38 protein-coding genes are annotated in these 42,932 nt (G+C 43.3%); 18 read left to right on the top strand and 20 right to left on the bottom strand.

The window, feature by feature from the left end:
• Nucleotides 1-397: 397 nt before the first annotated feature.
• The 3 genes from H6G97_RS23780 to tmk form a co-directional block, all read right to left on the bottom strand.
• A complete protein-coding gene (locus tag H6G97_RS23780; protein WP_190943101.1) occupies nucleotides 398-583 on the bottom strand; it encodes a hypothetical protein in 186 nt (61 codons plus the stop codon).
• A 94-nt stretch (nucleotides 584-677) separates the two neighbouring features.
• Nucleotides 678-3,032 carry a single-stranded-DNA-specific exonuclease RecJ gene (gene recJ, locus H6G97_RS23775; RefSeq protein ID WP_190943100.1) on the bottom strand — a complete coding sequence of 785 codons (2,355 nt, stop codon included), beginning with the start codon at nucleotides 3,030-3,032 and terminating at the stop codon, nucleotides 678-680.
• A gap of 137 nt (nucleotides 3,033-3,169) precedes the next feature.
• Nucleotides 3,170-3,805, bottom strand: a complete 636-nt coding sequence (gene tmk / locus H6G97_RS23770; protein ID WP_190943105.1) for a dTMP kinase — start codon at nucleotides 3,803-3,805, stop codon at nucleotides 3,170-3,172.
• Nucleotides 3,806-4,077: 272 nt separating this feature from the next.
• Between tmk and H6G97_RS23765 the strand changes: the two genes are divergently transcribed.
• From H6G97_RS23765 to H6G97_RS23735, 7 genes are all read left to right on the top strand, one after another.
• Nucleotides 4,078-4,563, top strand: a complete 486-nt coding sequence (locus H6G97_RS23765; protein ID WP_190943099.1) for a gluconokinase — start codon at nucleotides 4,078-4,080, stop codon at nucleotides 4,561-4,563.
• Nucleotides 4,564-5,318: 755 nt separating this feature from the next.
• A complete protein-coding gene (locus tag H6G97_RS23760; protein ID WP_190943098.1) occupies nucleotides 5,319-5,486 on the top strand; it encodes a hypothetical protein in 168 nt (55 codons plus the stop codon).
• Between the two features lie 110 nt (nucleotides 5,487-5,596).
• Nucleotides 5,597-6,625, top strand: a complete 1,029-nt coding sequence (locus tag H6G97_RS23755) for an ABC transporter substrate-binding protein (protein ID WP_190943097.1) — start codon at nucleotides 5,597-5,599, stop codon at nucleotides 6,623-6,625.
• A 641-nt stretch (nucleotides 6,626-7,266) separates the two neighbouring features.
• Complete coding sequence (locus tag H6G97_RS23750) at nucleotides 7,267-8,823, top strand: sugar ABC transporter ATP-binding protein (protein ID WP_190943096.1); 1,557 nt, start codon at nucleotides 7,267-7,269, stop codon at nucleotides 8,821-8,823.
• Nucleotides 8,820-9,818 (top strand): ABC transporter permease subunit, encoded by a 999-nt coding sequence (locus tag H6G97_RS23745; RefSeq protein ID WP_190943095.1) that lies wholly within the window; start codon nucleotides 8,820-8,822, stop codon nucleotides 9,816-9,818. Before H6G97_RS23750 ends, H6G97_RS23745 begins: the two co-directional genes overlap by 4 nt.
• A 396-nt stretch (nucleotides 9,819-10,214) precedes the next feature.
• Entirely contained in the window at nucleotides 10,215-11,615 is a 1,401-nt protein-coding gene (locus tag H6G97_RS23740) for a sugar porter family MFS transporter (protein WP_190943094.1), read from the top strand.
• A 234-nt stretch (nucleotides 11,616-11,849) separates the two neighbouring features.
• Nucleotides 11,850-12,377, top strand: a complete 528-nt coding sequence (locus tag H6G97_RS23735) for an iron uptake porin (protein WP_338421836.1) — start codon at nucleotides 11,850-11,852, stop codon at nucleotides 12,375-12,377.
• Nucleotides 12,378-12,959: 582 nt separating this feature from the next.
• On the opposite strand, the gene H6G97_RS23730 is transcribed toward H6G97_RS23735, so the two are convergent.
• From H6G97_RS23730 to H6G97_RS23700, 7 genes are all read right to left on the bottom strand, one after another.
• Nucleotides 12,960-14,936, bottom strand: coding sequence for a hybrid sensor histidine kinase/response regulator (locus H6G97_RS23730; RefSeq protein ID WP_190943093.1), 1,977 nt, complete (start codon nucleotides 14,934-14,936; stop codon nucleotides 12,960-12,962).
• On the bottom strand, nucleotides 14,929-17,079 hold the full coding sequence (locus H6G97_RS23725; protein ID WP_190943092.1) for an ATP-binding protein: 2,151 nt from the start codon (nucleotides 17,077-17,079) through the stop codon (nucleotides 14,929-14,931). Before H6G97_RS23725 ends, H6G97_RS23730 begins: the two co-directional genes overlap by 8 nt.
• A 105-nt stretch (nucleotides 17,080-17,184) precedes the next feature.
• Entirely contained in the window at nucleotides 17,185-17,529 is a 345-nt protein-coding gene (locus H6G97_RS23720; RefSeq protein WP_338421835.1) for a four helix bundle protein, read from the bottom strand.
• A gap of 132 nt (nucleotides 17,530-17,661) precedes the next feature.
• Nucleotides 17,662-18,669 carry an ATP-binding SpoIIE family protein phosphatase gene (locus H6G97_RS23715; protein WP_190943091.1) on the bottom strand — a complete coding sequence of 336 codons (1,008 nt, stop codon included), beginning with the start codon at nucleotides 18,667-18,669 and terminating at the stop codon, nucleotides 17,662-17,664.
• A 134-nt stretch (nucleotides 18,670-18,803) separates the two neighbouring features.
• Nucleotides 18,804-19,202, bottom strand: coding sequence for an anti-sigma regulatory factor (locus H6G97_RS23710; protein ID WP_190943090.1), 399 nt, complete (start codon nucleotides 19,200-19,202; stop codon nucleotides 18,804-18,806).
• 13 nt (nucleotides 19,203-19,215) lie between these two features.
• Entirely contained in the window at nucleotides 19,216-19,602 is a 387-nt protein-coding gene (locus tag H6G97_RS23705; RefSeq protein WP_190943089.1) for an STAS domain-containing protein, read from the bottom strand.
• A gap of 17 nt (nucleotides 19,603-19,619) precedes the next feature.
• Nucleotides 19,620-20,495 (bottom strand): STAS domain-containing protein, encoded by an 876-nt coding sequence (locus tag H6G97_RS23700; protein WP_242055150.1) that lies wholly within the window; start codon nucleotides 20,493-20,495, stop codon nucleotides 19,620-19,622.
• A gap of 171 nt (nucleotides 20,496-20,666) precedes the next feature.
• Between H6G97_RS23700 and H6G97_RS23695 the strand changes: the two genes are divergently transcribed.
• Nucleotides 20,667-20,915 carry a hypothetical protein gene (locus H6G97_RS23695; protein WP_190943088.1) on the top strand — a complete coding sequence of 83 codons (249 nt, stop codon included), beginning with the start codon at nucleotides 20,667-20,669 and terminating at the stop codon, nucleotides 20,913-20,915.
• A gap of 142 nt (nucleotides 20,916-21,057) precedes the next feature.
• On the opposite strand, the gene H6G97_RS23690 is transcribed toward H6G97_RS23695, so the two are convergent.
• Both H6G97_RS23690 and H6G97_RS23685 read right to left on the bottom strand, forming a co-directional pair.
• Entirely contained in the window at nucleotides 21,058-21,258 is a 201-nt protein-coding gene (locus H6G97_RS23690) for a hypothetical protein (RefSeq protein ID WP_190943087.1), read from the bottom strand.
• A 188-nt stretch (nucleotides 21,259-21,446) separates the two neighbouring features.
• Nucleotides 21,447-22,022, bottom strand: a complete 576-nt coding sequence (locus H6G97_RS23685) for a TIGR04376 family protein (RefSeq protein WP_190943086.1) — start codon at nucleotides 22,020-22,022, stop codon at nucleotides 21,447-21,449.
• A 339-nt stretch (nucleotides 22,023-22,361) separates the two neighbouring features.
• Between H6G97_RS23685 and H6G97_RS23680 the strand changes: the two genes are divergently transcribed.
• The 6 genes from H6G97_RS23680 to H6G97_RS23655 all read left to right on the top strand — a co-directional run bounded on the left by H6G97_RS23680 (nucleotide 22,362) and on the right by H6G97_RS23655 (nucleotide 30,172).
• Complete coding sequence (locus H6G97_RS23680; protein WP_190943085.1) at nucleotides 22,362-23,036, top strand: HupE/UreJ family protein; 675 nt, start codon at nucleotides 22,362-22,364, stop codon at nucleotides 23,034-23,036.
• Nucleotides 23,037-23,196: 160 nt separating this feature from the next.
• Entirely contained in the window at nucleotides 23,197-23,760 is a 564-nt protein-coding gene (locus tag H6G97_RS23675; RefSeq protein ID WP_190943084.1) for a hypothetical protein, read from the top strand.
• 168 nt (nucleotides 23,761-23,928) lie between these two features.
• Entirely contained in the window at nucleotides 23,929-24,306 is a 378-nt protein-coding gene (locus H6G97_RS23670; RefSeq protein ID WP_190943083.1) for a C6orf136 family protein, read from the top strand.
• A 184-nt stretch (nucleotides 24,307-24,490) separates the two neighbouring features.
• Complete coding sequence (locus H6G97_RS23665) at nucleotides 24,491-24,772, top strand: hypothetical protein (RefSeq protein ID WP_190943082.1); 282 nt, start codon at nucleotides 24,491-24,493, stop codon at nucleotides 24,770-24,772.
• A 104-nt stretch (nucleotides 24,773-24,876) separates the two neighbouring features.
• The gene (locus H6G97_RS23660; RefSeq protein ID WP_190943081.1) at nucleotides 24,877-26,064 is read left to right on the top strand and encodes a TRC40/GET3/ArsA family transport-energizing ATPase; all 1,188 of its coding nucleotides are present in this window, start codon (nucleotides 24,877-24,879) and stop codon (nucleotides 26,062-26,064) included.
• Between the two features lie 256 nt (nucleotides 26,065-26,320).
• Entirely contained in the window at nucleotides 26,321-30,172 is a 3,852-nt protein-coding gene (locus H6G97_RS23655) for a GAF domain-containing protein (protein ID WP_190943080.1), read from the top strand.
• 174 nt (nucleotides 30,173-30,346) lie between these two features.
• Here the strand turns inward: H6G97_RS23655 and dnaN are convergent, their stop codons facing one another.
• Nucleotides 30,347-31,510, bottom strand: coding sequence for a DNA polymerase III subunit beta (gene dnaN, locus H6G97_RS23650; RefSeq protein WP_190943079.1), 1,164 nt, complete (start codon nucleotides 31,508-31,510; stop codon nucleotides 30,347-30,349).
• A gap of 9 nt (nucleotides 31,511-31,519) precedes the next feature.
• The gene (locus tag H6G97_RS23645; protein ID WP_190943078.1) at nucleotides 31,520-31,711 is read right to left on the bottom strand and encodes a hypothetical protein; all 192 of its coding nucleotides are present in this window, start codon (nucleotides 31,709-31,711) and stop codon (nucleotides 31,520-31,522) included.
• Between the two features lie 194 nt (nucleotides 31,712-31,905).
• Between H6G97_RS23645 and H6G97_RS23640 the strand changes: the two genes are divergently transcribed.
• Entirely contained in the window at nucleotides 31,906-32,298 is a 393-nt protein-coding gene (locus tag H6G97_RS23640; protein WP_190943077.1) for a hypothetical protein, read from the top strand.
• Between the two features lie 132 nt (nucleotides 32,299-32,430).
• Entirely contained in the window at nucleotides 32,431-33,444 is a 1,014-nt protein-coding gene (locus H6G97_RS23635; RefSeq protein WP_190943076.1) for an alpha/beta hydrolase, read from the top strand.
• Nucleotides 33,445-33,655: 211 nt separating this feature from the next.
• On the opposite strand, the gene H6G97_RS23630 is transcribed toward H6G97_RS23635, so the two are convergent.
• On the bottom strand, nucleotides 33,656-33,814 hold the full coding sequence (locus H6G97_RS23630; protein ID WP_190943075.1) for a hypothetical protein: 159 nt from the start codon (nucleotides 33,812-33,814) through the stop codon (nucleotides 33,656-33,658).
• Between the two features lie 278 nt (nucleotides 33,815-34,092).
• Here H6G97_RS23630 and H6G97_RS23625 point away from each other — a divergent pair, with 278 nt between their 5' ends.
• Nucleotides 34,093-34,767 (top strand): hypothetical protein, encoded by a 675-nt coding sequence (locus H6G97_RS23625; protein WP_190943074.1) that lies wholly within the window; start codon nucleotides 34,093-34,095, stop codon nucleotides 34,765-34,767.
• Nucleotides 34,768-34,933: 166 nt separating this feature from the next.
• Here H6G97_RS23625 and H6G97_RS23620 read toward each other — a convergent pair whose 3' ends face one another.
• The 4 genes from H6G97_RS23620 to H6G97_RS23605 form a co-directional block, all read right to left on the bottom strand.
• Nucleotides 34,934-35,713 carry an ABC transporter permease gene (locus H6G97_RS23620; RefSeq protein WP_242055151.1) on the bottom strand — a complete coding sequence of 260 codons (780 nt, stop codon included), beginning with the start codon at nucleotides 35,711-35,713 and terminating at the stop codon, nucleotides 34,934-34,936.
• 174 nt (nucleotides 35,714-35,887) lie between these two features.
• Entirely contained in the window at nucleotides 35,888-36,835 is a 948-nt protein-coding gene (locus tag H6G97_RS23615) for an ABC transporter permease (RefSeq protein ID WP_190943072.1), read from the bottom strand.
• Between the two features lie 146 nt (nucleotides 36,836-36,981).
• A complete protein-coding gene (locus H6G97_RS23610; RefSeq protein ID WP_190943071.1) occupies nucleotides 36,982-38,526 on the bottom strand; it encodes a sugar ABC transporter ATP-binding protein in 1,545 nt (514 codons plus the stop codon).
• Nucleotides 38,527-38,790: 264 nt separating this feature from the next.
• Nucleotides 38,791-39,792 (bottom strand): ABC transporter substrate-binding protein, encoded by a 1,002-nt coding sequence (locus H6G97_RS23605; protein ID WP_242055148.1) that lies wholly within the window; start codon nucleotides 39,790-39,792, stop codon nucleotides 38,791-38,793.
• A 150-nt stretch (nucleotides 39,793-39,942) separates the two neighbouring features.
• Between H6G97_RS23605 and H6G97_RS23600 the strand changes: the two genes are divergently transcribed.
• Complete coding sequence (locus tag H6G97_RS23600; RefSeq protein ID WP_190943070.1) at nucleotides 39,943-40,389, top strand: hypothetical protein; 447 nt, start codon at nucleotides 39,943-39,945, stop codon at nucleotides 40,387-40,389.
• Between the two features lie 472 nt (nucleotides 40,390-40,861).
• Here the strand turns inward: H6G97_RS23600 and H6G97_RS23595 are convergent, their stop codons facing one another.
• Entirely contained in the window at nucleotides 40,862-42,496 is a 1,635-nt protein-coding gene (locus tag H6G97_RS23595; protein ID WP_190943069.1) for an alpha-D-glucose phosphate-specific phosphoglucomutase, read from the bottom strand.
• Nucleotides 42,497-42,932: the final 436 nt, after the last annotated feature.

Here is a 42,932-nt window from a genome sequence, read left to right as displayed (position 1 = left end):
CAAACAGTCTCAAGTAGAAACTGAGCCATTAACTTACCTCTATATTCTTATTAAAAATTTTGGGTTTTGAGTCAACTCGCGTTGATCCCCGTTAACCCAGCGATGTGTACGATGGGCTACGCCTACGCTGATCGACAATTTTATCTTTATTTAACTTTCTTAAAAATAGCTTACCGTTATCTTTGTCAAAATGGAATTAAGTTATCTAAATAAGTTTGAAATAACTACTCTAAATAAATCTTATAGAATAGACTATTTGAGTAATCAATAATAGCCATTGTTTTTTCTCTATGAATAACTGTTGGCTTAATCAATATTCATCATGAGTTTTTACTTATTGACGTAAATGACAAAAGACGCAAAGAGCTTGCGTCTCGACAATCAAACTAAATGTGATTCACGCTTCGGTAATTTTGTCAATCTGCGAAAAAACAGAAATAATCGCGGGTGCTTGGTCAAATTGGCTGATGGGGGCGGGTTTCATGTCCCGGTAGTCGAGCAATTGGACTAAAATTAGATAGGCGATCGCTAAAATGATAGAAATCGCACCTGTAACAATAGCAATTATTTTTGAGCTGTTCATTAGTATTTCCTGTAATAGAAGTTATTGTGCTGTGCCCCTTATACCAATTCTCTATGAAGATGCGCTAAACCATATTTCAGTTTTTTTGGCGAATTTAAACAGGCAAAACTGCGATCGCAACAATAGTAGATAATGGCACTTCTGCAAAGTATTGTTGCTGAAATTGTTCTTCTCGGACAGCAGCTAAAAATGGGGCAACTGCTGCCTCGGCAACGTTTTCTGCACTATCGCTTGGATTCCAGGTGATTTGCAAATAACGGTCTTGTCGTTTAACCGTAAAACCTAAATATTTTAAAGCTTTGATTCCTACAAGTAAAGTTTGGTCGCTGATGCCGATTTTCTCTAAAAGTTGTACACGGGTAACTAGTTGATTTGTGCGACTGAGATATTTGGCAATTCCGACAAGAGTCAGCCAAATTTGTTTGGGTGGTTGGTAGTTGGGTTTAGACCAAGCGATCGCTAATTGTTGCTGATTGTCAAGCCCAGATGCAGAGCGATTTGTGTTTAGACATCGCCGCAAAAGAGCGCGTAAATCATCCCAATTCGTGGGACAATCTTCAAGCAAAACTGGGGGAGTCGGGAGAGAATGGGGAGTCGGAAATTTACGCCAGTCTAAAATGAGCGGTGAATACTGAGTACTGAGTGCTGAGTTAATACTCGGACGCACAGCAATTAATCTGATTTCATAACGTTTTTTGAAGCTGTTGTAGTCTAGTTCGGCGATGCAATCACACCTTCCTATGGGCAATTCATCTTTATAGTGTCCCCACCATAAGCCAGGAAAAGCGCTTTTAGTGGAATCATCCCGAATGTCAAACTCAGTTTTAATATACTGTACCTTTTTCCCTTGCCAATCCTGCTGATTGCGATGCCAAGCATTTTCAAACCAGCAGTTTTGAATTAGCAATTTCGGAACAGGATTACCCATTCCACAAGGTTCTAGCAGTTTCAATTCCAAAAATAACTCTTTCCCTAAGTCTGCCACTATCACCGTCAAGTCTGCTTGCACGGTTGGCGTTAGGGTTGTACTACCCAAAGATAGCCGTAGTTGCTGATTAATCGCCGCTGCAAATAAAGGAATGTTCTCCACTAACAAACTCAAACCTGCTGCAAAGGGATGTCCCCCAAAGCGATGCAACAAATGTGCTTGGTCTTTCACCAATTGGTATAAATCTACAGAATTCACCGAACGGGCAGAACCACGGGCAAGAGATTGGGAAGAGTCTTCCCCAGTAGCCAATCCCTCTGTGCTTAACAAGATAGTCGGGCGGCCTGTTTCTTGTGCTACTTGTCCGGCGACTAAGCCCAAAACACCCGCAGGCCATTGGGCATCTTCTAAGACTATGACGCTGGTAGTTGATAAGTCTAACTGAGTCAGTTTTTGGGCTACTTGCGCTTGCACATCTTTTTGTAAAGATTTCCGGCGGGCGTTGGCGAGTTCTGTAACTTCGGCTAGTTCGTTACAACGTTTAACATCACGACTAGTTAATAATTCTACGCAGAAACTGGCATCACCTTGGATGCGGCTGACGGCGTTAATTCTTGGGCCCAAACCAAAGGAAATATCTGTGGGGCGATCGCCACTTTTCTGGCACAATTCTAATAATCGCCCTACCCCTGGCCGTCGCCGTCCTGCTGGTGGCTGTTTAAAATCTTCTTGTAGTCGTTGAATTCCCATCTGTGCTAAGTAACGGCAATCTCCACTCAACTGCACTAAGTCGGCAATTAATCCAACTGCAACTAAATCTAATAAATCCTCTAATGGATGTTTGGCAATATTAGGCAGGGTTTGATATAACGCTTCCACCAACTTATAAGCTACCGCCACCCCAGAAAGATTAAATAACTGATGTTCTCTTGGCAAATAGCGGGGATTGATAATCGCGGCGACGGGTGGGCGTTCGCTGGGTAATGTGTGATGGTCTGTAATGATTGTATCTATGCCTAGCTGTTTTGCATAGATAATTTCTTCAACATTTGTGCTACCTGTGTCGCAAGTAACTATTAATTTGCAACCTTGTTTTGCTAAATTATCAATCCCTTGCTGATTAAGTCCGTGGGATTCTTTTAAGCGATTGGGAATATAGTAAATTAACTGGGTATTTTGAGCAAAAAACTGTCCCAATCCATCCCAAAGTACAGATGTAGCGGTAATGCCATCGGCATCGAAGTCTCCCCAAATGGCAATTTTTTCTCTAGCATTATATGCTTGTTGCAACCGGGCGATCGCTAGATGCATTTCTTGCCCAAACTCAAAGGGACTCTTCGGTTGATAACCTTTATAGTTGATAAAAGCTGTTAATTGTTGATGATCTTTAATTCCCCGTTGCCACAACAATTGTGCTGCATACAGTCCACTTGATGCGGGTGTATGCTGTTTCACTGCTTGGATAAACCACTCTGGCGGTTGTTCGGTTGCTGTTATAATCCACTGCTGTTGTTCTGGCATACAAAGAAAGTTAGGAGTTAGGGGTTAGTCGTAGAGACGCGATGAATGATATCTGTATAAGAGTTAGGAGAGACGCGAGGAATCGCGTCTGTACAAGGGTTGGTCAAAATAATTCTAAGTATGATTTGAGGCGATGCCTATGGCAACTCCTTTAGGTGTACGCGCAAAATTTCTTGAATTACCTGTTGTATAGCTTCTTGACTCAAGCTGCCATCTACCCGGACAATTCGTGAGGGATGAGATGCTGCTAAATGTGCGTATCCTTGTTGAACACGCCGATGAAAAGCGATTGTCTCCTGTTCAATGCGGTCTAGTCCTACTTTATCTAAGAGTTTGCGGGACAGTCCTACTTCAACATCAACATCTAGCCAAATAGTTAAATCGCTCTCTAAACCACCAGTCGCAATATAGTTAAGCTGATTGATTAAACTCATGTTAAGACCTCGACCATATCCTTGGTAAGCAATGGTAGAGTCAGTGTAGCGATCGCATAAAATATATTTTCCGGCGGCAAGATTTGGTTTAAGTTCTTGTTCAACGTGTTGCGATCGGTCAGCAGCATACAACAAAAGTTCTGTGACTTCAGCAACTGGTTTATCCTCTGCCTTTTCTAGTAGCAAGCGACGAAGATGTGAACCTAACTCTGTTCCTCCTGGTTCACGAGTTACCACTACAGAAACCCCTAGATTTTCCAACCACTTAGAACAAAGCTGCATTTGGCTGGTTTTGCCACAGCCTTCCACCCCTTCAAATACGATTAATTTGCCACCCATGCTTTTTTGTGTTCGCCGCAATAAACTGATTCGCTGATGTTTTATCAAGAATAGCGCGAAGTGTAAAATCTTAACTTGCAATTGCGATCGCTGCCGATGATTTATATCACCGTCCATAATTACAAATAGGACTTACGCACGAGTTACGGAATAACGAACCGCAGAGGCACAGAGTACACGGAGAAATCAGAGTTTGAAAGATATTTTGCGTAATTCCTAACAAATTAGGAATTATTTTAACTTTTCTTAATAAAAATATGATTCAGCAGTCAATGATTATTATCGTAATGGGTGTGTCGGGTTCTGGTAAAACCACCATAGGAAAACTGCTAGCAGACTCGTTATCGTGGGAGTTTAGCGACGCTGATACTTTTCACTCCCCAGAAAATATTGACAAAATGCGGCGCGGTATCCCTCTGAGTGAAGCTGATAGGATACCTTGGTTGCAAGATTTGCAAACAGCCATAAAGCATTGGTTGCAAGAAAGTAAAAATGTAGTGCTGGCATGTTCGGCTTTAAAGAATAGCTATCGGCAATTTTTGGTATTGGATAGCGAACGCATCAAGCTAGTTTACCTCAAAGGGTCTTATGAGTTGATTCAAAAGCGGTTGCAAGAGCGCAGCAATCATTACATGGGTGAAGAACTTCTCAGCAGCCAGTTTTATACTCTTGAAGAACCATTAGATACCATATCTATAGATGTTGCACAGCCACCCCAGATAATTGTCCAAAACATTAGAACAGTTTTGGAAATTTAGCTAATTAGTAACAAAGGTTAAGATTCAAATTAATCACTTTGGAACCAAGTAGATCAGACAAAACACTTGATTGAGTAAATCATACACAAATACGCTTGGGTTTAAGGATAATAGTTGGGTTGAACGAACGCGAACAGCGTCCCGTAGGGAAGTGAAACCCAACAAATACCCAAAAATATTGGGCTTCGTTCCTCAACCCATAAATATTTAGCTGTAACATTAAATTTTTAAACTACATAAAAGTATATGAGATAGGAGTTAAAATTGCGGATCTTCTATCCATAAAGGTATGATTTTAACTTTAAACATCTAACTAAAAGGTGTTGACATTTGCCAAAAAATAACAATTACTTAAAACCGAATACTTCTTTAGTAATAGTCTATTTGCTGAATAAATCGATTGAGAAATATTAATTTTTTTCACATAGCCATGAATATTGAATATGCTGATTTATGCAAATGCTTTGAAATGAAGACTTTTGCTTATATTAAGGAGATTGAAAAGCTTCTATTTTTGTAAAGTTCGATAAATAAAATTAGTTTTGGCGTTTCAGCGAGATAAGATGAAAAAAGTCAAGGAAAATGAAGATTTTTAAGGTTAATAAAACTAATTTTTGGAAGTTTAAGTTAAAAGCTGTTTTCAGTCTAACCCTACAGAAGTAATTTCAGCAAAAAGTCATGTTATTTTTGAATTTGCTGCAACTGCTGCTCAAAAAGCGGTTCAGATTGGCAACGATATAGCGGTTCCCATTCAGATGCGGTACAAGATTATATTGCAAGGTGTAGGGGCACGGCAGTGCCGTGCCCCTACGGGTGTACCTCACGTAAACGAGAACCGCTATATCATCCAAGGCAAAAAACCTGATTTACCCGACATTGTGATTCCAGCCAGCTTGTTTACTAGAGAGAACCTCAACAGTTAACAAGGCTGGTAGTTTGTCATTCAAACACACATAAAAAGTTTGATACGTGAGGTTTACAAAATATATAGGTTCCAAATCTGGTGTATGTAAAAATGGCTTTTAGGAGATATATGAATGTGAAAAAGATAGCGTTTACCTCTGCTGTTATGTTACGCGTAATCGCAGCTAGCATACTAAGTATCATCGGTGGCAGTCTTGTTGGCTGTACAAATGGTTCTCCGAATAGCAACACTGCTATTAACACTAGTGCAGAGAGTAAGACTGCCACAGAGGATTCCAAATTACGATCAGTTGCCTTTACCGTTGGTGATTTAAGTAATCCCTTCTTCGTTCTCATGGGACAAGCAGTTGAGGCAGAAGCTAAAAGAATTGGCGGAGAAGATGTCAATGTTATTGTAGCTTCCAGTGCCTATGACCTCAACCAACAAGCCAATCAAATTGAAAATTTCACTGCTGCCAAAACTGACATTATTGTTTTGAATGCTGCTGATAAAAGTGGAATTAGACCAATAGTTGAAAGAGCAAAAAAAGCAGGAAGTATTGTCATTGCGGTAGATACAGGTGCAGAAGGAGGTGTAGATGCCACAATTACGACTAATAATATCCAAGCTGGAGAAGTTAGTTGCAAATATATTGCTGACCGTCTTAAAGGTAAAGGTAATGTAGTAATAGTTAACGGCCCGCCAGTGGACTCGGTAATTCAGCGAGTTAATGGCTGCGAGAATGTATTGTCTAAATATCCCGATATCAAAATACTCTCTAAAAACCAGAATGCAGATGGTAGCCGGGATGGAGGACTCAGAGTTATGACTGATTTACTTACAACCTTTCCGAAAATTGATGCTGTTTTTGCCATCAATGATCCGAGTGGAGTAGGCGCAGAACTAGCAGCTAACCAAGCAAAACGTAAAGATTTCTTTATTGTAGGCGTTGATGGTGCGCCAGAAGCAATCACTGCGATCGCAGCTAAAGATGGTTTATATGCCGCGACTGCTACTCAAAATCCACGAGGAATGGCCCAAAAAGCAGTTCAGGTTGGCAACGACATCTTAAATGGGAAACAACCTAAGTCACCTACCATTTTGATTCCAGTCAAGCTGATCACAAAAGATAATGTCAGCACAGAAAAAGGCTGGTAAATAATAAAAATTGTGAATTTGTCATTGAAAATTATGTCTAATCTAAATTAAGTCTTTTGATGCATTGACAGAGTTTTTACAGATACCGATGATGTATATATGCACATTTCTGAAAAGTTCTGAATATCAGAATTTATCAAAAGAGATATCTCGTTCCCATATAGAGTATAGGAATGGTTAATTATGGTTTGCTACCTCCAGTAAGATATTGAGTCAGCAGCCAAAATGAATGCATTTTGATGCTTTGCATAGGAACGAGAAAATCGCTAGTTATGTACATTAGCGACCAATTTGATCGTCAATTTTTAGTACTCAGAAATCACCGAAGAATAGCAATTAACTAACGTTAAAAACGAAGTATGAAAATGAAAATATCTTTTTCCTGCTCCCTATTTTTAAGCTAGTGGTGGATTTTTAAAAAATGGTTTTGCGATAAATTTAATTTCACATGAGATATAAGGGATTACCAGATTAAAAAACATCCAAAAATATCATTCTCGGACAACAATCATCTTTCTATTGGTTCATTTTCTTGAATAATTTATTTCTTGGAAATACCTAAGTTAATTAATTCCTAACTCACGATGCCTACGGTGGGCTGCGCCTACCCAATTTTTAAATTTTTTTTACAGGTTCTGCTCATGACAACAAATATTGAAACTTCATTTCCTGATGCACCAACCAGCACCCCGGTGTTAGAAATGCAAGGGATTACAAAACGATTTCATGGTGTACCTGCGCTTCAAAATGTTAATTTGACGATTTATCCGGGAGAAGTTCACGCCCTCATGGGTGAAAACGGAGCAGGCAAAAGCACATTGATGAAAATCCTGGCTGGGGCTTACATTGCCGATGAAGGAGAAATTCGCATCAATGGTCAACCCTTGAAAATTACTGATCCGGCGACAGCACGCAAGGCGGGTATTAATCTCATTTATCAAGAACTGAATGTTGCACCGAATTTAACTGTTGCCGAAAATATGTTTATGGGTACTGAGTTGCGGCGAGGTCAGTTTTTAGACCGCAAAGGGATGCAATTGGAAGCAGAGCAAGTGCTAGAAAGCCTTGGAGCCAATTTTACCGCCCAGACTATAGTTGGGACATTATCGATCGCAGAACAACAGCAAGTAGAAATTGCCAGGGCGCTGAAGGACAAAAGCCGCGTTTTGGTGATGGATGAGCCAACAGCAGCCCTATCTGACCGCGAGAGTGAGCATTTGTTTGAGGTAATTCGCAAACTGCGGCGTGATGGCATTGCCATTATTTACATCAGCCATCGGATGGAAGAAATCTATGCCTTAGCTGACCGAATTAGTGTGCTGCGTGATGGTCAATATATTGGCAGCCTGACACGCAGTGAAATTTCTCCCCAGCGATTAGTGCAGATGATGGTTGGTCGCTCCATGCAAGACTTTTATGAACATCAACGGCAAACGAATCCTGGCCCAGTCGTGCTGGAAGTCAGAAATATGAGCGATGCCCGTAAGAAAATTGAGCCGGCTAGTTTGAAAGTTCATGCTGGAGAAATAGTCGGTTTAGCGGGGTTGGTTGGTGCAGGACGCACAGAACTATCCCGGCTGATTTTTGGTGCAGACCGCAAGGCCAGTGGTGAAGTATTCTTGAATGGCAAAAAACTGGAAATTAATACGCCCAGTGATGCCATTGCAGCGGGAATTGGCTACGTCCCAGAAGACCGCAAAGACCAAGGTTTATTTCTGGAGATGAGCGCCCGTAAGAATATTGCCATCAACACACTCAAACAAGATGCCAAAGCTGGAATTGTTAACTGGAGTTCAGTGAATCGGCTGTCAACAGAGGCGGTGGAAAACTTTAATATCCGCCTGGCCAATTTGGAAATTAGAGCAGTGGATCTTTCTGGTGGTAATCAGCAGAAGCTACTGCTAGCGCGTTGGTTAGCCATTAAACCGAGAGTATTAATGTTAGATGAGCCAACACGGGGCGTAGATATCGGTGCCAAAAGTGAAATTTACCGAATTATGAGCGAATTGGCAGCGCAAGGTGTAGCTATTTTAATGGTTTCCAGTGAACTAGCGGAGATTGTCGGCATGAGCGATCGCGTCTTGGTGATGCGAGAAGGACAACTGGTAGGCGAACTGGATGGCAGTCTTGGCCAAGAAATCACCCAAGAAAAGATTATGCACTATGCAACTGGAGCATCGGAGGTATTAGCATCATGAGTCAGACAGTCAGACCACCTGCCAATAAAATAGGCAGCAATCCCGCATCCCGCAACCGGAAATCAATTAGTACCCTGTTGGAAGTTGCGGGTATTCTGCCAATCCTGATAATTATCTGCATCTTATTTGCACTCCTTTCGCCCAACTTCCTCACAGGCGGTAACATCGTTAATATCTTGCGTCAGTCATCAATCAATATTGTGCTGGCGACAGGAATGACCTTTGTGATTCTCACCGGAGGTATTGACCTTTCTGTTGGGTCAATCTTAGCTGTTTCTGCCGTAGTTGCCTTGTTGGTATCACTACTGCCGGCTTTAAGTTGGGCAGCTGTGCCTGCTGCATTGCTAGCAGGATTGCTTTTAGGCTTAGTCAACGGCGCTCTCATCACCTTTTTAGATGTGCCACCTTTTATTGTCACCTTGGGTTCACTGACTGCCTTGCGGGGTGTAGCCTTCTTGGTTGCCAAAGGTACAACCGTGATTAACCGAGACATCAATTTTGCTTGGGTGGGTAATGATTATGTCGGCCCCCTGCCGTGGCTAGTGATAATTGCGCTACTGACTGTAATCGTTAGCTGGTTTGTGTTGCGGCAAACTGTTTTAGGAGTGCAGATATATGCCGTTGGTGGTAACGAGCGGGCAGCCAGATTAACAGGGATTAAAGTTAATCGGGTGTTGCTATTCGTCTATGGTATTAGCGGATTACTGGCAGGTTTAGCAGGAATCATGAGTGCTAGCCGTCTTTATAGTGCTAGTGGCGTAATAGGTCAAGGTTACGAATTAGATGCGATCGCAGCTGTTATTCTTGGTGGAACCAGCTTTACAGGCGGTATTGGTACTATTGGCGGCACACTTCTCGGTGCATTAATTATTGCTATTCTCAACAACGGTTTAACCTTGTTGAACCTATCTTATTTCTGGCAATTAGTCGTCAAAGGACTAGTAATTATTTTGGCAGTAACCATTGATAGACTCCGCAGACGTTCCAGACGTTGAAGAATCAATGTATTTGGGCATTGAGAATGAATAGGGGATGAGTCTTTGAACTCCGTTAATGAGCCTTTAAACTCCATTAATGAGCCTTTGAACTCCATTAATGAGTCTTTGAACTCCGTTAATGAGCCTTTGAACTCCATTAATGAGTCTTTGAACTCCGTTAATGAGCCTTTGAACTCCGTTAATGAGCCTTTGAACTCCATTAATGAGCCTTTGCTCTCTACTCTCCAGCTCCCTGTTCCCCACTTTCTCACGATTCGGTTAAAGGGGAAAGGTTTTGAATACATCCTTTACCCTTTACCCCTTCCCCTTTCCCCTTTCCCCAGACCACAAGGAAATGCTTATCCGAACCGTATTGCCCCCAATGCCCAATCCCCAATAATAAATATATAAATTATGACCTCCACTACTACTCGTCGTAAATCCAGCACATTTTATGTCGTTTTGATTGCTGGTGCTGCTGCCCTCGGCGGTTTTCTGTTCGGTTTTGATACCGCAGTCATCAACGGCGCGGTTGGCGCTCTTGCCAAAGCCTTTAACGCCAACAGTGTGTTAACGGGTCTTGCCGTGTCCCTAGCATTGTTAGGGTCTGCGATAGGAGCCTTCTATGCAGGGAAAATTGCCGACCGTTATGGTCGAGTCAAGGCAATGGTAGCAGCTTCGGTGTTATTTACCATCAGTGCCATTGGCTCCGGGATTGCCTTTGGAATTTGGGATTTTATCTTTTGGCGGCTGTTGGGTGGTATTGCAGTTGGTACTGCTAGCGTCATCGCCCCAGCTTATATCGCCGAGTGTTCTCCTAGCCATTTGCGGGGAAGATTAGGATCTCTGCAACAATTAGCGATCGTAATTGGAATTTTTATTGCACTTATATGCGACTACTTTATTGCTGTATCAGCAGGTTCAGCCGAGTCGCCGTTTTTGTTTGGTATAGCCGCTTGGCGCTGGATGTTTTGGACAGAAATTCCTCCAGCCATACTTTATGGAATGTCAGCTTTAATGATTCCCGAATCTCCCCGGTACTTGGTTGCTCAAGGGCGGGAACCAGAAGCTGCTAACGTTCTGGCTAAGATTTTGGGCGGTGATGTGCTGGCAAAAATCGATGAAATTCGGCAGACAGTGCTTCGAGAACGCGAACCCAGATTTTCTGACCTCTTAAGCAGAAATGGTGGACTCCTTCGGATTGTTTGGATAGGAATAGGCTTATCTGTATTACAGCAATTTGTTGGTATTAATGTCATCTTCTACTACAGCAGCGTTTTGTGGCGTGCCGTCGGGTTCTCAGAAAAAGATTCCCTAACAATTACGGTGATTACTGGAGCCGTCAATATTATTACAACACTGATTGCGATCGCCTTTGTAGATAAATTTGGTCGCAAGCCCTTACTGATACTAGGGTCAATCGGCATGACCTTTACTTTGGGGACGATGGCTTATCTTTTTGGCAATGCTCCCCTCGATGCTGCTGGAAATCCAAATCTTACCGGAAGCGTAGGTACTGTGGCTCTCATCGCAGCCAACCTCTATGTATTTTGCTTTGGTTTCTCCTGGGGGCCAGTGGTTTGGGTGCTGTTGGGAGAAATGTTTAATAACAAAATTCGAGCTGCTGCACTTTCAATTGCTGCTGCCATGCAATGGGTTGCAAATTTCCTAATTTCCACGACATTTCCTCCCATACTGCAATATTTCGGTCTAGGTTCTGCCTATGGACTCTATACAATTGCAGCAGCTACGTCGTTATTTTTCATTCTCTTCTTTGTTAAAGAAACCAAAGGAATTGAGTTAGAAGATATGTAATTGGCATCCATTTACTACTCTGCCAAGACAACTTGATTGGGTTCGTAGTGAGCGCTAAAGCCAAAAACGAAAGTCCTTACTACGAACTTATCAAAATTAATTTTGTGTAGTAGTTGGAACATTTAAAGCACATGATAGACCAAGCTTTGCATTTATTTGGGATACCTGATGCTATTTTGCAGACATCGGCATAACCAGGCTGCGATCGCAAGTAGAGGATTATTTTAAGTTGATATCATAGCCCCTGCTGGACTAGTCGATGTCACAGCTGGGACGGGTAGCGCCCTGTCAAACGCTCCCTTTGGCAACAACATTGCTACTTCCAACGATATCGTCGGCGCACAGGGATTCTATCGCTTCTCCCCGAATTTCCAAATCCACGGTTGGGGTGGATATATTTGGGCAAATGCCAAGAACTCTGGTTTTAGTGATATTTCCAATGGCAGGGGTGGAACGGACTCTCTATTTGTCAACAGTGGTGACAATGCCAATGTCTGGTTTGGCGCGATTGGTGTGTCGTTTCCTGATGTGGGAGGTGAGGGTAACTTGCCGGGAATTCTCTTTGGGATACCGCCGCGTGTCTCTAACAGTGATGTTCGTCAAGAACGAGATAACGCTTTTCATATCGAAGCATTCTATCGTTACCGCCTAAACCACAACATCTCAGTTACTCCTGGTTTTTGGGTAATTCTCAACCCGGAAAACGACACCAGAAATGATACGCAATATGTAGGTGTGCTTCGGACAACGTTCGATTTTTAACTGGATGTGATATCATGTTCGGCAAATCACTTATAATATGTCATTGCGAATGCAACGAAGTGGAATGAAGCAATCGCAAAGGTTTGGGATTGCCGCGCTACGCTCGCAATAACATAAGTATTAAGTCGAACATGATATGAATGGTTTGCTCGATCGACAGAGTAGGTAAATAGATCGCGCGCTAGGGACGCAAGGACTTGCGCCCCTACAATAGGTGTGGTTCAAATACATGAAAACGTAATCAGGTTTTATTCGCGTTCAATGAAGATTATTTATTGAATGAAAAGGGTGCGATCGCGATCGCTAATAGCAATACCTTCGCCAAAATAAGAGCATGAAAAACTAGGGCTACTGTAGTAAGCTGTTAAGCATTTAATTTGCACATTGAGATCGCAGGGGGGCAGGGAGCAGGGAGCAGGGGAGAGGGTTTGCAGCTTTTATCACCATAAAAATGGTGCAATTTAAATAACGATTAGCTTAGAGTTATTGTCTCTCGCAACGACAATTCAAAGAATACAAACGTACCTTGCGATCGCAAGTGTGAGATTGGGGCAGATATAGCTATGGCAAAATTTTTCTCAATTATTGCCGTACCCCTAATGTATCTAAAATAAGCCGCATTAGTATCTCTGGGTCGATTGGTTTAGAAATATGCTGTTGAAATCCAGCCGCTATTGCAAGTTGTTGATTAATCTCTCCAGCATAAGCTGTGAGGGCGATCGCTGGAATTTCTTCGCCTCTGGAAGGTGAGAGCTTTCTAATTTGACGAATTAGTGTGTAGCCATCCATATCGGGCATACCAATATCACTGATTAGCAAATCAAATTTTGCTTGCTCCAAAATGCTCAGAGCATCGTATGCTGATTGAGCTTGAGTCACTTGAAAGCCATGCTCTTCTAACAAGAAGGCAATCACCTCTCGTGAATCTGTGTCATCGTCTACTAGCAGTGCTTGCAATCCATGAAAATTAAAGTCTGAGAAATTATCAGGCACAATATCATTGTGATTCAATTTTGCCGTAGGGATGAGTGGCAGCTTAACTGTAAACGTTGCTCCTTGCCCTTCTCCGGGACTTGCTGCCTGAACAGTTCCCCCATGCAATTCAACCAAATAACGCACGATCGCTAACCCTAAGCCTAACCCCCCAAATTGTCGGGTTGTTGTACCATCGGCTTGGCGGAAGTAGTCAAAGACATAAGGCAGAAAGTCACCAGAGATCCCCCTACCAGTATCGCTGACAGTGATTTGAGCGTATTCATCAGGATGAGTATCTAATTCTTTTACTGTCTCTAACTGCACCTCGACTTGACCACCCTGTGAGGTAAATTTAATAGCGTTGGTAAGCAGATTCCAAACAACCTGTTGCAGGCGACCAGAATCACCTAACACTTGCTCAACGTTTGGTTCAAATATTGTCTTAATCTGAATAGATTTAGCTTCAGCAGCAAGCCGCACCGTTTCCAGCGCAGCTTTGATTGTAAAAGTTAGACTAACTGGAACTGTTTTCAAGCTCAATTTGCCTTGGAGAATGCGCGACACATCAAGCAAATCTTCGATCAGTTGTGCTTGCAGCTTGGCATTGCGCTCGATCGTTTCCAGTGCATACTGAGTTTTAGCTGCGTTTTGCTGGCTGGTTTGTAAGATTTTTGTCCATCCCAGAATCGGATTTAAGGGCGATCGCAATTCATGAGACAGCACTGCTAAAAATTCATCTTTGATGCGGTTTGCTTGCTGCGCTTGTTCAGTCTGTTCCTGCAAAGAGACCATCAGCCGATTAAGGCGATCGTTCTGCTCTTGCATTAAAGCTTCTGCACGCTTACGTTCGGTAATATCGGATAGGATAAAAACAGCACCTGTGAGAGTCCCATGCTCATCAAGTACTGGGTCGATAGTTTTACTAAACCATCTGTCTTGAGACTGAACTTCTAAAACCTGCCGTTGGTGAGTTTCTGTAGCACGGTGAAAGCAAATACCGTCCCCAATTCCCCATTTTACGTTAATCAACTCATAGTAGGTGCGACCTAAAATTTCGCTATAAGGCTTGTAAACGAGTTGCATCATCGCTCGATTACAGCGCAACACTCTGCCTTCTTTGTCTACTAGACATACACCGTCATTGATGGAGTCAAAAGTCGTTTGCCACTCTCGTGCTGAAGATAAAGCTGCTTCCTCTGCCCGTCGAATTCGCAGCAGCGATCGCACTGTAGCCACCAGTTCAATAGGTTCAACAGGTTGTATAAGATAAGCATCAGCACCACTGTCTAAGCCTTCTGCTTTATCTTGACTTTGAACAAAACTTGCCGAAAGGTGTAGCACAGGAATAAAAGCAGTTTCGGGATTTGCCTTAATTTGGCGACAAACTTCAAAGCCTGTAATATCGGGTAATTTGACATCCAAAATCACCAGAGCAGGGAGATGCTCAACAACTGCCTTTAATCCTTCTGCTCCGGTTGCTGCTTCCACAACCCTAAAGCCTGCATCTTGCAAAATCCGGATCACAACGTAACGATTGGCTTCGTTATCATCCACATGGAGAATTGTAACTTGTGGCTCAGACATGAATTCCCCCTGAAACCTCTAGAACAAGCCCGGCTTTGACGAGTGCATCTTGAAGTTGGGCATTCGCCGTTGCTTGAGAGCCTGTTTCTTTAGGAAGAATAGCGATGCTTTGTTTTGCTAACCATCTGTCCGCTTCTGCATCCAGTTGGGCAGATGAGTGGATAATTACAGGAATTGACGAAGTGACTGAATTATGCCTCAGCTGTTTGAGTACATCGAACCCGCTTATCTCTGGCATCTCCAAGTCCAGCACGATCGCAGTCGGTTGCTCAGATTGTGCCAACGCTAACCCTTCCTGTCCGTTCGCGGCTTCTAAAATACTCAAAGGTGTATTTACTAACAACTGTTTCATCAGATACCGATAGGCGGGGTCATCGTCAATTAACAAGATTTTTTGAGGCTTGTTCTGATTAATTAGCGTATTGAGTTTGATTAATAGCTGTAATCTGTCTACGGGCTTAATCAGAAAACCGTTAGCTCCTAGTGCCAGTGCTTGCTTCTCGTTATCAATGATAGTAATAACGACTATAGGGATGGTGCAAGTCATTTCATCTGCTTTGAGTTCTCGCAAGAACGTCCAGCCGTTTTGCCCTTCTAGCATAATATCTAGCATAATCGCTGCTGGTCGGACTTGTTGTAATACTTGCCTTGCTTCAGCTAAGGTGCGGGTGGCAATTAATTGATAGGTTGACTGCTGAAGGTGGTTTTCGTAAATAAATAGTGTTTCTGGATGATCTTCAACCGCCAGAATGGGCAGCCTAGTTGTCTCAAGTGATATAAGCGGCTGTACTACGGTGGAAAATTCAGTTGTGTATGGGTAGATGAGCGGAATCGATACTGTAAAAGTAGAGCCTTGACCTGGCTTACTTCTAACCGAAATACTACCGCCGAGTAGCTCCGCTAGCTTGTGTGATAACGGCAATCCTAACCCGGTTCCCTTCACCTGCTTTTGCAGAGAAGACTCAATTTGAATAAAATCCTCAAAAATGCGGTCTTGATCGGCGATCGCAATGCCGATCCCCGTATCAGACACGGAGAATGTCACGGTATGACCCCTTTGCACAGCCGTTACACGCACTTCTCCCTGCTCCGTAAATTTGAGCGCATTCGAGATAAAGTTTCTCAGTATTTGCGCGACTTTGCCCTCATCAGTATAAAGTGGAGCTATGCCTTCAGGTTCCTCCACAATCAGCGCAACAGAGCAGTCTTGAACCAATAATGGGCGCAGCATTCCCCGCAGAGTAGCAAACAAGTCACTAACTTCAAAGGAACTGGGACGCACTTCAATTTTTCCAGCTTCCACCTTTGCCAAATCCAACAAGTCATTGACCATTTCTGATAATCCGCTCGCCGCCTTTTGGATGAATGTCACCTGCTTTTCTTGCTCGACGGTCAAATCGCCATCCATCCGTGCTAACAGCATCCGAGAAAGCGACAGAATCGAGTTGAGGGGTGTACGAAACTCATGGCTCATGTTCGAGAGAAAGCGGGTTTTTAGGTCATTTACCTTTTGCAAGGAACTTGCCTTTTCGTCCAGTTCTGCGTAGAGAGCAACCACACCACGATTGGTATCTTCCAGTTCCCGGTTGAGCTGGGTCAATTCTTCCTCGCGCTTGCGTAACTCTGCCATTGCCCGCAGTAATTCCTGGTTTTGTCGCTGGATCTCTTGATATGGATTCTGGGGCGATCGCTCCATCACAGTTTCTCGAATCTGCTGCAATTGCGAATCAGTAAAAGTCGGTCTGCGCTTCGAGAATTTTTTGCTCATCACCACCGTTGTTCCCTGTCCTGGCAGCGATTCCATTTCAAAGAAATCCATCAGCTTGCGGCTACCCATGATGCCTAGCCCCATTCCTGTACTAGAGGTGTAGCGTCCTGCCAGAACGTCTGCCAGATCAGGAATTCCCTTACCCCGATCCTGAATCCGAATCACAAACGCTTGCGGTTCTCCTGCCACAGAAAATTCAACGGTTCCACCTCTGGCATACTGAAAGGCGTTACGGGCAATTTCTGAAACTGCCGTTGCCAATCGTGCCTGATCTTGGGCAGCAAAGCCCAATTGCTCTGCAATCTCACGAGTTCGCTGCCGAGCCTGCACAACATCCTGTTCGTACTGGATTTCGAGGGTGAAAACGATTGTCATATCAAGTCCGGTTAATCATTTATAATTAGAACCAAATTAAATGAGTAATGAGTAATGAGTAATGAGTAATGAGTAATGAGTAATGAGTAATGAGTGGATTATTTTTTATTTTTCTTTCAATTTGTTGATTGAAGTTGTTAATATCTTAATAATTCTTTCATTCTCTTCTATCAGATTTTGAAATTTTGATTTTGACACTAACTCCGATTTTATCATTATTTTTATCCAATAAAGGGTTTCATTGGCTTCCTTTAAGGCTATAGAATACTTATTGATAAAGTCTTTATTTGATTGTGCATATTTAGCTTCTGAACAGTTTGCACCTATTGATGTCCCGCTTCTTAAAAATTGTTTAGACAAGATTTTGCCAGCGTCGTCAAAAGGTCTTTTATTTAGCTCAGAATAAGCTTTGATAACTCTTATTGCAAAATCTTCTGTTCTTTCTTGAATACTGATATTTGCGTTATAATTAATTATGAGTAAAAAAGAATGTGATAATTCAATTTTACTTAATGAGTAATGAGGTATTTACTCATTACTCATTACTCATTACTCATTACTCATTACTCATTAGCCTCCTACCTAACTCCCCATTCCTTTAGCCACTAACACCGTCACATCGTCTCGCTCTCGGTTAAAGTCCCGGTATAACACACCTGCAATCAGGCTGGGATGTTTTTGACTTAAGCCTGGATAGCGATCAAGCTGCCACTTAGTGTCTAATCCGTCAGAATGCATAATTAAAAGTCCGTTGGCATACCAGGGATAGCTAAACTCTTGAATTTTGCGGACTTCATGTCCCACCGTGCCGTTGTTAGATATTAGATGGTGGTGGCGTTCAGTAAACGAGAAAATGCTGGCAGCGATATTACCTATTCCGGCAAAGCGGACAGACTGTTGTTCAAAGTCGATTTCGGCAATGGCGAGTGCTGCTCCGCGTGTACTTCGCAAGGCGGCGTGGGCAGCTTCGACGATCGCACCAGGAGAGCGATGATGTTCTTGAAAGATTCTTACGGCTTGTGAAGCAGCAGTGGCAGCAGCAGGCCCATGCCCTAAGCCATCGGCTACTAGCAACAGGCTGCGGCAACGATCGATTTGATATGCCCAGGCATCTCCCGAAACGTCCTCCCCTCGTTTGGGCAAACAGATCGCCCCAATTTCTAAAGTTTCTTGGGGCGGATGAAGTGCGGAGTCTGACCAAAGGTGAGCGAGGAGCGCCGTCCCTTGGTTGCGAATGGAGTAAATTTCAAATAAACCAGAGAGGCGAGAAATTGCACCCAGTCCATTGCCTAAGGTTCCGGCTGTGGAAAAGCCATCTTGCAAACACTCATCCACATCAACCATTCCCTGTCCTTTATCTAGCGATAAGACTTCAATACCGATGGCTGAATCGTGTTCGAGCAATCTTAGCAATAACACCCCACCCTGACCGTGCTGGATCAGATTGTTCGCAACCTCTGTCACCACAATACCAACCTTGCCCCGTTGCGTTTCCTGAAAACCGAGCCGAGTTGCTAAAGCGATCGCTACCCGTCGCGCTTCCCCAGTCTGGCTAGATTCAGTAATTGTAATGGCGACAGATTCTCTCATACAGCACTTTGCAACTAAATGAGGTAGAGAACCAAGGATTCACACACAAATCAAATTATTCTTCTTCCTTCTGCCTCCTGCCTCCTGCCTCAAAACTACTGACTTTGTACTTCATGCAAAAGAAAACTGCTGTATTATTTCCATCGTACAATTACTATCCGTGTCCCTTCTCCCACCGCAGACTGAATTTCAAACTCGTTGGCAAGTCGTTTGGCACCGCCCAGTCCCATCCCCAACCCGCTCCCAGTGGTGAACCCATCCTTCAGCGCCATCTCAATATTGGGAATTCCCGGCCCCCGATCTTCAAAAGTCAACCGAAGTCCTCGTTTTCTCCCTTCTTGAAGCATTTCTAGCTTGACTGTGCCACCTCCCCCGTAGTCTAGGGTATTGCGGGCTAACTCACTAGCAGCGGTCACAATTTTAGTTTGGTCTACTAAACTTAAGCCAATCTCCACGGCCATCTGGCGCACAGCTTGGCGAACCAATACTATATCTGTAGAAGTTTGAATATCGAGCATTTCAGTCTGCTGCATCGTCATCTGCACGCTATTTAGTGGCAGCGACCTGATTTTTAGTTTTATTAAGTGAAGAGCGCAACAGTGCCATACCCTTCTCTACGTTTAGGGCAGTCCGAATGTCTGTCAGCGACAGCCCCAATTCTACCAGGGTAATTGCCACAGCAGGCTGCATCCCAACGACAACTGTTTGGGCATCCAGCACCCGTGACATTCTGGCAGTGTTTCCTAAAATCCTCGCAACGAAGGAATCAACAATCTCTAATGCAGAGATATCGATCAAGACACCGTGAACATTAGTTTCAGAAATGCGGTTGGTCAAGTCATCCTGTAGTGTCATAGCAAGCTGATCGTGCATATCCACTTGGATCGTCACAATCAGGAAATTGCCCATTTTGAGTATGGGAATGCGTTCCATTACTTCCTCCCACCTACCTATTCGGGTTGAGAGCGGGTAATACTAGCTCCCAAACGTTTTAGTGCAGTGAGAAAGGCATCGGCTAACGTTGCCTTCGTTGTAACATCAGTCAAATCAATGCCAAGATAAATGATCGTTTGGGCAATTTGAGGACGAATGCCACTGATCATACAATCGGCTCCCATGAGACGGGCAGCTGTAACTGTCTTAAGTAGATGTTGAGCGGTGAGGGTATCTACGGTTGCAACCCCGGTAATGTCAATAATGGCAACTTCTGACCCCGTTTCAAGAATCTTCTGCAATAACAACTCCATCATAATTTGAGTACGCGTACTATCCAGGGTACCAACAATGGGTAATGCCAAAATTCCCTCCCAGAGTTTAATTACTGGGGTAGATAGCTCCATCAACTCTTGCTGCTGCCGCAAAATTACTTCTTCGCGCGCTTTTTGATACACTTCAATTGTCAGCAATCCCAGCTGATCCAGTAAGTTTGTGGCTAGCCATATCTCTTCACCTAACTCAATGGCGTCTTTTAATTGCTGACGCATTCGGTTAAACAGGGGTTGCTTGAACGAAAAGACGAATGTAGCTGTTTCCGACGGTGTGAAACCTTGTTGCGATCGCGATCGAGAAACGCCCTTTAGCATCGAGCGCATCTCTTGCCAGTCCCCTGCTTGAATATTGCTCAACTTTCCCTGAGCAACGGCGACACGAAACAAGCTTAGGAATTCCCGGCACTCCTCTTTTAGCTCGGCTTCTTTCATCAAGCCTCTGCGAATATTGACAGTGGCTAATTCCTGAGTCCACTCCGACAGCAGATCAGCCTCAAAGGTTTCTAGGATCTGCGGTATCTTACTTTCACTCATTGTTCCTAAGGCAACAGTTTTCATTAGTCTCCAATTCAGTGTATGACGATTCAGCCTAACCTAATAGCTGAATTTGAAAATAGAGTCATGCTTGTTTTTGGATAAAAATTATGGTCATCAGTTGCCGTTGGCAGATTTCATGAAAGCTAATTTTACACTTGAATTCTGGATTAGGGCGATTATCAGAAACTTGTGGTGTCAGCCTTGCATCCCAAACCGCCGCATCATCGAGAGCAACTCAACAGCCTCCCCACCTGGCGTATAAACGATCCCACCCGACATCGCCAGCAAGATCCTCTGCCGTCGCGCCCACTCAAATCAATCGCTGACATTAGTTATTACGGTGTTCTTGCTGAACGTAGAAGTTTTGCATCAACCCAGTATGATCGCCCCAAACCCAATTATATCATGTTCGACTTAATACTGATGTCATTGCGAGCGTAGCGCGGCAATCCCAAACCTTTGCGATTGCTTCATTCCACTTCGTTGCATTCGCAATGACATATTATAAGTGATTTGCCGAACATGATATTACCCCCCTTATAAAGGGGGAAATAAGAAATCTTGTTCCCTCTCCTTTCCAAGCCTACGGTGTACACACAAGTCTCTTAATCTGCACCCTTGTTGCATCGCTCTGCACCCTTGTTGCATCGACTCGCACCTTTGTTGCATCGACTCGCACCTTTGATGCATCGACTCGCACCTTTGTTGCATCGACTCGCACCTTTGTTGCATCGACTCGCACCTTTGTTGCATCGACTCGCACCTTTGTTGCATCGACTCGCACCTTTGTTGCATCGACCTACAAAAATTAACCCACCCTAGCTTCCGCAGCAACTTTAAAAGACTTGTGTGTACACCGTAGCCCCCCCAAGGGGAGGGTTAGGGTGGGGCAAAACTGACGCGAAAAACCAAGTGAGTAAGCTATTTCTGGCTTTCGCATTTGTTATTTTGGCGTATTTTAGCCAATACGCGCTACTTCTGCATATTTCGCTTCATTTGTTCTAACTCATCCTGAGTTTCCCAGCTACGAAACTTCTCTTCTAAGTCATCAAACCCAACAGAATAATTGCTAGTTTTATTCGACCAGCCAATGCTTTCTGAGCGCTGCTGCGTTTGCACTTTAGCACGGGCTGTCTGTGCTTCGGCTGCTTTAGCTTGTACTTCCTGTCGGCGCTGCTGAATTTTTTGCAGTAGTTCTTGAGATTGGTTAATGCGTTCTTTCAGCCCTTGCATGTGTCCCCAACGCTGATTTCCTTCGCGCAACAAGGCTGCTTCTCGCTCACCCGCCGCACTCGCCAAATCTTCTCTATTGGCGTTTTTGGCTTTTTGAATACGGATATGCCAACGCTGAATTTCTTGCGCGGTGGACAGAATTTCTTCTTGCGATCGCTTCTCTTGTAATTTTAAATCTGCGATCAGTTTTAATGTATCTTCCTCTTGCTCACGCAGCTGTTCTAGCAGCGCCTCTAACTCCAAATGTGGATTGTTACGCAAGAATTCTTCTAAACGGTTTTCTAGAAACCGACTCAAATCATCAAATAATCCCACTGCTAGAACTCCAGAGATCGGGTGCGTGACTATTTTATTGTAGTGATTATCTTGTACAGAGAGTCAATATTTTGTGTGTTGCTGTAAATATCTCGGAACTTGCGCCGCCTTGTAATAGACCTTTTTATTCCCAGTTTATGGTAATTGAAATCAAATTCTTTTCTCCCCCTGCCTCCCGTGCTTCCCCTGCTTCCCCTGCCTCCCCTACTTCCCCTGCTTCCCTTCACCCATAATTTTTGGGTTATCGAGTACTAGCGTAATCTGACGTTATTACCACGTTAGTTTGTTCGGGCGCTTGGGTAGTATAAATTACCGAAAAAACTAATTTGGTGTGTGGTAATGTTCAAGACTAATTTATCAGAATCCCGTACTTGGGGAGTATTTTATACCTCAAAGTTAATGAATCGCCATATTGGGGCGATCGCAGCTTTAATTTTAATTAGCTTACTGAGTTCATTGAGTGGAACACCAATTGACCATACTATCTCTAACGCCTGGGAAGGCTTTCTCTGGGGATTAGCAGATCCAGTAATTAGTTTGGATTGTTTAGTTGGTATTATTGCTATTGGCTTACTCTCATCTGTCTTTGTTCGTGGCGCTGCGATCGCTGGATGTTTTGTCTTAGCAACAGTTTTGGGCATTGTAATTCATCTATACCAGCTAAATTTACCAGGCCCAGAAATAGCAATAGCCATTTCTACCATTGCTTTTGGTACTCTGCTGATGATGCCAAATCAACCAAACTTTATAGTACTTGCTCTGGTGGGCATCAGTGCTGGTTTATTTCAGGGTTACGCTAATGCTGAATCTATTATTGGGGCAGGAATGATGCCAGTAGTTGCCTATATACTAGGCATTACCTTAACTCTGTTTGTGGTTGCCATGAGTGCTAAAGAAATTGGTATTGCAATGGGGATGGGAGAAATAAACCGAATTTTACCTTGGAAAATTAGCCTTGCTGGTTTTGCTTTATGTGCGATCGGTATCGTCTTTTTAAGCAATTCGATCATTTAAATCACACATTTCAATACAGTGGAATACATTCATTTGTGGGGGCGTACAACTAGCTGTGCGCCCCCATTACTTGTTCAGACGGGACAAAAGCAAGCTTTCTAGTGAACAAGTTGATGTCTCTCTGCGCTAATCTAGAGGCTATATATATAGATAAAGGGTTATGACACCTGAAGAAATTGCGGGTACGTTAACAGAATTATTTGGCACATCGGCTGTTGGTGCTATTGCTCCTGGCGAGTGGCAAGTAGACTCTTCTACTTTTAGGCTATTGGTGCTGCTTTCCGAAGATAATACTTGGCTGCGAGTTTTACTGCCTATTCTACCCATCCAAGAAGCCCAACCATTTTTAGAACAGTTTCTAGAAGCCAACTTCGATGACACTCAAGAAGTACGTTACGCTTTGTATGAAGGGGTAATTTGGGGAGTATTTCAACATAACAGTGGCACTTTAGTGAGTGCAGATTTGTCTAATGCAATCAACCGACTTGTATCTCTCCATCAGGCTGGATTAGATAATGTCTTTAATCGGCTAATTGAAAGCCGCATCCGGCAAATTATTCAGGCAGCAAAACAGCAAGGACAATCTCTGCAAGCTACGATGCAAAGCTTAGAACGCTTTTACGCAGAAGGAATGATGGGCGAAATAAATCAAACTCCACAGGCGCGAGAAGAAGTCCTAACTGCTTGGCGGCGTCAGTTAGAACGTCTATGGAATGAGGGCTAATATCATTTCCGGTAAAAGACTTATCATTAAGACCGCAGGGGGCAAGGGGAAAGAGAGTTTTAAGATTTTTGCATAGATGCCCGGAATAATAACTAATTAAGTGGATATGATATAATTTCAATTTTTCAGTTTTCAGATTAAACCAATTTACAGATATATTTATTTATCATGGATATCATTGAAATCCTCAAAGAAGACTATCAAAGATTCCCAGTAAATCAAACTTATAGCATTTATGCCCCAGAGGTTTATTTTAAAGATCCTCTGAATAAATTTCGTGGCGTTAAACGTTACAAAGAAATGATTAATTTTATCCAAACTTGGTTTTTAAATCCCAAGATGGACTTATATAATATTCAACGTTTAGAAAATACAATAAAAACCGAGTGGACACTTAGCTGGAATACTCCTCTGCCCTGGAAGCCACGGATCTCTATCCCTGGTTGGAGTGAATTAGGTCTTAACTCTGATGGTTTGATTGTCTCCCATATCGATTATTGGAACTGTTCACACCTAGATGTGGTGAAGCAGCATTTCTTCTCTTGAACAGAAGAAACTGTTGAACTTTCACAAGGCTAAGATCCTGGTTGAGCAAGCTTTTGCAATGTTGAGCCAGTAAACAGCCATTATCGTGCATGGTAGCACAACTGTGCTGCCCTACGGGGGATTGAAACAAAATCCCTCAATACTTTAGAGTGAATAATACACTCACCTCCAATGTGCGATCGCAATGACTGATAAAGAACTCAAACATCTAATTGAGACTAATGCTAAAACAGTCCAAGCTATGTTAGATGAAATGGCGGAAACACGGCAGGAACGTCAAGAACTCCGAGAAGGAATGCTCCAAATTCAGAATGCAGTGTCACAATTAATGAACATACAAGAGAGAATAACCAATTTACTAATTTCTCTTGATGGCGATCGCCCCACAATTCTCAAAAAACTCTCAGCACTGGAAACTAAGCTCGATCAGTTATTGCAGCAAAACCCAACGGATGAGTTAGGGTAAATACTCATAATAATGCCTAGACAGGTTGAAACAATATTTATTTTCCTTAAACAGTCGATAATGTAAATAAATGTAAAAAATTCTCAGTCAGGATAGAAGCATTTATGCGTGTAATTTTGATGACCGGTAAAGGCGGCGTGGGCAAAACTTCCGTCGCTGCTGCAACTGGACTCCGTTGTGCGGAACTAGGCTATCAGACATTGGTTTTAAGTACAGATCCCGCTCACTCCCTCGCAGACAGTTTCGACATGGAACTGGGACATGCGCCCCAAAAAATTCGCCCAAATCTATGGGGTGCTGAACTCGATGCGCTGCAAGAACTGGAGGGAAACTGGGGTGCTGTGAAACGTTACATTACCCAAGTTTTACAAGCAAGGGGTTTAGACGGCGTACAGGCGGAAGAATTGGCAATTTTACCAGGCATGGATGAGATTTTTGGCTTGGTAAGAATGAAACGCCATTACGATGAAGGTGAGTTTGATGTTTTAATTATCGACTCAGCCCCCACCGGTACAGCACTGCGCTTGTTGAGTTTACCTGAAGTCGGTGGCTGGTATATGCGCCGTTTTTACAAACCATTTCAAAACATCTCGGTGGCACTTAGACCTCTGGTTGAACCTTTTTTTAGACCAATTGCTGGTTTTTCCTTACCTAATAAAGAGGTAATGGACGCACCTTATGAGTTTTATGAACAAATTGAAGCTCTGGAAAAAGTATTAACAGACAATACTCAAACCTCAGTGCGTCTTGTCACCAATCCCGAAAAGATGGTGATTAAAGAATCACTCCGTGCCCATGCTTATCTGAGTTTATATAACGTTGCCACAGACTTAGTAGTGGCTAATCGGATTATACCGAGTGAAGTTCAAGACCCATTTTTCCAACGTTGGAAGGAAAGTCAGGAGCAATATCGCCGGGAAATTCATGATGATTTTCACCCTCTGCCGGTGAAAGAAGTTCCCCTGTTTTCTGAAGAAATGTGTGGATTAGCTTCATTAGAACGCCTGAAAGAAACTCTTTATAAAGATGAAGATCCAACTCAGGTTTATTACAAAGAAACAACTCTAAGAGTTGTACAAGAGGAAAACCAATACAGCTTAGAACTTTATTTACCTGGTATTCCTAAAGACCAAGTTCAACTCAGTAAAACTGGAGACGAATTAAACATTACTATTGGCAACCATCGTCGTAACTTAGTTTTGCCACAAGCCTTAGCAGCACTACAGCCATCAGGGGCAAAGATGGAAGACGACTATCTGAAAATCCGCTTTGCTGACATCACAAAAGTTTAATTTTGTTGGATATTTTTCTATCAACAAAAAGTTAAAACTGAAAAGCAAGATTCTTTTTTTGCTAATGACAAAGACGCTATTAAATTTGCGTCTTTTTTTATGATTTTTTGGTTAATTCTTATAAAAGGTAAATAAATATTTCTGTTAATGATTTGACCGTAGTTTTACTGAAGACAAATTGATGAAATAAAACTGAAAATGTCTTTAGATTTAATTATGTCAATTTCCAAATTATTAATTTATTTTTCTATAAGCAATGACCTCCAATCCTGAACAAAATTTACCCTTATACCGTCATGAAGAAAGTTTACTGCGCCGCATTACAAACCGTATTCGACGCAGCTTAGAGTTGGAAGAAATTATCACAGTGACAACGGCAGAGGTGCGATCGCTACTCAAAACTGACCGAGTGATGATTTACAAATTTCATACTGATGGTAGCGGTCAAGTGATTGCTGAGTCAATTTACGAAAATCGGTTGCCATCACTATTGGGGCTGAATTTTCCTGCTGATGATATTCCCCTTACCGCCCGTGAACTCTTTATTAAATCACGAGTGCGTTCTGTTGTTAATCTTGATACTCAAGAGATTGGTCAAAGTCACCTGCGTGACTTAGAAAATGGAGAAACTATATCAGAGGAGATCCATTACCGCCCTGTAGATCCCTGTCATATTGAATATTTGACGGCAATGGGAGTCAAATCTTCTGTAGTAGCACCCATTATTTACCAAGAGCAACTTTGGGGGCTATTGGTGTCTCATAATTCTGAAGCACGTTTGATTTCAGAATATGAACTAGAAGCAATACAGATGGTGGTCGAGCAGTTGTCAGTAGCGATCGCTCAAAGTACCCTTCTGACACAAGTCCGCAAAACAGCCGAACGGGAAGCTATTATTAACCGCATTGCAACCCTACTACATTCACTACCGACGATTATATTACAACCAGCCCTAGAAGCGGCTGTTGCTGCCTTTAATGGTGTTGGTGGCAGGCTTTGCATTAGAAATGCAGCTTTTGATTTCCATAATAGTAACGCGACCAGCCTAACAGAATGCTTAATACCAGGAAACACTTGCGCCAAGCTTTATATTTGTGGACAGCAACCTGTGATGCCAGAACAAACCATATATCCATTGATAGAGCAGTATAGCGTCTGGCAGGAACACTACAAGTCCTGTGAATATGATGTTTGGGCGATTTTAGATATATATCAAACTCCTAGCTTGCGAAGTTTGCAACCCGCTTTTCAACCAACTAAAATTCGCAGTATGTTGATGATCCCACTCCAGTATCGTCAGCAATTGCTGGGCTACTTAAGTATTTTCCGCGACGAAATAGATACAGAAACTCTATGGGCGGGGCAGTATGACAGCGATCAAAGGCAACTGTACCCCCGACAATCGTTTGAGGTTTGGCGCGAATCTAAAAAAGCACAAGCTCAAAAATGGACGGTGGAAGAAATTGAACTGGCTAGAGAGATTGGTAAACATTTTGCTTCAGCAATTCAGCAGTATGAACTTTACCAACAAGTTCAAACCTTCAATGAAAATTTAGAAAAACAAGTCAAAAAGCGTACACTTGAACTGCAACGGACAGCTGAACAACAACAGGCTGTGTTTAAAGTTATTGCCGAAATTCGTGAGTCTCTTGACACCGATACTATTTTTCAAACAACTACTAAAGAAGTTTGTCAATTAATTAAAGCCGATCGTGTTTCTGTTTATCGTTTTGATTCTAATTGGGGTGGGAAATTTGTCGGCGATTTTGAGGCTGCTAGTCCATATTGGTTGAATCAATCGGAACTAGGTATTAATACCATTTGGAATGACACCTACTTACAAGACACACAAGGAGGGCGCTACCGTTATAACGAAACATTTGCTGTAGATGACATCTATAAGATGGGGTTTACTCAATGTCATATTGACAATCTAGAGCAGTTTCAAATTCACGCTTTTGTGCTTGCTCCGATTTTTGTTGGGCAACAACTTTGGGGTTTGCTGGCAACTTATCAACACGCTGGGCCCCGCCAATGGAAAAAATACGAAGTTAACTTTCTCAGTCAGATTGCAGGTCAAATGGGAGTAGCACTTCAGCAAGCAGAATTACTCACGCAAACAAAACAGCAGACATTAAGTTTGCGACAAGCAGCAGAACAACAACAGGTATTGTTTGAAGTTGTTGCCAAAATTCGGGAATCACTTGATTTAAATACAGTTTTTGCCGCAACTGTGCGTGAAGTCCGTCGCTCTGTGAATGCTGACAGAGTTGTAGTATACCGCTTTGACCCGAATTCTGAACTTGATGAAGGTGAAATTGTTTCAGAGGATCTTCTGCCAGAGTTTACTTCTGCTTTAACATTAAAAATTCAAGACAACTGCTTTAAGAAGAAGTATGATACCCTCTATCGTCAGGGACGTATCCACGCGATCGCTGATATCCACAACTCTGGACTGAATGTTTGTTATGTCCAAATGCTGGATCAACTCCAAGTTAAAGCCAATTTAGTTTTGCCACTAGCTAAAAGTAATCAACTCTGGGGTTTATTGTGCATTCACCAGTGCAACCAACCGCGTGAATGGCAATCTTCAGAAATCCAGTTTGTTACCCAAGTCGCTGCACAGCTTTCTGTAGCACTGGAACAAACTGATTTACTTGAACAAACTAAGCATCAGGCTGTTGATTTGCGACAAGCGGCAGAACAACAACGGGTATTGTTTGAAGTTGTTGCCAAAATCCGAGAATCTCTTGACTTAAATCTAATTTTTCAGACTACTACTCAGGAAATCTGCAAATCACTGCAAGCAGATCGTGTGGCTGTCTATCGCTTTCATGCAGATTGGAGTGGTGAATATATCGCCGAGTTTGTGGGTGATGGTTGGGTAAAACTTGTAGGTTCTGATCTCAAGACAGTTTGGGAAGATAGCTATTTAAAGGAAACCCAAGGTGGACGATATCGCAACAATGAAAGCCATATAGTTAATGATATCTATCAGTCAGGTCATTCTGAGTGTCACATTACGGCTTTGGAGCAATTACAAGTAAGGGCGTATGCGATCGCACCTATATTTATTGGGCAACAGCTATGGGGCTTGCTAGCAGCTTATCAGAATTCTGCACCCCGCCATTGGGAAGCCTCGGAAATTAAGTTCATCACTCAAATTGCCAATCAACTTGGGGTTGCACTCCAACAAGCCCAATTGCATAATCAAACCAAAGAGCAGACAGAAAAACTAGCTCAAACTTTAAATGATTTAAAGCAAACTCAAACCCAATTGATCCAAACTGAGAAAATGTCCTCACTCGGCCAACTGGTAGCTGGTGTTGCTCACGAAATTAATAACCCGGTAAACTTCATCTATGGCAATATCAATCATGTCAATGATTACGCCGGAGATTTGCTCAGTATACTAGACCTCTATTTGCAGAATACCCCTAATCCCAGTCCTGAGATTCGCGATCGCTCTGAAGAAATAGACTTAGAATTTATCATGGAAGATTTGCCCAAAACCCTATCTTCCATGAAAGTTGGAATTGATCGCATCCGACAAATTGTCTTGGGTTTACGGAATTTCTCCCGCCTTGACCACGCAGAAATGAAGCCGGTTGATATTCATGAGGGCATTGATAGCACCTTGCTAATTTTGCAGCATCGCTTGAAAGCAAAACCAGAAAGTCCGGCAATTAAATTAGTCAAAGAATATAGTAACCTTCCCTTAGTAGAGTGCTATGCTGGGCCACTAAATCAGGTATTTATGAATGTTTTAAGCAATGCGATCGATGCTTTAGAAGATTACAGAGAATCTCAATCAAAAACTCATAACAGTCAAATTACCATTCGTACTGCTCTCGGAGAACTCGAAGGTAATGTCAAAAGCATAGTAATTCGCATTACAGACAATGGGCCAGGAATATCTGAATCCTTGAAGGCTAGAATTTGCGATCCGTTTTTTACAACTAAGCCAGTGGGAAAAGGCACTGGCTTGGGGTTGTCAATTAGTTACCAGATTGTCGTAGATAAACATGGTGGTGTATTGAAATGTGATTCTCAACCTGGGTTAGGTACAGAATTTTGGATTGAAATTCCCATTAGACAAATCAACTAATCATAGAAACAAAAAATCAACTTGCATAGTGTAGATTAAGTAAGTCAGCACAATTAAACCGAACTATATAAAGTTTTGTATGGGTAAGGGGAAAAGGTTAAAGGATAAAGATTTTTCCCTTTTCCCCTTACCCTTTATGCTTCTTAACTAAGATGTGCTACCTTACAATTCTTTTTAACTTCTAAGTTGCACCGGCATAGCTAAATAGGTCATTTTCAAACCACCCAATGGTGTAAAAATCACTGGAGTTAGGCTTTGATTCAAATGCATTTGGATTTCCGTAGATGGTAACTCTTTCAAGCCTTCCATCAAATATTTAATGTTAAAAGCAATTTCTATATTCTCTCCAGAAATTTGTGCCGGCATTGACTCTCTACCACTGCCCACATCTTGAGCTTCACAAGATAAGGTAATTTCTTGGGCATCGCTGTCAATACTCACCTTGACAATATTATTTTTCTGATCTGCTAGCACAGCAATCCGCTCCAAAGTACTGACGAATTGTCGCCGTTCAATTGTCACTTGTCGCTCAAATTGACGCGGAATTAATTGTCGATAAGCAGGATATTGCCCTTCTAATGTGCGACTAGTCAAGCGTTGATTTTGCCATGCAAATACAACTTGACCTTGATCGAAATATAAAGCTACAGGTTCATCTGATGAAGCGCTATGAGCTAGCATTCGTTGTAGTTCGCGTAATGCTCTAGCTGGTACTGTCACTTCTACTTGACTAGTTCCGCCTAGAGGACGTTCATTGCTAGTTTCTACCACTGCTAGGCGATGTCCGTCGGTAGCTGCAAATTCTAAGGTATCTTGTTTAACTGTTAAATGCACTCCCGTGAGTACTTGTTTGGTTTCATCACCACTTGTAGCAAACAATGAACCGCGTAATCCCTCAATTAATGCAGCAGTAGTGAGATGGATTACTTCTGTATTTTCAATTACTGGTAGTTCGGGAAATTCTTCCGGCCCCATTGCTCTTACTTGGTAATGTCCACTCTTGGGTGTGAGTGTGACAATTAAACCTTCTCCACCGGGTGTTGCACCTGTGAGCGCTGATTCATCGTCTAGAGTGATTTCGCCTTCAGGAAGACGAGAGGTAATATCTACAAGTAACTTAGCAGGAAGTGCGATCGCACCTCCTTGCCATACCTCTGCGTTAAAGCTGGTGCGGATTCCTAAGCTGAGATCAAAGGCTGTTAAGCTTACTTGGTTAGTTTCAGCATCCGCTTGGAGCAGCACATTGGCAAGTACTGGATGAGTTGGTCGTGAAGGTACTGCACGACTAACGAGTGAGAGATTTGTACTGAGATCGCTTTGGGAGCAAACTAATTTCATAAATCAGATTCAGCTGGTGAAAGATATCGTAACATCCTTATTGTTTATAGGCGATCGCTGTTTTTTGGTTAGTACGTAGATGTAGCCCCCCGTAGGCATTGCTGTTAAATATTGAGGGTTAGTTCCACCAGTCACCAGCACAAAAGACTGGGCTAAGATTTTGCACTTTCGCCCTTTGGGGCGAAAGCGACGATAGGACATTTTATTACTGGTAAGTGCCTAAAATCAAAGCGCCAACGCTAATCAAGCGAAGTTTAAAAACCATTTGTAATAAAAATCACTCTTAACTTTACTTAGGATTCCCAATTCAAACCAAGCGATCGCTAGTTAATCCACAAATTAGTTTTATGTTTTAAAGTAGAAAATAGTTTGATTGAAAGTGATTGTTAGTACCAATGAAAGTTTTAAGGTTAGTCCTGCCAGTGCTGTTGCTGCTAGGCACGCCTGCAATGGCAGTTGAGTTCAAAGGGCAAAATATTGATGGTCAAAAGTTGCCTGCCAAAGCTTACTATTATGCAACTGGTGGTGTCTACAAAGTTCAGGTAAGCTTTCACAACAAGCGGGCCACGATTTACTTTGACGACGGCAACCAAACAACTATACAGTTGAACCAGCAGGTAATTACTGACTCAAACAATATTGAAGGTTTTGGAAAACTAGGGCAATATCCTATAAATAGCACGTTCAGTATTGGCTTGGTGTCTGACAATAATTGGCTCGGCAGTAGTGATGGTCAATTGCGACAGTCAAATCCACTAGAAGGGTTATGGAAAATTAGTTTGGAGTGAATACTCATCAATAATAAAAAATATTTTTCACTTCCGACAGACTAACTCAAGAATATATCCTTTGCTAGATTTGAAGTAACTACCTAATCAATAAAGTAAACTATATTATGATGTGAACACAATAAGTAATAAATGAAAGTTGGCATTCAAAATACAGCAGAAATCCTGGAGCAAGTTCACCAAGTAGAGTCCACATTAGGTCTGAAAAATGAAGCCTGTCGCTCCAAATTTTTAATTCATCCTTACTTCACGTCAAAAGTTTTTTTGTTTTTGCATGGTTTTACAGCAGGCCCTTACCAGTTTGAGCCGATCGGTCAAGCCTTCTTTAACAAGGGCTATAACGTTCTGATTCCTTTACAGCCCGGTCATGGACGCTCAGGGAACTGGAGTCGTCAAAATCCTCCACCACTCCCAACAGATATTCAGATATATCAACAATTTTTGCTCAAATGGTTACAGATTGCAAAAACACTAGGTCAACAAGTTGTAATTGGTGGATTGTCAACAGGTGGAACTCTAGCTGCTTGGTTAGCTTTAGAGCATCCCCAGGAGATTGACCGCGCTTTATTGTTCACGCCTTATTTAGCTAGCCGTTACTCACTATTAGATCAACTTATCAAAATCCTACCAATTTACTTTGAATGGTTCAACAAAGATGCATCTGGCAATTTTGGTTATAAAGGTTTTTGTCTCAAGGCATTACGGATATTTCTTCAGTTGGCAGGGGAAGTTTCAGAAAAGGCTCAAGGCTGTGTTTCCGCTCCTATTTTAATGGTATGTAGTGAAGCAGATCGCGCTGTTAACCTTTCCAAACAACAAGATTTTTTCCGAAAGGTAGTTAAAGAGCAACCGAAATCCTGGTATTACTGTTTCGATGATTCGCTTCACATTGAACACCGAATGATGACAAAACTGGAAGACAATGATTATGAGGAGCTGGTAATTACTCTTGCTAAAGCATTTGTTGAGAGTGATTTAACTTGGGTAGAGTTTGAGCAAATAGCAAAGCAGATAACGCAGGGACAAACCTATGACCAAATTATGCTCAAACTCAACTTTGATGGACAAGTTTCTCAACAGCTATCTGCAATGATGACTCAATCTTTTGGCTGTGAGGATCTCAAGTGCATCAATCCAGATTCCTAAACCCACGGTTCCTTGAAATGCCCAATGTGGGAGCAATTGACCGTAGTCTATAGTGCGATCGCTTTCCACTCGTCCTTTAAGAAAAAGTTGAAGTGACAGTACCATGTTTAAAGGTTTTGGCAATTTGGCATCACAACTCTCTGAATTGCCGTTTAAATAAGATATCAACAGAACAGAACAACCACAAATCGCCAGTTGTTGACCCAACGCTTTAGAATAACTCTTCAAGCAACGAAAAGCGCTTGGTCATCGCTTCTCTACAACTGGCTAGTAATTTACTAGAAAATATATAGCAAATCAGCGATCGCTTGCATACCTGTCCACTTATGCGCGTAGCTTGCCACAGTAGGCGATCTCCCCACACTACCATTAACTCTGGCCACTCCTCCTCTGTCTGGGGTGCTTTATCAGTATTGCGCTAGATTAGACGCTTGGACTTGAGCAACTATATTACCTTTTACAAATTTAGAAGCTCTACCCATTGAGTGACAACGAGCAGAGAATTCATAATTTACAATGCAGCCAGGATATAACTATTAATTAGTTATATCCTGGCTGCCTCATCAAACTTTTAGCATCAGCTGACAGACACTATAAGACTCAATTAATTGCGTCTTTGAAATAATTTTATGTAACAAAATGAAGATTATGAATTTTAAACTTGCATTGTGGCTAATATGGGCTGGATTTATCGCTTATATTTTATTATTGTCACCGCCCTTGCACTTAGATGAAACGCTAACGCTGTTGAAAAATATATTTACTCTTCAGTGGGCTGCTATTAATCCAATTATCCTATCTTTATTTTCTCTAGTGGGTATTTGGCTATTAATTTATAGTGGTTTATTGTTTATTGATGGTAGGATGCAACGGATTTCTTTTTGGCCTTTTGCTATAGCATCAGTGGGTTCGGGTGTAATTGGGCTTTTGCCATATTTAGCTTTGCGTGAACCAAATCAACAATTTTCGGGACAAAAAGATGCTTTTTTGAGCCTACTGGATTCTCGCCTTTACGGTATCATCTTAACTTTTAGCACAGTTGTTTTGCTTGTCTATGGTTTTGCCTTCGGTGATTGGGGAGATTATGTGCAGCAGTTCCAGAGCGATCGCTTTATCAATGGCATGAGTTTGGCATTTTGCCTGTTTTATCTTTTATTTCCTACTGTTCTTGGTGATGATATGGCTCGTCGTCGTTTCCCTAATGCCCAGGTATTTTTAGCGGTGGTGCTTGTTCCTTTGCTCGGTTCTCTTGCTTATCTTTGCCTGCGCCCACCACTGATGTTATCAACTATTCGTGAAGAATCATTAATAACTAATCGGTAAACGCAACAGGTGGGGTAGTCACTAAGTTTACGGTGAGCGCAGTCGAGCTGCGTAGCCTCTCCAAGAGTTGTGTCGAATCCCCTTGCTCCCTTGCCTCTTCTTCAATTGGGTGGAGCGATCGCAGTGAACGCTCTCCTCAACTTTAAAAGTTTTCAGTCTACTGACATCAGTTCCTTTGGACGATACGCTGCTGGAAAAGCACAACCAAAAGTAAGAAACCACCACGGAGTACAAGTTGCCACCAAGGTGTAATGGTTCCCTCAAGATTTAAGAGGTTGTACATCATTCCTAGCAAAATTACACCGGCCAGCGTCGGAAACACGCTTCCCTGACCCCCTGCGAGAAACGTTCCTCCCATGACGGTCGCGGCGATCGCATCCGTTTCCCAACCAAAGGCCGCCACAGGCTGACCCGCCCCTAAACGGCCTGCAAGAACGACACCAGCAAGCCCTGAAAGCAGACCGCTGAATGTGTAGACTAAGAGTTTTACTCGGTTTGGGTTCACGCCCATGAGTCGGGAGGCCTCCTCGTTATTACCGATAGCGAACGTATGCAAACCTAATCGGCTTCTGTGCAGCATAAACCAAGTTGCAAAATATAAGAGGGCAACTATAAGCACGGGGACAGGGATGAAACCAATGAACCCCCTGCCCAGCCAAACAAGTCCCGATGCTGCCGATGGTACGGCAATTGACCTCTCCTCGGTGATGCTCAACGCCAGCCCGCGTGCAGCACTGGCAGTGAATAAGGTAACAACGAACGGTTGGAGCCGCGCACGAGACACCAGAAGACCATTAACTACACCGAGCAACGTGGTGCTGGCAATGCCACCGACAATTGCCACGAAGCTTCCTTGTCCAGCAAGCATTGCTGCGACAACACCCCCAAGAGCAACGAGCGCACCCACAGACAGATCGATTCCTCCACTCAGAATCACCACAGTCATGCCCAACGCCACGATCGCGAGCATACTGTTCTGTCGCATGATGTTCATCAGATTAAGGGGTGTCAGGAAGGTTTCATAACGAAACGATGCGAAAACAGCCAAACTAAAGAGTATGAGCAGCAGACCCTGCGAGGTGAGAAACTTGGCAAGAGACTTTGTAGCAGCCATGACGCGTTAAATCTCCTTAGGACGCTGCAAAAAGATGGCGAAAAGAATGATTACGGATTTGAAAACTAATGACCAGGTAAACGGAATCAGGAGCATATTGAAACTTGTAGAGATTACTTGCATGAGTAAGGCTCCGACAACAGTGCCAAGTATATTTGCACGGCCACCAGAGAAAGGTGTGCCGCCAACAACAACAGCCGCGATCGCATCAAATTCTGCGTTGACACCAACCTTGCTCGGATCGCCCATGCCAAGCCTTGCTGTCTCGACGAGTCCGGCAAACCCGGCAAGCAGGGCGCTAATTATATAAACTATATATTTCACCCGCTCCGCACGGATACCTGCAAGTCGTGCGGCCTCCTCGTTGCCGCCAACTGCAACGATATGACGCCCAAAAAGCGTAGAGCGGATACAAAAGAAAGCTGCTACAATGACGACTCCGGCAATCACAACCTGAATTGGGATAGAACCGAGATAGCCCTTTCCCAGCGCTTCAAATGTGGGATGAGCAAAGGGAACTAGTTTACCATCCCCGACAACCTGAGCAATCCCACGCCATAAGATGAGAGCCGCCAAGGTGGTAATCAAGGCATCAAGTTTCAGACGTGAGATCAGAAAGCCATTGAGCAGACCAACCAGCAAAGCACCGCTCAAGGCGAACAAGATGGCAACAGTCATTCCATACTTAATTAGCAATGCCACAATGACTGAAACCAATGCCATAGTAGAGCCAACCGTGAGGTCGATGCCACGGGAGGCAATGACAAAGGTCATCCCAATAGCAACCAACATTGTCGTGGATACTTGGAGCAACATATTTAAGGTGTTGCTAACTGTAGCGAAACGCGGAGTGAAGACGGCGTTTGCAACATACAGAATTAGCAGTGCCGCAAATGCACCGAAGTTTGGGTTCCACAGGGTTCCCCAACCCAGATCAGGCTTCTTACTCTTCATTGTTTGTCCTGCTCCAATACTGCTCGGTTAAAGGGAAAAGGGTAAGGGGAAAAGGAGTGGAAGGCTCGATATATAAGGTTTTTACCCTTTAACCCTTTCCCTTTCCCCCAAAACCCGACAAGTATTGTGTCCTGCTCTGTTTCCAACTATTTATCGGCGGCTTCTTGATGATTTGCACCTTCCGCCATTGCGTGCAAAATTGTCTTTATGTTCTTCTGTTCGCCACTGAGTTCCGCGATTGATTGCCCGTCACGCAGGACGATAACACGTTGCGAACCTTCAACTAGCTCTTCCACTTCCGATGAAATCATCACAACCCCTAACCCTTGCTCTGCTAGTTCGGCGATCAGCTGCTGGATCTCGCGCTTTGCACCAACATCAATACCGCGAGTCGGCTCATCCAGGAGAAGAAGTTTTGTATTCTTGCACAGCCATCGCGCCAGAAGTACCTTTTGCTGATTGCCGCCTGATAGTTCGTGGATCTTCTGCTCGGCGCTGGCTGCCTTAATGCCAAGACGCCGCATGAAACGCTCTACAAGCTCGTTCTGTTGTTTCCTGGAAACAATGCCCCATTGCGTAAGGTTCGGTAGTGCAGCAAGCGTGAGGTTTTCGCGCACCGAAAGCTCAGGGATGATGCCATCCGCCTTGCGATCCTCTGAAAGGAAAGCTATCCCAGCGTCGATCGCATCATGGGGATCGCGCAGGGATAAAAGACTACCTTCGAGTTTTACGGTTCCACCCTCAAGGGGTTCAGCGCCGAACAGGGCACGTACCGTTTCACTTCTACCAGAGCCGAGCAAACCCGCAAGCCCAACGATTTCGCCATGCCGCATTTCAATGGAGACACCATTGAGTCGTTTTTTATATTTGAGAGCTTCCGCCTGAAGCAGTACTGGTCGATCTAGGGTGTTTTGCGACTGTCCTGTAAACGCCGTGACTCCTTTGCTTACCTCTTCAGGCTGACGACCTAGCATATAGCAAACGAGTTCTAGACGATTGAGCGTGGACAGCGATCGCGTCACGATGTTACGCCCATCACGCAGTACCGTCACGCGATCGCACACGGCATAAAGTTCTTCAAAACGGTGGCTGACGTAGACGATGGATGTCCCTTCCGACTTTAGCCGCCGCATGACGTTAAAAAGAACAGATACTTCAGTTTCCGTAAGCGAACTAGTGGGTTCATCAAGGATAAGCACCCGCGCCCCAAAGGATATGGCACGGGCGATCGCCACCATCTGGCGATGGGCAATATTGAGCGAACCAACCACTGAGCGCGGATCGATCTGCAACCCCAGGCGCTCCAGGATATCCGCCGCCCTAGTATTCATGACCCGTCTATCAATGATGCCGAAGCGATGCGGCTCCCTGCCAAGAAAAATATTCTCGGCAACAGTTCGGAAATCCACAAGCTGGATCTCTTGGTAGACGGCTACGATGCCTGCCGCCTGCGCTTCGGTCGGGTTCGGAAATGCAACGCTGTTCTGGTCGTACTCCATAACACCCGAATCCCGTCGATAAGCCCCCGTCATAATCTTGATGAGCGTCGATTTGCCAGCACCATTTTCTCCGACCAGTGCATGAATCTCGCCTGGGCTCAGTTCAAAATCCACCCCCCAGAGCGCTGGCACACCGGAAAAACTTTTTTTTATCCCCGTCATGCACAGGACAGTTTGAGTAGCCTGATTCATCGGCTTTACCTAGTTTTTGTCTTCATTGCCGATAGTGGAGATCCTTCACTTTGCACAATAGACAATAGTAAGTAATCTTTTTTATCTATCGTGGAGGCTCAGGAAAATTCCAGGTTATCTTTTTTCCATTTTAGAGTGAGAACTACTTATACCAATTCTTTAAAATCCGGCAACACACTCAAACCCCGAAACCCAAACAATATATGACTTGCTTAATTACGAATTATGAATTACGAATTACGAATTACGAATTACGAATTGGTATTAGTATGCTTCATCTACAAAATCCTTAGCGTTGGTCACGTCGAAGAGTCTATCTTTGAGAATAATCCTAGTCGGAATTTTCTTGCCAGCAAAATACTCTTCCATCGTGGCAAAAACAAGTTTGCCGAAACGCGGGTTTGACTCGACACTGACGCCAAGCTCACCACGGATAATCGCCTCAAGTGCGGCTTTCTGACCATCAATTGAACCGACTATTACATCCTTGCCTGGCTTCATGCCTGCGGATTTGAGAGCCTGGATAGCACCTAATGCCATTTCGTCGTTGTGAGCATACACTGCGGTGATGTCGGAACCCTTAGCCTGGATGATGTTTTCCATTACCCGCTGGGCCGCCGCTCGTGAAAAATCCGCCGTCTGTGTGGCGACGATCTTCATGTTAGGATACCTGGCGATCGCATCACGAAACCCCTTAGCCCGATCAATTGCCACCGATGAACCCGCTGTTCCAGTGAGTTCCACGATGGATGCTTTGCCGTCGCTTGCCTGGGCTAGCCATTCGCCAACGCGGCGGCCTTGGGCGATAAAATCCGACCCCAGAAAGCTGACGAAATGTTGGCCTGGTCTTCCCGCCGCTTCACGGTCGATGAGAAAAACCGGTATTTTTGCCGCTCTCGCTGCTTCGAGGGCGGGTGTAAGACCTTCATACTCCCGTGGTGCAAGAAATATGACATCAACTTGTCGTGCGATTAGATCCTCAATGTCGGCAAATTGCTTTGATGTTTGCCCCTGGGCATCTGTCATCAGAAAATCATAAGTTTTTTTACGCTTGGCGGCCTCCTCCTTAATGCTGTTTGTTTCGGCAATGCGCCACGGGCCGATGTTCTCCGTCTGCGAAAATCCGACAATTTTTTTCGTTTTCTCGCGCACACAGCCAGACAGCGAAAAAGCCGCAACAGTAATCACAATGTAAGCGCTAAATACCAAGAACTTTGGCATATAGGCTCCGATACCTGAGCATCCAAAACAGGTTTGATTCTTCATAACCCCATCATGTCTGAACGCTACATTGAGCTTATCTCAAAACAAAGACTATAAAAATAAAATGTTGGGTTTCGTTCCTCAACCGCAACCGACAGATATTATAAGTGTTTAACCGAACCTGATATTATTAATTTTAGTATTCAAGTTAATGTGCAATTTTATTACCATACAAATATAGGCTATGGGGAATTTAACTCGAATACAGGTGTGATTGTCATTGACTCAGACCCCACAGAGTTTGGTTTAGAGAACTTACCATCTGGCAATTTTGCAATTTCTGGTGAAGGAGAAGATAGACTCTTTGGAACTGTTAGTGGTAGCGCTGTACTTGATTTCCCAAATTCTGTAGGAAGTGTGAATAATACTATATCTATTACTGATGGCACTGGCAGATTTAGCGGTGCGACTGGAACGCTCCGGCTTTTGGAAAATCTTACACTCGACAACCCAGACATAACTGCTCCTGTAACAGGTTTGCCTTTAATTTCAGGTTCAGTTCAAACATTTCAAACAGTTCCAGAGGCAAATCAGATAACAGGACTCCTTTCTTTGGGAGTGATTGGTTTTTCTGTATTGAATCGTCGACGCAGGTTTTGACTAATTTAATCAGTCTGCTTATTTCCAGCGTGCTGTATTAGCTGTTAATCCTGATCAAAAAAACTGTTATAACAAATTTTTTATCTGTATTTGAGTTAATAACTTTGTTGAAGTCCCGTAGCAAGTCTTCTTCCGCATCCCGCTCTTGCCCGAAATTGAGGCTCGTAAAGCATCGAATGCCTGCTTCTAGATTTCTTTGCCAGCGAAAAGGAAATAAATCAAAGTAGCATAGCGATCACTGTGCTACTTTGAGAGCATCACGAAATATCTGTCCGATGGCAGTAACTTCCAGCGCACTAGAACGAACGCCAGGGTCAATATGCCTTAATCTACGTAGGTTCATTTTTATCTAATATCTAGGCTTCACCAACTAATGGGAATGGTAAGCAAGTTCGTAGTAAGCACAAAGCGTTGTTATTTTCTAATCACTAAAATGCTTACTACAAACCTCAAAGCTAGCGTGAGAAAAGTATTAGGTAATCACAGTTGGCTGTTCCCGTCCCGTCAGTTCCCGGATTTGGGCTATCTCCTGGGCAATAGTGATTAAAGAGGCAAGTGCTTGCTGTGGCTCAAGGTCATGTTTGGCGGGATCTTGCTCGTAGCTTTCTAGATAAACTCTCAGAGTCGCACCTTGAGTACCCGTACCAGAAAGTCTCACCACAATGCGGGAGCCATCGGTAAAGCCAATGCGAACACCCTGTTTCTCGCTAATGCTGCCATCAACAGGGTCGGTATAACTAAAGTCATCGCTGTATTCAACTTCATAGTTACCGAATTGCTTACCTTTAAGGGTTGGCAATAAGGAACGCAGTCTTTCTATTAGAGTATTGGCTGGCCCTGTTTCTATCTCTTCATAGTCATGGCGGGAGTAATAATTGCGCCCATAGGTTTGCCAGTGTTCACGTACAATCTGCTCAACAGATTGTTGCCGGACTGCTATGATATTCAGCCAGAACAGAACAGCCCATAGCCCATCTTTTTCGCGGATATGGTTAGAGCCGGTACCAAAACTTTCTTCACCGCAAAGAGTAGCTTTACCCGCGTCCAAGAGATTGCCGAAAAACTTCCAGCCAGTCGGTGTTTCATAAGATTCAATCCCAATCTGAGCAGCAACTCGATCTACTGCTTGGCTAGTAGGCATTGATCGCGCTACCCCGGCTAAACCCTCACTGTAACCAGGAACTAGCTTGGCATTTGCGGCTAACACTGCAAGGCTATCGCTAGGGGTGACAAAGAACTTATGCCCTAAGATCATATTGCGATCGCCATCTCCATCAAAAGCTGCCCCAAAATCTGGTGCATTGTCTCCGTACAAAATATCCACCAACTCATGGGCATAAACCAGATTTGGGTCAGGGTGTCCGCCCCCAAAGTCTTCTAGGGGTGTACCATTTTGCACAGTTCCCACTGGTGCGCCCAAACGTTGCTCAAAAATGGTATGAGCATAAGGCCCAGCCACTGCGTGTAAGGCATCAATGCTGAACCGAAAATTTCCTTTTGCTAACAGTTGCTGAATCCGTTCAAAATCAAATAGGGACTTCATTAACTCTTCATAATCCTGTACGGAGTCAATCACCTCAACTACCGTCTTTCCCAAATGTGACTCACCTAAAGTTTCTAAATCTACATCTGGTGCTTCCAGAATTTGGTAGTTATCAATCACTTTAGTGCGATCGTAAATAGCCTCTGTCACCTTTTCCGGCGCTGGACCACCATTGCTAATGTTATATTTCACACCAAAGTCACCATTTGGCCCGCCCGGATTGTGACTAGCAGACAAGATGATGCCACCAATAGCCTGATACTTGCGAATAATCGCAGAAGTCGCAGGAGTAGACAAAATCCCCTGTTGACCAACTTTAATCCGCCCAATACCATTAGCCGAAGCCATTTTCAAAATGATTTGAATAGCTTGGCGATTGTAATAACGGCCATCACCACCCAAAACTAAGGTTTGTCCCCGCAAGTCCCCCACAGAATCGAAGATGGATTGAATAAAATTTTCCAGGTAGTGGGGCTGCTGAAAAACTCTAACTGCTTTCCGTAGCCCAGAAGTACCAGGCTTTTGGTCGCTTAAGGGAGTCGTAGAGACTTTATGGATATTCATAGATAATGTTTAACAAAGCATTTTTCTTTTACAGCTTTGCATAAGTTCGTGACAAAAAAATTCCCACTCAAGGGGAATGGTCAGATTGGGGATACCTTTAACGCGAGATTTTTGTAAAGTATTGGAGTGAAAAAACAAAATTTTTGACGATTAAGATTATTTAGTTTGACTATGACTTTACGTCATGTAAGTAGAACGGCGTGGAAAAACCAAACTATGTAAAGATAAATAAATACAGAGAATGTATCTACTGAGGTAAGCAAGATATGGGTGCTCGTATAAGGGTATTCTTAACTCGTGAAGATCACAAAACCCTGTTAAACCTAAGAACTGTGGATGTACCACAGAAAGTTAAAGACCGAGCAGAGGTGGTTAGGCTAAATGCACATGGCTGGTACGTGGAAAAAATAGCTGCCCATTTTAATTGGACTCCTCA

Origin of the sequence: Nostoc flagelliforme FACHB-838, from assembly GCF_014698065.1 — a bacterium.
Taxonomy (GTDB): domain Bacteria; phylum Cyanobacteriota; class Cyanobacteriia; order Cyanobacteriales; family Nostocaceae; genus Nostoc; species Nostoc flagelliforme_B.
The sequence above is the reverse complement of the archived record's forward strand: the minus strand, read 5'-3'. Positions and strand labels throughout refer to the sequence as shown.

Excerpts from the sequence above, each read along its gene's own strand:
- H6G97_RS23670 (WP_190943083.1), top strand. The coding sequence starts at position 23,929 with ATGGATATCATTGAAATCCTCAAAGAAGACTATCAAAGATTCCCAGTA.
- H6G97_RS23745 (WP_190943095.1), top strand. The coding sequence starts at position 8,820 with ATGAGTCAGACAGTCAGACCACCTGCCAATAAAATAGGCAGCAATCCC.
- H6G97_RS23625 (WP_190943074.1), top strand. The coding sequence starts at position 34,093 with ATGAATTTTAAACTTGCATTGTGGCTAATATGGGCTGGATTTATCGCT.
- H6G97_RS23660 (WP_190943081.1), top strand. The coding sequence starts at position 24,877 with ATGCGTGTAATTTTGATGACCGGTAAAGGCGGCGTGGGCAAAACTTCC.
- H6G97_RS23765 (WP_190943099.1), top strand. The coding sequence starts at position 4,078 with ATGATTATTATCGTAATGGGTGTGTCGGGTTCTGGTAAAACCACCATA.
- H6G97_RS23715 (WP_190943091.1), bottom strand. The coding sequence starts at position 18,669 with ATGAGAGAATCTGTCGCCATTACAATTACTGAATCTAGCCAGACTGGG.
- H6G97_RS23680 (WP_190943085.1), top strand. The coding sequence starts at position 22,362 with ATGTTCAAGACTAATTTATCAGAATCCCGTACTTGGGGAGTATTTTAT.
- H6G97_RS23605 (WP_242055148.1), bottom strand. The coding sequence starts at position 39,792 with ATGAAGAATCAAACCTGTTTTGGATGCTCAGGTATCGGAGCCTATATG.
- H6G97_RS23620 (WP_242055151.1), bottom strand. The coding sequence starts at position 35,713 with ATGACTGTGGTGATTCTGAGTGGAGGAATCGATCTGTCTGTGGGTGCG.
- H6G97_RS23675 (WP_190943084.1), top strand. The coding sequence starts at position 23,197 with ATGACACCTGAAGAAATTGCGGGTACGTTAACAGAATTATTTGGCACA.
- H6G97_RS23755 (WP_190943097.1), top strand. The coding sequence starts at position 5,597 with ATGAATGTGAAAAAGATAGCGTTTACCTCTGCTGTTATGTTACGCGTA.
- H6G97_RS23655 (WP_190943080.1), top strand. The coding sequence starts at position 26,321 with ATGACCTCCAATCCTGAACAAAATTTACCCTTATACCGTCATGAAGAA.
- H6G97_RS23780 (WP_190943101.1), bottom strand. The coding sequence starts at position 583 with ATGAACAGCTCAAAAATAATTGCTATTGTTACAGGTGCGATTTCTATC.
- H6G97_RS23645 (WP_190943078.1), bottom strand. The coding sequence starts at position 31,711 with ATGTCCTATCGTCGCTTTCGCCCCAAAGGGCGAAAGTGCAAAATCTTA.
- H6G97_RS23610 (WP_190943071.1), bottom strand. The coding sequence starts at position 38,526 with ATGAATCAGGCTACTCAAACTGTCCTGTGCATGACGGGGATAAAAAAA.
- H6G97_RS23725 (WP_190943092.1), bottom strand. The coding sequence starts at position 17,079 with ATGACAATCGTTTTCACCCTCGAAATCCAGTACGAACAGGATGTTGTG.
- H6G97_RS23710 (WP_190943090.1), bottom strand. The coding sequence starts at position 19,202 with ATGCAGCAGACTGAAATGCTCGATATTCAAACTTCTACAGATATAGTA.
- H6G97_RS23595 (WP_190943069.1), bottom strand. The coding sequence starts at position 42,496 with ATGAATATCCATAAAGTCTCTACGACTCCCTTAAGCGACCAAAAGCCT.
- H6G97_RS23760 (WP_190943098.1), top strand. The coding sequence starts at position 5,319 with ATGCGGTACAAGATTATATTGCAAGGTGTAGGGGCACGGCAGTGCCGT.
- H6G97_RS23630 (WP_190943075.1), bottom strand. The coding sequence starts at position 33,814 with ATGGTAGTGTGGGGAGATCGCCTACTGTGGCAAGCTACGCGCATAAGT.
- H6G97_RS23640 (WP_190943077.1), top strand. The coding sequence starts at position 31,906 with ATGAAAGTTTTAAGGTTAGTCCTGCCAGTGCTGTTGCTGCTAGGCACG.
- H6G97_RS23705 (WP_190943089.1), bottom strand. The coding sequence starts at position 19,602 with ATGGAACGCATTCCCATACTCAAAATGGGCAATTTCCTGATTGTGACG.
- H6G97_RS23740 (WP_190943094.1), top strand. The coding sequence starts at position 10,215 with ATGACCTCCACTACTACTCGTCGTAAATCCAGCACATTTTATGTCGTT.
- H6G97_RS23635 (WP_190943076.1), top strand. The coding sequence starts at position 32,431 with ATGAAAGTTGGCATTCAAAATACAGCAGAAATCCTGGAGCAAGTTCAC.
- H6G97_RS23730 (WP_190943093.1), bottom strand. The coding sequence starts at position 14,936 with ATGTCTGAGCCACAAGTTACAATTCTCCATGTGGATGATAACGAAGCC.
- H6G97_RS23700 (WP_242055150.1), bottom strand. The coding sequence starts at position 20,495 with ATGAAAACTGTTGCCTTAGGAACAATGAGTGAAAGTAAGATACCGCAG.
- recJ (WP_190943100.1), bottom strand. The coding sequence starts at position 3,032 with ATGCCAGAACAACAGCAGTGGATTATAACAGCAACCGAACAACCGCCA.
- H6G97_RS23665 (WP_190943082.1), top strand. The coding sequence starts at position 24,491 with ATGACTGATAAAGAACTCAAACATCTAATTGAGACTAATGCTAAAACA.
- tmk (WP_190943105.1), bottom strand. The coding sequence starts at position 3,805 with ATGGGTGGCAAATTAATCGTATTTGAAGGGGTGGAAGGCTGTGGCAAA.
- dnaN (WP_190943079.1), bottom strand. The coding sequence starts at position 31,510 with ATGAAATTAGTTTGCTCCCAAAGCGATCTCAGTACAAATCTCTCACTC.
- H6G97_RS23750 (WP_190943096.1), top strand. The coding sequence starts at position 7,267 with ATGACAACAAATATTGAAACTTCATTTCCTGATGCACCAACCAGCACC.
- H6G97_RS23615 (WP_190943072.1), bottom strand. The coding sequence starts at position 36,835 with ATGAAGAGTAAGAAGCCTGATCTGGGTTGGGGAACCCTGTGGAACCCA.